The 57,671-nt window shown below is 58.1% G+C and carries 44 protein-coding genes (1 of these 44 cut by a window edge); 13 read left to right on the top strand and 31 right to left on the bottom strand.

Features of this window, described 5'->3' with window-relative positions; all coding sequences use genetic code 11:
- Positions 1–1,815 carry the 5' portion of a type VI secretion system Vgr family protein gene (locus tag CFN46_RS06535; RefSeq protein ID WP_088743016.1) on the bottom strand. Its footprint begins 927 nt before the window's first position, so the window shows 1,815 of its 2,742 coding nt (coding positions 1–1,815); the start codon lies at positions 1,813–1,815; the stop codon falls past the left edge of the window.
- Between the two features lie 221 nt (positions 1,816–2,036).
- Between CFN46_RS06535 and yghX the strand changes: the two genes are divergently transcribed.
- Positions 2,037–2,924 (top strand): YghX family hydrolase, encoded by an 888-nt coding sequence (gene yghX / locus CFN46_RS06530; protein ID WP_088743015.1) that lies wholly within the window; start codon positions 2,037–2,039, stop codon positions 2,922–2,924.
- 23 nt (positions 2,925–2,947) lie between these two features.
- Here the strand turns inward: yghX and CFN46_RS06525 are convergent, their stop codons facing one another.
- On the bottom strand, positions 2,948–4,015 hold the full coding sequence (locus CFN46_RS06525) for an endonuclease/exonuclease/phosphatase family protein (RefSeq protein WP_088743014.1): 1,068 nt from the start codon (positions 4,013–4,015) through the stop codon (positions 2,948–2,950).
- A 367-nt stretch (positions 4,016–4,382) separates the two neighbouring features.
- Here CFN46_RS06525 and thiM point away from each other — a divergent pair, with 367 nt between their 5' ends.
- Both thiM and thiE read left to right on the top strand, forming a co-directional pair.
- Positions 4,383–5,210, top strand: a complete 828-nt coding sequence (gene thiM / locus CFN46_RS06520) for a hydroxyethylthiazole kinase (RefSeq protein WP_088743013.1) — start codon at positions 4,383–4,385, stop codon at positions 5,208–5,210.
- The gene (thiE, locus tag CFN46_RS06515) at positions 5,200–5,823 is read left to right on the top strand and encodes a thiamine phosphate synthase (protein WP_088743012.1); all 624 of its coding nucleotides are present in this window, start codon (positions 5,200–5,202) and stop codon (positions 5,821–5,823) included. Before thiM ends, thiE begins: the two co-directional genes overlap by 11 nt.
- 151 nt (positions 5,824–5,974) lie before the next feature.
- Here thiE and CFN46_RS06510 read toward each other — a convergent pair whose 3' ends face one another.
- Positions 5,975–6,907 carry a MurR/RpiR family transcriptional regulator gene (locus CFN46_RS06510; protein ID WP_088743011.1) on the bottom strand — a complete coding sequence of 311 codons (933 nt, stop codon included), beginning with the start codon at positions 6,905–6,907 and terminating at the stop codon, positions 5,975–5,977.
- Between the two features lie 212 nt (positions 6,908–7,119).
- Here CFN46_RS06510 and CFN46_RS06505 point away from each other — a divergent pair, with 212 nt between their 5' ends.
- The 3 genes from CFN46_RS06505 to CFN46_RS06495 all read left to right on the top strand — a co-directional run bounded on the left by CFN46_RS06505 (position 7,120) and on the right by CFN46_RS06495 (position 10,506).
- Positions 7,120–8,448 carry an aspartate aminotransferase family protein gene (locus CFN46_RS06505; RefSeq protein WP_088743010.1) on the top strand — a complete coding sequence of 443 codons (1,329 nt, stop codon included), beginning with the start codon at positions 7,120–7,122 and terminating at the stop codon, positions 8,446–8,448.
- Positions 8,449–8,535: 87 nt separating this feature from the next.
- On the top strand, positions 8,536–9,111 hold the full coding sequence (locus CFN46_RS06500) for a 4-carboxymuconolactone decarboxylase (RefSeq protein WP_088743009.1): 576 nt from the start codon (positions 8,536–8,538) through the stop codon (positions 9,109–9,111).
- Positions 9,112–9,261: 150 nt separating this feature from the next.
- On the top strand, positions 9,262–10,506 hold the full coding sequence (locus CFN46_RS06495; protein WP_088743008.1) for an FAD-binding oxidoreductase: 1,245 nt from the start codon (positions 9,262–9,264) through the stop codon (positions 10,504–10,506).
- Between the two features lie 53 nt (positions 10,507–10,559).
- On the opposite strand, the gene CFN46_RS06490 is transcribed toward CFN46_RS06495, so the two are convergent.
- From CFN46_RS06490 to CFN46_RS06420, 15 genes are all read right to left on the bottom strand, one after another.
- The gene (locus tag CFN46_RS06490) at positions 10,560–11,681 is read right to left on the bottom strand and encodes a glycosyltransferase family 4 protein (RefSeq protein WP_088743007.1); all 1,122 of its coding nucleotides are present in this window, start codon (positions 11,679–11,681) and stop codon (positions 10,560–10,562) included.
- Between the two features lie 362 nt (positions 11,682–12,043).
- Positions 12,044–12,271, bottom strand: a complete 228-nt coding sequence (locus CFN46_RS06485; protein ID WP_141103639.1) for a hypothetical protein — start codon at positions 12,269–12,271, stop codon at positions 12,044–12,046.
- 296 nt (positions 12,272–12,567) lie between these two features.
- The gene (locus CFN46_RS06480; RefSeq protein ID WP_088743005.1) at positions 12,568–13,734 is read right to left on the bottom strand and encodes a glycosyltransferase family 4 protein; all 1,167 of its coding nucleotides are present in this window, start codon (positions 13,732–13,734) and stop codon (positions 12,568–12,570) included.
- Positions 13,735–13,974: 240 nt separating this feature from the next.
- On the bottom strand, positions 13,975–15,093 hold the full coding sequence (locus tag CFN46_RS06475) for a hypothetical protein (RefSeq protein WP_088743004.1): 1,119 nt from the start codon (positions 15,091–15,093) through the stop codon (positions 13,975–13,977).
- 8 nt (positions 15,094–15,101) lie between these two features.
- Positions 15,102–15,944: a glycosyltransferase family 4 protein gene (locus tag CFN46_RS06470; RefSeq protein ID WP_088743003.1), complete on the bottom strand. Its 843-nt coding sequence runs from the start codon at positions 15,942–15,944 to the stop codon at positions 15,102–15,104.
- Between the two features lie 39 nt (positions 15,945–15,983).
- Complete coding sequence (locus CFN46_RS06465) at positions 15,984–16,973, bottom strand: phosphoribosyltransferase family protein (protein ID WP_088743002.1); 990 nt, start codon at positions 16,971–16,973, stop codon at positions 15,984–15,986.
- Positions 16,970–18,076 (bottom strand): glycosyltransferase, encoded by a 1,107-nt coding sequence (locus CFN46_RS06460; RefSeq protein ID WP_088743066.1) that lies wholly within the window; start codon positions 18,074–18,076, stop codon positions 16,970–16,972. The genes CFN46_RS06465 and CFN46_RS06460 overlap by 4 nt, the downstream gene beginning before the upstream one ends.
- Complete coding sequence (locus CFN46_RS06455; RefSeq protein WP_088743001.1) at positions 18,066–19,532, bottom strand: lipopolysaccharide biosynthesis protein; 1,467 nt, start codon at positions 19,530–19,532, stop codon at positions 18,066–18,068. Before CFN46_RS06455 ends, CFN46_RS06460 begins: the two co-directional genes overlap by 11 nt.
- 162 nt (positions 19,533–19,694) lie before the next feature.
- Complete coding sequence (locus tag CFN46_RS06450; protein WP_088743000.1) at positions 19,695–20,837, bottom strand: DegT/DnrJ/EryC1/StrS aminotransferase family protein; 1,143 nt, start codon at positions 20,835–20,837, stop codon at positions 19,695–19,697.
- A 104-nt stretch (positions 20,838–20,941) separates the two neighbouring features.
- The gene (locus CFN46_RS06445) at positions 20,942–22,252 is read right to left on the bottom strand and encodes an exopolysaccharide biosynthesis polyprenyl glycosylphosphotransferase (protein WP_246116515.1); all 1,311 of its coding nucleotides are present in this window, start codon (positions 22,250–22,252) and stop codon (positions 20,942–20,944) included.
- A 55-nt stretch (positions 22,253–22,307) separates the two neighbouring features.
- Positions 22,308–24,530: a polysaccharide biosynthesis tyrosine autokinase gene (locus tag CFN46_RS06440; protein WP_088742999.1), complete on the bottom strand. Its 2,223-nt coding sequence runs from the start codon at positions 24,528–24,530 to the stop codon at positions 22,308–22,310.
- Between the two features lie 105 nt (positions 24,531–24,635).
- The gene (locus tag CFN46_RS06435) at positions 24,636–25,748 is read right to left on the bottom strand and encodes a polysaccharide export protein (protein WP_217897783.1); all 1,113 of its coding nucleotides are present in this window, start codon (positions 25,746–25,748) and stop codon (positions 24,636–24,638) included.
- 1,321 nt (positions 25,749–27,069) lie between these two features.
- Positions 27,070–28,179: a glycosyltransferase family 4 protein gene (locus tag CFN46_RS06430; RefSeq protein ID WP_088742997.1), complete on the bottom strand. Its 1,110-nt coding sequence runs from the start codon at positions 28,177–28,179 to the stop codon at positions 27,070–27,072.
- Between the two features lie 221 nt (positions 28,180–28,400).
- A complete protein-coding gene (locus tag CFN46_RS06425; protein ID WP_088742996.1) occupies positions 28,401–29,561 on the bottom strand; it encodes a glycosyltransferase family 4 protein in 1,161 nt (386 codons plus the stop codon).
- On the bottom strand, positions 29,558–30,562 hold the full coding sequence (locus CFN46_RS06420; protein ID WP_088742995.1) for a glycosyltransferase family 2 protein: 1,005 nt from the start codon (positions 30,560–30,562) through the stop codon (positions 29,558–29,560). The genes CFN46_RS06425 and CFN46_RS06420 overlap by 4 nt, the downstream gene beginning before the upstream one ends.
- 645 nt (positions 30,563–31,207) lie before the next feature.
- Between CFN46_RS06420 and CFN46_RS06415 the strand changes: the two genes are divergently transcribed.
- Positions 31,208–31,969 (top strand): TSUP family transporter, encoded by a 762-nt coding sequence (locus CFN46_RS06415; RefSeq protein WP_176426424.1) that lies wholly within the window; start codon positions 31,208–31,210, stop codon positions 31,967–31,969.
- Positions 31,970–32,023: 54 nt separating this feature from the next.
- Positions 32,024–32,290, top strand: a complete 267-nt coding sequence (locus tag CFN46_RS06410) for a hypothetical protein (protein WP_088742993.1) — start codon at positions 32,024–32,026, stop codon at positions 32,288–32,290.
- Positions 32,291–32,368: 78 nt separating this feature from the next.
- On the opposite strand, the gene glmS is transcribed toward CFN46_RS06410, so the two are convergent.
- The 11 genes from glmS to CFN46_RS06355 form a co-directional block, all read right to left on the bottom strand.
- Entirely contained in the window at positions 32,369–34,321 is a 1,953-nt protein-coding gene (glmS, locus tag CFN46_RS06405; protein WP_088742992.1) for a glutamine--fructose-6-phosphate transaminase (isomerizing), read from the bottom strand.
- A 116-nt stretch (positions 34,322–34,437) separates the two neighbouring features.
- Positions 34,438–35,784 (bottom strand): UDP-glucose/GDP-mannose dehydrogenase family protein, encoded by a 1,347-nt coding sequence (locus tag CFN46_RS06400; RefSeq protein WP_088742991.1) that lies wholly within the window; start codon positions 35,782–35,784, stop codon positions 34,438–34,440.
- A gap of 184 nt (positions 35,785–35,968) precedes the next feature.
- The gene (locus CFN46_RS06395) at positions 35,969–36,961 is read right to left on the bottom strand and encodes a glycosyltransferase family A protein (protein ID WP_176426423.1); all 993 of its coding nucleotides are present in this window, start codon (positions 36,959–36,961) and stop codon (positions 35,969–35,971) included.
- A complete protein-coding gene (locus tag CFN46_RS06390; protein ID WP_088742989.1) occupies positions 36,945–37,700 on the bottom strand; it encodes a glycosyltransferase family 2 protein in 756 nt (251 codons plus the stop codon). The genes CFN46_RS06395 and CFN46_RS06390 overlap by 17 nt, the downstream gene beginning before the upstream one ends.
- Positions 37,693–38,964, bottom strand: coding sequence for a glycosyltransferase (locus CFN46_RS06385; RefSeq protein WP_088742988.1), 1,272 nt, complete (start codon positions 38,962–38,964; stop codon positions 37,693–37,695). The genes CFN46_RS06390 and CFN46_RS06385 overlap by 8 nt, the downstream gene beginning before the upstream one ends.
- Position 38,965: 1 nt before the next feature.
- Positions 38,966–40,456 (bottom strand): polysaccharide pyruvyl transferase family protein, encoded by a 1,491-nt coding sequence (locus tag CFN46_RS06380; protein ID WP_176426422.1) that lies wholly within the window; start codon positions 40,454–40,456, stop codon positions 38,966–38,968.
- A gap of 98 nt (positions 40,457–40,554) precedes the next feature.
- Positions 40,555–41,904 carry a lipopolysaccharide biosynthesis protein gene (locus CFN46_RS06375; RefSeq protein WP_088742986.1) on the bottom strand — a complete coding sequence of 450 codons (1,350 nt, stop codon included), beginning with the start codon at positions 41,902–41,904 and terminating at the stop codon, positions 40,555–40,557.
- A complete protein-coding gene (locus tag CFN46_RS06370) occupies positions 41,901–42,968 on the bottom strand; it encodes an EpsG family protein (RefSeq protein WP_088742985.1) in 1,068 nt (355 codons plus the stop codon). Before CFN46_RS06370 ends, CFN46_RS06375 begins: the two co-directional genes overlap by 4 nt.
- A 2-nt stretch (positions 42,969–42,970) precedes the next feature.
- The gene (locus tag CFN46_RS17725) at positions 42,971–44,266 is read right to left on the bottom strand and encodes a sugar transferase (RefSeq protein ID WP_088742984.1); all 1,296 of its coding nucleotides are present in this window, start codon (positions 44,264–44,266) and stop codon (positions 42,971–42,973) included.
- Between the two features lie 132 nt (positions 44,267–44,398).
- Positions 44,399–46,759 (bottom strand): polysaccharide biosynthesis tyrosine autokinase, encoded by a 2,361-nt coding sequence (locus CFN46_RS06360; protein WP_088742983.1) that lies wholly within the window; start codon positions 46,757–46,759, stop codon positions 44,399–44,401.
- 74 nt (positions 46,760–46,833) lie between these two features.
- Positions 46,834–48,033, bottom strand: coding sequence for a polysaccharide export protein (locus CFN46_RS06355; protein ID WP_088742982.1), 1,200 nt, complete (start codon positions 48,031–48,033; stop codon positions 46,834–46,836).
- A gap of 1,173 nt (positions 48,034–49,206) precedes the next feature.
- Between CFN46_RS06355 and CFN46_RS06350 the strand changes: the two genes are divergently transcribed.
- The 5 genes from CFN46_RS06350 to CFN46_RS06330 all read left to right on the top strand — a co-directional run bounded on the left by CFN46_RS06350 (position 49,207) and on the right by CFN46_RS06330 (position 54,555).
- Positions 49,207–49,692: a hypothetical protein gene (locus CFN46_RS06350; protein ID WP_088742981.1), complete on the top strand. Its 486-nt coding sequence runs from the start codon at positions 49,207–49,209 to the stop codon at positions 49,690–49,692.
- Positions 49,692–50,492 carry a YjbF family lipoprotein gene (locus tag CFN46_RS06345; protein WP_024953395.1) on the top strand — a complete coding sequence of 267 codons (801 nt, stop codon included), beginning with the start codon at positions 49,692–49,694 and terminating at the stop codon, positions 50,490–50,492. Before CFN46_RS06350 ends, CFN46_RS06345 begins: the two co-directional genes overlap by 1 nt.
- On the top strand, positions 50,486–51,436 hold the full coding sequence (locus CFN46_RS06340) for a hypothetical protein (RefSeq protein ID WP_088742980.1): 951 nt from the start codon (positions 50,486–50,488) through the stop codon (positions 51,434–51,436). The genes CFN46_RS06345 and CFN46_RS06340 overlap by 7 nt, the downstream gene beginning before the upstream one ends.
- Before the next feature lie 155 nt (positions 51,437–51,591).
- Entirely contained in the window at positions 51,592–54,048 is a 2,457-nt protein-coding gene (locus CFN46_RS06335) for a YjbH domain-containing protein (protein ID WP_141103637.1), read from the top strand.
- A gap of 90 nt (positions 54,049–54,138) precedes the next feature.
- Positions 54,139–54,555: a YkgJ family cysteine cluster protein gene (locus tag CFN46_RS06330; RefSeq protein ID WP_024953392.1), complete on the top strand. Its 417-nt coding sequence runs from the start codon at positions 54,139–54,141 to the stop codon at positions 54,553–54,555.
- A 28-nt stretch (positions 54,556–54,583) separates the two neighbouring features.
- Here the strand turns inward: CFN46_RS06330 and CFN46_RS06325 are convergent, their stop codons facing one another.
- Together CFN46_RS06325 and CFN46_RS06320 are read right to left on the bottom strand one after the other, a co-directional pair.
- A complete protein-coding gene (locus tag CFN46_RS06325) occupies positions 54,584–55,717 on the bottom strand; it encodes a glycosyltransferase family 9 protein (RefSeq protein ID WP_024953391.1) in 1,134 nt (377 codons plus the stop codon).
- A gap of 180 nt (positions 55,718–55,897) precedes the next feature.
- Entirely contained in the window at positions 55,898–57,598 is a 1,701-nt protein-coding gene (locus CFN46_RS06320) for an acetyl-CoA hydrolase/transferase family protein (protein ID WP_254918424.1), read from the bottom strand.
- Positions 57,599–57,671 lie beyond the last annotated feature (73 nt).

Here is a 57,671-nt window from a genome sequence, read left to right as displayed (position 1 = left end):
GCTGGTCAGCAGCAGGCCCTGATGCGCGCGGATGGCGCCATAGGCGTCCGAGCGCAGCTCGAAGCCGGTACCGCGGAAGCTGCCGCGTGTGTTGCCTTGCTGGTGGATCAAGTAGCCGAGGTTGAGCTGGGACTTCTCGTGCTCCGAATTCAGGCGCACACGCTCCTGATCGGTGGCGTCATCGAACACCAGCTCGTTGTACTTGTTGCCGCGGTAGGTCTTGCTCTTGAGGCCGGAGAGCAGGCCATTGGAGTGCCATTGCGGCGTCTGGTCGCCGTTGTAGACCCGTCCGGTGATCAGCGGCCGATCGGCATCGCCTTCGAGGAAATCGACGATGACTTCCTGGCCGATACGCGGCACGAACACACTGCCCCAGCCAGCACCGGCGTTGGGTTGCGCGACACGCAGCCAGCAGCTGACATCGGCGGCGCCCTTCTCGCTGCGGTCCCAATGGAACTGCACGCGCACGCGGTTGAGCGAATCGGTGTGTATCTCTTCATTCTCAGGCCCGACGACGATCGCGGTCTGCGGGCCACCAAGATTGGGGCGCGGATGATCGAGCGACGGACGATACGGCTGGCTGAGGCGCTGGGATTCAAAGTCGATCAGGTACTGGCCGGTACCGACATCGGCGTAGTCGTCCTGTGCATCACTCTCGAGACCATGCGCCTGCCGCGCCTGGGCCATACGCGTTTGCAGGCTGCCCGGTAGCGCCTTGAGGTGCGCGGAGACCGGCAACGCATTCTCGGCGCAGACGGTCAGACCCAGCACCAGGAATTCGCGCTCACTGGAATCGCCGTCTTCATGGCGGGCGTGCTGGCTAAGCTCGAACCAGCGGCCGACCTTCAACTGGCGGGTGCCCCCGGCACCGTAAAAGCGCTTGGCGCGGGATTCATGGGCCTCGAGGCGATTGACGGTCAGGCGTTCGCCGCGCGAGTGATCGTCGAAATAGTACTCGCCGGGATAGTCGTAGACTTCCTGCTCGCTAAGGTTGCCTTGATCGCTTCGCGTATCCTGGCCGGAGCGTTTCTCCAGGCCCGGCTGCTTGTAATCAAACGTCCCGAGGCTGACGCGAGTCGGTTGCTGCTGACGGCGACCGCTCCACTGGGTGATGGAGTCCTCAAGCTCGGTGGCATCCTGACGATGGAAGCGGATGACTTGCGGCTCAACCGGCGCACAGGTCGCGACATCATCGGTGATGACAAGGCGGTGGCCATTGAAGTCGCTGTCGTCAGAGGCGTGTTCGAAGTAATAGAACAGCCCTTCCTGCTCCATCAGGCGATTGACGAACTGGAAGTCGCTTTCGCGATACTGCACGCAGTAGCTGCGCGCCGGGTACTCGCGGCGTAAATCCAGCCGCCAGCCACCCTGCGCTTCGCCTTGGGCGATGGCGTGGTTCGAGAAGACCGACTCGATCACCTCAACCGCGCTCACGTCTTGGAAGATGCGGCTGTCACGACCTAGCTTGAGCATCGAAAGCCACGGCACCAGCGTCAATTGGTAATAGAAGACGCCACCATCCTCGCCAAGCAGCGCGGCCGATTCGACCAACCCGGAGAGCTTGCGATAGTCGCCATTCGCTTGACGCACTGACAGCACAGCGGACTGCGCCATCAGCGTCTTGAGTTCGATATCGCCGTTTTGTGAGATGCAGTCAAGCGTGTAGGCGAAGGGCCGTGATAGGCGCTCTTCTGCCACCAGACGATGAGGAATGAAGTCTGCGTCACTCATCTCCAGAGTGAGCAGGCGCTCATTCTGACTCAGTGAGATATCAAATGACGACAGTAAAGAATCCAGCACCCATGAATCCGACATATTCAGCGTCCCTGGCATTTAACGTAGGCGGTTGCCTCGCTGCGGATGACCGTCCCTGGCTCTCAGCGATGCGGCATAGCATATAGGAATGAATGCATAGAGTTAATGGCAGCGTTACGCCGCACTACTGCATGTGCTGTGCGATAGCATCAATAGTAGAACGCTCGACTCGCTGGATAAGGGTGCTATGTTCAAAGCTCCATTGAACGCAGGAGTCTGACATGACCCGCCTGACCGCAAAGGATTTCGCTCCCGAACTGCTGGAGCTGTATGACGGATATGTGCACGGCAACATCAGCCGACGGCAGTTCCTGGATGGCGCCGCGGCATTCGCGGTGGCGGGATTGACGGCAACATCGATTCTGGCCAGCTTGAGCCCGAATTACGCACTGGCCTCACAGGTGGAATTCACAGACCCCGATATCGTGGCCGAATACATCACTTATCCCTCTCCCGATGGCCACGGCGAAGTGCGCGGGTATCTGGTCAAGCCTGCCAATGTGATCGGCTCGCTGCCCGGTGTGGTGGTAGTACACGAGAACCGTGGACTCAACCCGTACATCGAGGACGTCGCGCGTCGCGTCGCCAAGGCGGGCTACATCGCGCTGGCACCGGACGGACTGAGTTCCGTGGGTGGCTATCCGGGCAATGATCCCAAGGGCAAGGAACTACAGGCTCAGATTGATCCCGAGAAGCTGATGAACGACTTCTTCGCGGCCATTGAATACCTGATGGCCGAGGGACGCACCACCGGCAAGATCGGCATCACCGGCTTCTGCTATGGCGGAGGAGTATCGAATGCCGCGGCCGTGGCCTACCCCGAACTCGCCTGTGCCGTACCCTTCTACGGACGCCAACCGCGCGCCGAAGAAGTGGCCGCTATCAAGGCACCCCTGCTGTTGCAATACGCGCAGAATGACGAACGCGTCAATGCTGGCTGGCCTGCCTACGAAGCCGCGCTGAAAGCCAACGACAAGGTCTATGAGGCCTATATCTACCCAGGCACCAGTCACGGCTTCCATAATGACTCCACTCCACGCTACGACGAAGAGGCTGCCACGCTCGCCTGGGACAGAACGCTTGAATGGTTTGCCAAATACCTGACATAAATCGCGGTAATGGCATCAAATTATCAACTGCACAGCAATCCACTCGCCACTATCTTGTCGACAGTGCCTTTGCCGATACCGCGAATGCGGGTCAACTGACTTGAGGAGGCCCAGGGACGGTGGTCGATGATGTAGGCAGCGCGCACTGGCCCGATATTAGGCAACTGATCGAGCTGTGCAGTATTGGCGGTGTTGAGATCGACACAGATATTCGACGAGTGGGCGGCCTTGGCAGACCGGCTAGCGAGTGCAGCTACCTGCGTCGCGCCGCCAGCTGGCTGCATGGCTAGCGAGCCACCGTCCAACGCCATATAGACCGGCGCGTGATCCGAGACATCAGCTCGGGCAGTCTTGTGGGTGATACCCAGATATGCCGGAAAGCGGAAGACATCTCCTCTGGCCTTGGGCCACTCACCGGGAACGAACCAGATATTGTCGTACAGACTGGCATAACGGCCATCGGTACTGGAGAGCGTAGTGGCACCCTTGGTAATGAGCGGACGCAAGCCAAGCGCACGCAGATCTCCCCAAGCAGATTCAGAGGGCGCCATGTTGAAATCACCCATGATGATGGCCGGAGCCCTCGGTGTGATCTCTTTCATCAAGTCATAGATATCGGCCAGCGCATGGATTTCAGGCGCTCGATCCGCTTTGCTATCGCCATACAGAATATGCACATTGGCGACGCTGAACGTCTTGCCAGTCCCTTTCTCCACGAAGGTTGCGATCAGTGGTTCACGCGCGAATACATCCTGCGTATCCAGATACACCGCTGCTCCACCGTGATACGCGATTGTCTTCTCACGGTATAGATAGGCATAGCGCTCCTGATAAGAACTTCTTCCTACCTCATGGCTGACAAGACTTCCCCAGTCATCGCCGGTAAGTGCTTCGAGTCGATGCTCCAGATCACTAACGACACCATCCTTCATCACTTCTTGCAGGCCGATAAGGTCCATGTGTTGCGCAACCGCTGTCACTTCTTCCAGCCGCTTGCCGTTATTCCAACCTGCGTGCTTTAGATTCCAGGTAGAGATGACAGCATCAGCATGACTCAGCGCTGAGACAGCCAGCAGCAGTGACAACAGCATACTTTTACACGCCAAACTCGACCATCGTCCCACATTGCTTATCCGTATCACGCAGCATTCCCTAGCGATTCATGTTCATAAAAAACCATTAACCGGCTGTATTTTATGAATTTAACGCTAAGGTTTATAGAACAATAATGTTATTAATCACTAAATATCTTGATTATGTTCTCTTGATATTCTGGTAGCACCCATCGCGGTGGCTCTGCTCAGCCGCGATCTACCGATTCTGATGCCTGCACATCAACGTCACCTTGCCCTCATTGATCACACTCTTAGGGCTTACTGGCTTGACCTTTCAGAGGAACCTTTTACTCTCCTCTCTCGCTTTTCACCTTGGCACTGCATTCACCTACCACGAGTTCTCATGGCCATTTCATTATCGTGCCCACCAGGCAGCCAACTAGAGCGCCTGCGTCAGACCACCCCGCTGGTGCACAACATCACCAATCATGTCGCCATGACACCAAGCGCCAATACGTTGTTGGCTATCGGTGCCTCGCCATTGATGGCGCATGCACTGGAAGAAATTCAGGACATAGTGCGAGTCGCCGATGTGTTGTGTATCAACATCGGGACGCTGTCAGTGCCGTGGATTGAAGCCATGCAACTGGCTGCTGAAGCAGCGCATCTTGCTGGCAAGCCGTGGGTGTTGGACCCCGTCGGTGTCGGCGCCTCCCTGCTACGCCAGCAAACCTGCCGCGTACTGCTCGATCATCAGCCCAGCGTGATTCGTGGCAATGCCTCCGAAATACTGGCACTGGCAGGTGAGGCCAGTCAGAGCCGCGGCGTGGATAGCGGTGATGACGCCGAAGATGCGATTGTCCGCGCGACTCAGACTGCGATATCACTCGCACAACAGCACGGTTGCGTGGTCGCGATGACAGGCCTTGTTGACGTGGTGACAGATGGCAAGCAATTGATTCGCATCACTGGCGGGCATCCCCTGATGGGACGCGTGACGGCGATGGGCTGCGCCCTTAGCAGTGTTGTCGCGGCCTTCATTGCTGCTAACGATGAGCCACTAAGTGCCACTGCCTCGGCATTAGCCTGTTACGCTTATGCCGGAGAGTGCGCGGGGTATCACGCCACAGGCCCGGGCAGCTTTGTGCCCGCGTTTCTGGACACCCTCTATACCCTCGATGGCGAAACACCCCCTCTTGAAACGCGTATGGAGATAACCAATGTCGCTTGATCTATCCCTTTATCTGGTCACGGACCCCACGCTGTGTGCCGGACGCGGGCTGGAGGCTACCGTGATGGCCGCAGTACGTGGCGGCGTCAGTGTCGTGCAGCTACGCGACAAGCATGCCAGCGACGCCGAGATGATCGTGCAGGCCAAGCGCCTGAAAGTGCTGCTGGAGGACTATGGTGTGCCACTGATCATCAATGATCGACTCGAGGTCGCACTGGCTAGTGGCGCAGATGGTCTGCATATCGGTCAGGGTGACGGCGATCCTGCTGAGGCGCGCCGCGTACTGGGCGATGATGCTCTGATCGGCCTGTCAGTCCAGACGCTTGAACAGCTGGCACAGGTCGATGCCGAACACCTCGATTACCTCGGGTTGGGGCCGGTATTTGCGACTGCGACCAAGCCGGACCACGCAGCACCGCTGGGAATCGAGGGGCTGGCACGCCTGGTACGCGCAAGCCCGCTGCCCACTGTCGCGATCGGCGGCCTTTCACTGCTCAATGCGCGTGAAATCATGGCCAGCGGTACCGACGGGGTAGCCGTTGTCTCAGCACTCTGCACCGCAGCAGATCCGTCAGCTGCCGCTCAGGAGTTTCTGGCCCAGTACCCCTTCTGATTTCCTGGCCACTCGTGTGAAGAACACGCGTGGCCAGAGACAGACACTTCAAAGCCTGCCTCTCTTCTCAGGGGCAGGCTTTGGTGTTTTCATCTTTCGGATTCACTCACTCCATGTCAGTCAACGGTTGGCTCCGCTGCCGAAGACTGCATCAGGACAGCGCGCCATTCAGCTCCGAGATGATCGCTTCGCGCTGCTTGAGCGATTCGACGCCCTCCTCCCCCAGCTTGCTGGCCACTTCACTCAATAGCCCTTCCGCCAGGAACATGAACGCACTCATGCTATTGCTGTAGAACAAGCTGTGGTTGGGCACATGGAAGCTATGCAGTGCCAGCGTTTCCAGCGGTGAGCTGGCCGAATCTGTCAATGCCACTACCTTGATGCCGCGCTTGATGGCCACCTGCGCACAGGCCACCACGCTGGGTGTATAGGGAAAGCAGCTCGCCACCACCAGTACATCTCCTTCTTCCAGCTGCGCCAGTGCATCGGCGACCCCCTGACGACTGGCATCCAACGGCGCCACATTCGCCCGTAACATGCCCAGTCCATAAGCCATGAACAGCGCCAACGAATTGAACTGGCGCATGCCGTGCAGCCGTACTCTTGGCGCGTCTGCCAATAATCGCGTCACCGCCTCGAATGTCTGGGGGTCTACTCTCTCCAGCATGCCCACAATGTTGGCACTCTCCTGTCGCCCTAATCGAGTCAGCTGCGCCATCGAGGTATTGTCATCGCCACGTGCCAGCAGCTGAGACGCCTGCTCACTATAGAAATGCCGACCCTCGGTCACTTCGCGTCGAAAGACATCCTGAAACTTGCTGAAACCTTCATAGCCCAGCCGCTGCGCCAGACGTGAGAAGGTCGAGGCATTCACCCCCAGCCACTCCGCCAACTGGCTGATGGACGAGACCGCAGTACGCTGCGGCGACTCGATCAGGCTACTCAGCACCCGCCGCGAGCTATTGCCGAGTCGAAGTTCCACCTCACGTCGGTCGATCGCCTCCAGCAACTGCTTCAGCCCCAAGACTGTGTCAGGGGGCGTTAGCGCAAGGCGAGTCGATGTCGTGGCAGGAGGAATAGCCATGAGGAAAATCCTGTGGATGCTGATAAGAAGGCACGCCGCACGCGACGCGTAAAGAGGAAGGTACCACCTTTCGCGATGCACCATTCTCCAAACACGATGCGCAAACATTAATTGCATATTACACAAATGCATCTATTATTTGCATTTACAGGTCATTACTTCCCGTCTCGCAAGACACCCGCGTCGAGAGAGACAAGCCGCCGGAGACCCGCATGAGTCATGTATTCCATCGTCACCTGAACCAGGACTATCCGACCGCCGTCAAGGGCGATGGCCCTTACCTGATCGATAGCCAGGGGCGTCGCTACCTGGATGCCAGTGGTGGTGCTGCGGTGTCATGCCTCGGCCATAGCGATGGTGATGTCATCAAGGCCATCCAGGATCAGGTCGGCACCATGGCGTACGCGCACAGCTCATTCTTTACCTCTGAGCCAATGGAAGAGCTGGCCGATTTCCTGATCGACCGCGCTCCCGAAGGGCTTGAATCGGTCTACTTCGTCTCGGGAGGGTCAGAGGCGGTCGAAGCTGCGCTCAAGCTGGCGCGCCAGTATTTCATCGAGATCGGTCAGCCGCAGCGCAAGCATCTGATTGCTCGTCGTCAGAGCTATCACGGCAATACGCTGGGCGCCTTGGCCACCGGTGGTAACGCCTGGCGACGTCAGCAGTTCGAGCCGCTGCTGATCAATGTCAGTCATGTCAGCCCCTGTTACGCCTATCGGGAACAATGCACGGATGAGACACCCGAGGCAATGGGGATTCGTCTCGCCGCGGAGCTTGAGGAGGAAATCCTGCGCCTGGGCGCCGAGAACGTGATGGCCTTCGTCGCAGAGCCGGTCGTCGGTGCCACCCTGGGTGCCGTCACGGCGGTACCGGGCTACTTCAAGCGCATCCGTGAGGTGTGTGATCGCTACGGAGTACTGCTGATTCTCGATGAGGTGATGTGTGGCATGGGCCGTACCGGCAGCCTGTTTGCTGCCGAGCAGGAAGGGATAAGCGCCGACTTGATCACCATCGCCAAAGGTCTGGGTGCCGGTTACCAACCGATTGGCGCGACCCTGGTCAGTGGCAAGATTCGTGATGCCATCGCCAATGGCTCCGGCTTCTTCCAGCATGGCCATACCTATATCGGCCACGCGACGGCTTGCGCGGCGGCCCTCGCGGTACAACAGGCCATTGAATCGCGTGGCCTGCTCGCGCGCGTCAATCATCTTGGTGATGGATTGCAGGCACGCCTCAAGGAACGCTTCGCCCAGCACGTCAACATCGGCGACATTCGTGGTCGTGGCTTGTTTCAGGGACTGGAGCTGGTGACTGACCGCACGAAAAAGACGCCCTTTGACCCGGCGCTGAAGTTACATGCCCGTATCAAGAAAGCCGCCATGGCCGAAGGTCTGATGTGCTATCCGATGGGCGGTACGCTCGATGGGCGCCAGGGCGACCACATCCTGCTGGCCCCACCCTTCATTCTCGACAATACGCATCTCGATGAGATCACGCTGAAACTCGGCAACGCGATTGATACGGCACTGGCAAGCCTCTAGACATGAAAACTCATGTATTCATGCGTCGCACTCAACGACAAGCTTCTATGAACATTCCCATCCCAGACACTATTCGGAATTCACGACATGGCCATTCACTCCCGCTTATCCGAGCTTGACGAAGCCTCGATGAGCGATGCCCAGCACGAGGTGCTCAGCGAGATTCTCAGCGGACCTCGTGGCAATCTCGATGGCCCATTTCTGGCCTGGATTCACAGCCCGCAGCTGGCCAATCATGCCCAACGCCTCGGTGCCTTCTGCCGCTATGCGACAGGGCTTGAGCTACGCCTGAGTGAGCTGGCCATTCTTGTCACTGCCGTGTGGTGGAAATCCCAGGCCGAATGGCAGATTCACGCGCCGATCGCTGAAAAGGCGGGTCTGTCATCGCAGACCATCGAGGCACTGCATCTCGAGCAGACGCCAGACTTCATCAAGGCCGATGAGCAGCTGATCTACCGTTTCACCCGCGCACTCTACGAGACACGTCGTGTTGATGACGTGCTCTACGCCGAGGCGGTCGCGATGTTTGGTGAGTCAGTGGTCGTTGAGCTGGTCGGCGTGCTGGGATATTACGCACTGGTGGCCATGACACTGAACACCTTCGCCGTACGGCGTGACAGCGAGACAGCGCTTCCGTTTGCCGAGCCCACCCCGACCGCCTGAGCCTAAACCCTCGGTGCAGTCATGCGCTTCTGCCAATACAGGCTTGCTCGCGCCTTACTATCACGGCATTCTCAAAAAAACGCCCTGCCATGCAGGGCGTTTTCATCAATGTGCTCTAGAGCCCTCTTATAACAACAAGGCGTGCAATTCATGAGTGATTTCGAGCGCACGGAAGTCGCGGTCATCGGGGCCGGTGCGGTGGGTGTCGCCTGTGCCTTATGGCTACGCCGCGCAGGACATGAAGTGACATTGATTGAGCGCGAGACAATTGCCAGCGGCACCTCCTACGGCAACGCCAGTACCCTGGCAGACTATGGTTGCCTGCCCATCGCGCGCCCGGAAATCTGGGGCAGCATTCCGACACTGCTGTTTTCACCCGCCTCCCCCTTCGTCATCAACTGGAGCCGCTTGCCACGCCTTTCGCCGTGGTTGATGCGCTTTCTGGGCCAGTGCAACGCTACGCGCTTTCGCGCCAACAGTGAGGTACTCGCCCAGCTATTGAGTAGCGCCTACGACGATTATCAGCCGCTATTTGATGAGACGCCCGATGCCACACAGCTGATTCAGCGCCGCGGCTGTCTGTATTCCTATGGTGAGGCCAAAAACCTGAACGCCGCGCACGGCGATATCACGCTGCGTGAGCAACTGGGTATTCAGCAACAGGTGCTGACGGCAGAGGAAATGATCGCACTGGAACCGGCGATGGACGGGCATACCGCAGGCGGGATCTTGTTCCCAAGCTCCAGTCATCTGGATGACCCGCAGGTATTTGTCGAGACATTGGCAGCGCCACTGCTCAATGAAGGCCGTATGGTGCAGGCCGAAGTGGTCGCGCTGACACAACGTAGCGAAGGTCTGTTGCTACGCTACGCGGATGGTCGCACGCTACTGGCAGACCGCGTGGTATTGGCAGGCGGCGCTTGGTCGGCGGGGCTTGCTCGCCAGGTAGGAGACCGTATCCCACTGGATACCGAGCGTGGCTATCACGTCGAATTTGATCTTGAACAGTCACCGCTGACACGTCCGACATGTCCGGTGGAAAGTGCGTTCTACATGACGCCGCTACGTGGCCGCCTGCGGGCGGCGGGCACCGTCGAGTTGGGGTCGCTCAATGATCCCGCCAATCCTGCACGCCTGCGCTATATCGAGTCACGCGTGCGCCATATCCTGGGGCTCAAGGAAGCCATCGCGCGTAGCTGGCTGGGCTTTCGCCCGACGCTGCCGGATTCACTGCCGGTCATCGGTCCATCCCCGCGTGAACCCCGCCTGATCTATGCTTTTGGCCATCAACATATTGGCCTGACACTGGCGGGCGTGACGGGGCGACTGGTGTCCGATTGTTTAGCCAAAAGCTCACCGGAATGGCTTAAGTCTTGCTCAGCAGAACGCTTTTAACTCTGAATTCATGCAACAAGCACGGCACTTGAGCATTGCACTGTCATGAATCATCAGGCTCCATCCGCCGATTCATTGAGATGCGGCGACAAGCGCGTCAATAGCTGCCCCCACTGACTGCATAGAGTGTCCGCGTCATAGCGCGCAGCATTTTCTCGGGCAAGTGCTGACATTGCATCACGGCGGACGGGGTCCTGAATCAGCGCACTCACTTCGTGTGCCAAGGCCTCAGCGTCGTCAACATTGACCAGCACACCGCTACCACATGCCAGTATCTCGGCCGGACCGGTTTCACAGTCCGTCGACACCACCGGCAGACCAAAGTGCTGAGCCTCCAGCAGCGTCATGGGCAAGCCTTCCCAGCGCGAGCTCATCGCGAACAACGCTGCCTGTCGATACTCGACCTCTACCGCAGAGGTACGCCCGACAAAGACAATGCTGTCATCGAGGCCGAGTGTCTCAGCCTGCGCCTTGAGACTGGCTTCATCCTCTCCCCAGCCCACGATGCGTAACTGCCAGGCCGGATGCTCTCGGGCGACAATCGCCCAGGCACGCAGCAGTACATCAAAGCCCTTCTGTTCGGTCAGGCGCCCCACCGCCAGCACAATCCGCGAGGATCTTGAGTCCATGGCCGTGATGTCAGAAAGCGGCAATGCAAAGCGCGGCACAGGATTCCAGATCGCCTGTACCTTGTTACCGAGTCGGTATCGCTCTTGCCAGGCAAGGGCATCACGCTCCGTGAGCACGACAATGGAATCGGCAAGACGCACCGCAGCTGAACGCCCGATCGAACGTAAACGCGAACCGTGATTCGTCGTGAGGTTGAAATGCTCCCAGCAAATCATGCGAGCACGGATAAACGGTGCCCAGGGCGCGCAGAACGCAAACAACACCGAATCGACCAACACCACAATGTCAGCCTGTTGCCTACGGATATTCGACAACAGCGCTGAGCTAATCCCTAACGCTCGCCGCGCGCCGCCCTGAGCCTCCTTGAGACCCAGTGCGCAGGTGGTAATGGCAGGCTCCAGTTGAAAGGACGTCGTTGCGGGCCCGAACAGGCTGGCGATCACGACATCATGCCCCGCCCGTACCAGACCACTACCTATCTCACACGTAACACGCTCGGTACCTCCATCGCTGGATAAGTTGCCAACGATAAACAGAATCTTCATTTTTCATGCGCTCCATGCTTGAAAACTTGTGCGCGCGGCCTATCCATGCAGGCTGATCCAGACAAACTGATCCAGACAAACTAATCCAGACAAACTAATCCAGACAAACTGATCCAGAAAAACTCTGATGCAATCAACAGAGACACCAGGCATGTCTATCTCGGGCGCAGAAAAAACCCGCCCTCGATAAGCATCGGTGGCGGGATATAGTGAGAAAGTATCAAAGGGGGAAAATGCGAAAAAAGATCTCTGCATCAATATCTTCAACAGACCCATCAAAAAGTCAGCCTGAGCGGCATCACTAGATCAGGGCCTAACCACACTCACAGGCGAGTGCAGCAATGATGATGCTGATGTCAGCATTAGCGCCGCTGCGTAGCTGCGCGTTGCGGGTCTGCGCTGTCACTGTCACTGTCGAGCACGCGCTTGGTAGTCCTCGCGTGTAACGCTTCGGTGGAAACTTGATGAATGATACCGCAGTCTTCGCAATGGTACTGAGGCGCATGGCCAGCCAATCGCTGCCACCAGTGACGCTTGACACGATGCACACTGGCGCCCCCACATTGGGTGCAGAAACGATATCCACTCATGATGACTCTCTGCTCTCTATTCTCTGTAATTACGGGCACGCCTCGGGATCGTGTATGTCACTCAGAGGCTCGTAACATGACGATGGGGAATAACGACATGGTCAAGCCCAGACGGAAAGCCTGGTGCCTTGATGACATCAGCCGATGACAGGCCTTCGCTAATCACATATAAGGAATGTCGCTAGTATGCGTGTTTTGTCCAGCAGCGGTTTCTGATATTCCCCCCACTGTCGAGACGCAAATTCATCATTCTTTCTCAGCATCCGGCATGGTGATCATGCGCTATTTGCAAGGCCTCAGGCCGATGCAAGTACTGACTTGCGCGACGCTTGCTCCAATGTATGCTGCAAGCATCCAAGGTAGGCGCGCACCACGATCTTCTGGTCAAACTCGGCTTCGATTCGTGCTCGCGCTGCCTGCCCTGCCATGACAAGTGCGTCGTGTGGCAGCTCCAGGCAGGCTTGAAGCTGTTGTTCCAGCGATTCGGTACTACCGGCTTCACATAGCCAGCCAGTGGTACCCGGTAGTACCGAGCTACGACACCCCGGTACGTCACTGACAATCGCGGGACGTCCCATCGAAGCGGCTTCCAGAACCGTGCGTGGCATACCCTCACGATAGGACGGCAGCACCAGAATATTGGCCTCGGCCAGGAAGGGCCGCACATCATGCTGTTCACCGAGATAGTGCAGCACTCCGCGCTCGCGCCACTGCGTGATTTCCGCATCACTGATCGCAGTGCGGTTGCTGATGCCAGACGGACCGATCAGCCAAAAACGTGCCTGGGGATAGCGCTCATGCAGTCGCTCAGCGGCAGCTACGTATTCGCGCACCCCCTTGTCAGCGATCAACCGTGCAACCATCACGAAGGTCAGCGGTGGCCCCACCGGCTGCGGTGTGAAGGCAAAGCGCTCCGGGTCAATTCCTGCCCCCGGCAATACGACTGATGGCGTCGACTTCTGTAGCCCTAAGCGCATGAAGAGCGCTTGGTCATCGCGATTCTCGAAGAACACGCAGCGAGCACCGCGATTGGCAAAGCCGTAAAGCGCGCGCACCCGCCGGAACAACCAGCTGTCATGCAGGAAAGCAGTACCGAGACCAGACACATTGTTGGTGTAGGGAATGTTGAGCAGCCGGCAGGCCAGCCCTGAATAGACGTTGGCCTTGATGGTGAAGTTGAGCACATAACGCGGCTTCAGTTTCAGCAGTGTCATCAATAGCGACAGCAAACTGCGCCCTTCACCCACAAGCGAGGTGCCCTTGCCTTCCATTCCCAGCGCGCGATGCTCGACCTTGAGCTCATCTACCAGGCGTTGACTATGAGCATCGGCCGGCGCGAGACAGATGACACGGTAGCCACTGTCACGTAGACCCTCGATGACCCCGCGATGGAAGTTATAGAGAAAGAATGATGAATTGGAGACCAACATCACCGTGGGAGGCTGGGCGTCACGTTTAGGCATGTGGCTATCCTTGGCAGTTCATGCGTAGTGAATGACCGACGTCGTTAATGACTGGCATAGCTGATGACGTGCGAATAGATGAGACGAGCGCATCATCGGGTCATGCAGAAAGCATCAGGCGTCGTGGGTCTCAGGTCGACGAGGAAGTCATCGACCTGAGAGGTATCCTGAGGGGGCTACAAGGGGATGAATGACTCACAGCACAGGCCATGCGCAAGGCATGGCCTGATAGAGCGTGTGTCAGTCGAGTAACGAGGGGCGACGCTCATGTTGCCAACGGCGCACAAGCCCAGTGTCATATGCCATGCACACGACATAGATCACCAGGAACGGGAATCGATAGCGCACCGCGGTGCCGTAATTGAAAACCACCAGCCCATAGATGGTGAACGCACCGATGAGATACAGCAGCCAGAATAACGTCTTCTCACGCTGCACCTGCCAACACTGCACGGTCAACCAGACAAGAAAGGCCACCACCAATACATTTTCGCCAGACTGGATGAGCTGCAGCAGGTTGGCAGCTTCCCAAGGCAACGGCTTGATCAGGAAATAAAGCGCGCCCTGCACACCGGTGACGACAAAGTCACCAAAGCCCTGAATGATCTGGACATCCTCGATCTTGCCACCATCCTCGATGTACATGGCTGCCCGGAAGAAGTTGATCTGGTCCACCGCCAGCGGGTAGATCACCAGTACGCTGGCACACAGCCCGACCAGTAACCAGCAGAAACGCTTGCCGGAAAGACCACGACGACTGACGTCATAGATCAGATAGATGCCGAGGAATATCAGCATGATCAGCATGTTCTGGAACTTGATGACCCACAGCGGCGCCAGGAGAAACAATGCCCAACCAGGGCGGCGATCGATCGCAAGCAGAAAGCTCGCCAGCATGATGCCGGTGACCAGAGTGTCACGCAGGCTCAGCGAGCTATAGAGCACCAGGCTTGGGTAACAAAGCAGAAACAGCAGTACGGCGTGCGAGATGATGCCTCGGCGGATCATCATCATCAGGCCGCCGATATAGAGAAACTTGTTGAAGAACCCCAGACTTGAAACCGTCTCCACCAGCGGCAGCGGCAACAGGGCTAACAGACCGGATGAGAACGACACAGTCAGCGAGCGATCCATCGCGTCCCAATCCATGCTGCGCATCGCCATCACCTGCTCCCAGTAGCGGAACTGGTCGGGCATATAGCTGGCATCAAACAGTACATTATTGAGCAGATAGGGCACTGCGCTGCTCAGACTCAGGATGATCGCCGTATTACGGGTCACCCAGCCGCGTAGATGGCCCACCATTACCAGTACCAGACACACGAGCAGATTGGGCAGATCGAGCAGAATATCTTCCATGAAAAGGCTTAATCTCGTTCGGAGCTGTTCGCCATCACGGCACGGGGGGACTCGACAGAAATAGACGATGGCACTGCCGAAGGTGATACGACTTGCCTGCTATTATCTAGCGCACTGACATTCAGGACACTACCGCCCTGGGCGCTGACCTCCAGACTTCCAACATTCAGAGCACCAGCATCGGTTGTCTTCGCAGAAGAGATGACACCCGCTGCCTTCAGCAACAATCCCAGACACTGCATCAACTGCAAGTCCTTGAGTTCTGCGCTGGACTCCTGCATCTGTGACCCATGTACCGCCGGTGAGGCGGACGATGCCAAGGCAAGATTCACCAGTGCCACTCTGGTTCTCGAGACACCCCCTTCGCGCAGAATCTCGCGGGTTATCTCATCGCTGGCAGACAATGCCAGAGCCGCCTGCGGATACTTCAACGCCATCTTGCGGCGTAGTCCGTTGGCTTTATCACCCAGCGCATGCCATTCACTGCTGATCAAGGTGGCGTGATATATCACCACCGGCACACGATCTCGATTGAGGCGCCCCGCCTTGAGCGCCATCAGATTGGCATCCAGACCACTGGCCAGTAACACGCACGGCCGATGGCGGGCCAGATAACGTGTCAGTGCCAGGATACTGGACAAGCGGTGTTGCGCGCCCAGCTCTACCAGTCGCACGCCGTGGGCCAGTGCTGCCATCACCTGTTCGTCGGCCTGCTGCACCACAAGGTCCACTTCATGCCCCAGGCGCATCAGGCCTGCTGCCAATGCCAACATCTGGCGTGTCTCGCGACGGTCCCTTTCACGGCTGCCCTGCCGTGCAGAGACAAACAGCGCCATTCTATGCGTTTTCATTCCAACTCCTTCGCAGTACTTGCAGAATCAGCCTGCCCATCAGGCCAGGCGCTGATAGACACTGCGTGCCTGACGCGCCAGTGGTGCGGGCAACAGTGCAACTCCCTTGCGCGCCACTCGCTTGAACGTGAGCTTTAGCCACTTTCCCTTCTGACGCTGCATCAGAGCGGCCCACTCAGGAGTCATCATCTGCTGGGAGTCGACACAATAAACGGGCTTGCCGGTCAGGCGCGTGATGTTGGTGGACTGCCCTTCTTCGCTTTCGATGAATAGCCGACAGCCTGATTGGAGGTAATAGTCCGCCTTGTGGCTAGCATGACGTTTCTGGCGCAGACGTTCTTCCTTGCTAGGCAGGTCCAGCATGATCAGATGGTCATACTCGATACCGTGACGTGCCAGCCATGCTTGTGTCTCCGGTCGGTATTTCTCCAACCGGTTGGTGACAAGAGAGTGCACACGATAGGTCGGCAAATGTAGCGGCGGTGCGCTACTCAGAAACTCACGATACAACGGGCCATCATCATTCTGAGCTGGCGTGGGATCGAGACACAGCACACCGTCAATATCCAGGCAGCTATCAGCGAGGGCGGGATGATGGAACATGTTCCACTGGAACATCCGCGGGTGTTCCAGCTCCTTCAGGTATATGTCGACACCGACCACGGGCGCCGGATTGGCATAGATCACACAAGTCGTGATCTCACAGCGGCAGTCCGCAGGAATGCGCGCCAGTGAGGCCTTGAGTGAGGCACCACTATTGAAGCTGTCATCTACCAGCAGCACACGGCAGGCTTCCCAGAGTGAGGCGGATTCACTGCGCAGCTTGCGCGTAATGCCCTTGCCCGGCGTGCCATTGGCGATGAACGTATCGAGATCAGTACAGGCCAGGTTGAGCATCGCGCTGATCATGTAAGCCGGCACCATACCGCTGCGCGGGATACCGACGATCAGATCAAAATTGCCTGCTTGCAACTGCGACAAGTGATCCGAGATATCGCGACTCAGGTCGCCGTAACTGCGATAGTTCATGCCGCCTCTCCCTTGTGCCCAACGCGCGCGCGGCGGGCTACCTTGTCCATCACGTCATGCCGTACCAGCTTCAAGACTCGTCCGCGCTTCATGTGCGAGATAAAGCCCAGTCCCCGATAGAAATTGCTCAACCGTTGATGTGGACGCTCAGGCGCCATCACGTACTGCTTGAAGTAGTGATACAGCGGAATGTATAGCGTATCGACATTGGGAAGATGACGAGTGCTGGCGTGAAAGACATCAATGGCCGAGAGCATCTCGCGCTGGTAGCGAAGCTCAGCCTCCACTTCTTTCTGCTGCGAGGTCCAGGAGCCCTTGGCGTTGCGGCGATAGACACAGGCAGTATCTTCGTAATAAAGCGTCTCACCCAGCAGTGCCATGTAGGCCTGCAGGAAGAAGTCCATGATCGGTGCCGTGCGATAGGATTCAAGCATGGCCTCTACGCTTGAATCCATGCGGCGGAATGCCAGCGATGGTGAGGGAATTGAAGCGCCCCGCAAGCCAATCACCGCCTCGGCAGAAATCTTCTGCACCGTCTCGGCGTAGCGACAGATGATCGTGTGATCACCGCTGTGCTCATCGAATTCGATCGCCGGATGGAAACACACCGTGGCCGTCGGGTTAGCATCAAACAGCGCAACCTGACGCGCGAGCTTGTCTGCCTTGATCCAGTAATCATCGCCTTCACAGTAAGCAATGATATCGCCGCGCATTACCGGCATGCAGAAGGTGATCGGCCAGATATGCTGCGAATACTGGTTCACGTCCTGAAGGATCGGGCGAATGATATTCGGGTAGCGCGCCGCATATTCTTCGATGATCTCGCGCGTGCCATCGGTAGACGCATCGTCGTGCACCACGATCTCGAATGCGAAGCGCGTGCGCTGCATCAAGAAGCCATCCAACGCCATGCGGATGTAATCACCATGGTTGAAGGCAAAGCACATCACGGAGACACGAGGCGCACTGATTCCCCCTTCCCAGCCGGCCATGATGGTCGCTTCGTCGGCGGGCGCGGGCGGCACCGGGACGTTACCTGTTTGCGGCGTCCCGCCGGTCACTGGCGTCTGAAGCGCCCGGGAATAGCTGAGTTCAGCTAGCATTCAAATTCTCCACTTTCCGTTGTGAAAGACGTTCTTGAATCCAGGCAGCCCCGTATTGCCATGCCGAGAAGCGCAGCAGACACGACAGCAGCAAGTAGAGCCCACCAGCCAGCCCACTCAGCACCAGCAATTTCATCATTGGCGACCACGGCAGATAGGGTTCCACTAGCCACGTCGCCATCGCGAGCCCTCCTGACAGCAAGAGTGACGGCATGAAGTCCGCCAGCTGCTCGCCAATGCTGTAATTGATCAAATCACGCGAGAACCAGGCATTGGGGATATACGAGAGCACTGCCACGACAATCTGACCGACAAGAATCGCCATCACGCCGTGACGCCAGGTAAAGGCCAGCACCACACAGATCAGTACCTTCTTCAAGACTTCAAGCCCCAAGAACAGATCCGAACGCCCCTTGACCTTGAGCACATTGAGGTTGAGCGCACTCAATGGATGCATGACCGCCGCAATGCACATCAGCTGCAGATAAGGCACGGCAGACAGCCAACGCTCCGGCAACAGGGTCATGAACAGGGGCTGAGCCAGCGCGGCCAGCAACAACATGGCAGGGAACAGCAGGTAAACCATGACCTGCAGAATCCGTCGATAGGCCCTCTTGAGAAGCTCCGGATCATGCTGAATGCTGGCCAGTGCCGGGAAAGTCACGTTCTGCACCGCCGTCACCAGCTGGTTGATCACCAACTCCTTGAGGCGCTCTGCAAAGAAGAACAACCCCGCGACAGAGGCAGCGAACAGCTTGGCGACCAACAGCACGTAGAGATTGACGAAGACCACATCCAGCATCCTCGACAGAAACATCTTGTAGCCAAAACTGAACATCGCCTTGAAGGAGGTGGTATCGAACGTCAGCGACGGACGCCATGTGCCCCACCACCACAGCAGCGCTGTGGTCACCAGCGCCGCGATCAGCATCTGCCCTACCAGGGCCCAGACGCCGTAGCCCAGCCAGCCCAGCAACACTGCTGCGATACCCGAGATGACGCTGCCGGGAATCCCCGCTTTCATGCGAGTCCGGAAGTCCAGTGCGCGATTGAGCATCGCCCCCTGAATCACCTCAAACGCATTGATCAACACCACCAACCCGCCGATACGCACCAGCATTATCAGACGGGGTTCGGCATAGAAGTCAGCAATCATGGGGGCGGCCGCAAACAACAGAACATAGGCGATCACGCCAAACGCAATATTGCTGAAGAAGGCGGTACTGGCATCAGACGGACTCAGTTTGGGAATCCGCAAAATGGCTTGCGACAGGCCGGAATCCATCATCGCCGAAGCGATCGTCAGGAAGACCAACACCATCGCCAGCAACCCGAAGTCTTCGGGTAACAACAAGCGAGCCAGCAGCAGCGTGACCAGACTGGCCATGCCGCGGCGCAGAAGCTGGTCAGAAAAATTCCACAGAATGCCAATCGCTGTTTTGTCTGTCAGTGACACGTAGGTACCTCGTGGTCGCTCAATAGCGTGTCTTCCTCAATACGTGCTGGCACATCCTGCGGAGCGCTCCACACCAGCGCATCGATGATTGATAGGCGTGCATTCGCTGGACGAAACCAGGATGCCTCGGCAAGTCGCCTGCATGGTGGCAAGCCCCCTGGATCAGGCAGCCTTGACGTGCCGATCAACCACTATGCGCACAGCTGCCAGGATCTCGCTTACCTCAAGCCCGGCATACAGCGGCAGACACAGAATGCGGCTGGCAATATCCTTGGAGTGGAAAATGCGCGGTGTCGAGAAGTCTTCTTCCTGATGCTCCGCAGCCGGACGTCCCAAAAACGCCAGCGATTCCAGTGACGGACAGAAATAGCGTCGTGCCATGAAACCTTCCTGCTCCAGACGCTGCATCACGTCGAGCAGTACGCTTTCACTTTCGAGGATGACCGGGAAATAGGCGTAGTTGAGGCTGGCACCGATTCGACGCGTCTGCAGCTGTACATTACCGCGCAGCGCTTGGGCATAGGCATGCCAGACTAGCGCACGACTTTCCAGATTGACTTCAATCTCATCCAGCACGCACAGCCCCATTGCCGCTTGGAACTCATTCATCTTGGCATTGATGCCCAACTCTTCGATGCACTCAGGGCCGGTGATACCAAAGTTGATCATCTTGCGCGCACGCTCCAGGTCTTCCTTGCGCTTGAAGATGATGGCGCCGCCTTCAATGCTGTGGAACAGCTTGGTGGCGTGGAAACTCAATGTGCTGGCATCGCCATACGACAGCAGGCTTCTGCCGCGATAAGTGGCACCGAACGCATGTGCGCCGTCGTAGATGACCTTCAAGCCGCGCGCTTCGCCCAGTGCATCGATCGCCTCAACATCACAGGCATTGCCAAACACATGTACCGGTGCGATAGCTCGTGTACGCGGTGTGATAGCGGCGTCAATATTGGCAGGATCAAGACACAGAGTCGCAGGATCGATATCCGTGAACACCGGCTGCATGCCTTCCCACTTCAAGCTACTGGCCGTCGCAATGAAGGTGAACGGGGTCGTGATGACCTCTGCAGGCTCATAAAGCCCTGGCATTCTGGCAATGCCCAGCGCGCGATAGGCTATCTGCAGAGCCAGCGTTCCATTGCTGACCAACAGCAGATTCTTGACGCCCAGGTAGGTTTCAAGACGCTTGGTGAGTTCTTGCTCCAGCGGACCATGATTAGTCAACCAGCGGCGTTCAAAGATGGCATCCACATAGCGATCAAAATTCTGGCGCTCAGGGAAGTACGGGCGCGTCACCGTGATCATGATATCGACTCCTTTCGTACATCAGAAAAGGTTGGCTCTCATCCATTGGCAGAGAGAGCGGTACCAGCGCTGCGCTTTCGGTGCCGAGCGCCTGACATGGCCGCTTAGCGCGACCCGCTCCCGCTGATGACGATCTTGATGGTGCGTATCACCACCAGTAGATCCAGCCAGAAGGAGAAATGCTTGATGTAGAAGAAGTCGTACTCGAGCTTACGAATCATCCCTTCTACTTCGGCGGCGTAGCCTTGCTCTACCTGAGCCCAGCCGGTAATGCCCGGGCGCACGACGTGCCGGTAGTGGAAGAACGGCACATCCTTGCGATACCAGTCCGCCAGATTCATCGATTCAGGCCGCGGGCCAATCAGACTCATGTCGCCCTTGAGCACATTGATCAGCTGCGGGAGTTCATCAAGACGGAACTTGCGGATGATGCGTCCGACGCGCGTGATGCGCGGATCACTGCCCTCTTGTGTAAAGCCGGCGCCCTTCATGCCGTCATACATGCTGCGAAACTTGTAGACGGTAAATGGCCGGCAGTGAAAGCCCATGCGCGGCTGACGGAACACCACCGGACCAGGGCTATCGAGGCGAATGGCCAGTGCAGTCAACAGCATGATCGGCACCAGCAATGGAAGGAGTACAAGAGCCACGGCCAGGTCTATCCAGCGCTTGATGACCTCGTAATCTTCACGCGGAATAAGTGAGCCGTATTCATTGGCATACAGGTGATCAAGCAGCACACGACCGGTGATCATTTCGTGAGCGTGGGTCGCGTGATAGACCGGTATACGGTGAATGGTGCAATCGGCCAGGAAGCTCTGCCATTCGCTGGGCAGCTCAGCGCGCAAGTCAGCGACTACGCCATCGATACGGCGGATGCCGATCAGGTCTGGTCCGGTCAGCGTGAACCAGTCAACACCAGGACGCGTACACAGCCCCGGCGCCTTGCCAAACGGCACTACGGCAAACCGCATGCGGCGCAAACGCGAATCGATGTAGTAGTAAGCAGTACATAGGCTGACGGCGAGCAGGAAGGACAGCCCGACTTGGTGGCGTGAATATTCGAGGTTGAAGACGCCCAACATCAACATCAGTGCCAGATAGAAGATCACGATGGCCGGTACGACATAGAGGTAGGAGCGCGTTCCCGGTAGACGTGACAGGCGATTGACCGCCGTAATCGATAGCGTATAGGCAACTCCTGTCCCCAGCAGCGCATGCCACTGCCCTTCACTGGTCACCCACCAGACGTAATTGACGTTTTCAAGCTGGTTCATGTATGCCTGATATAGCGCTGGCCCAATCACCACGACCAGCATGCCGAACACCAGCTGTAACCGTTTGCTGGCGATCAACCGCTCATAGTGATGCGAGTAACGCCGCTGATGCTCCATCGATAAGGGAATATCGCTCATCGTGCCTACCTCCTCCGTGAATTAAGCGTCATGCGAGCTGCATGGCATGCCAGGGTCAGGCGTAGCTGTAGTTGTAGTTGTAATACCCGTAGCTATTCTTATCGCCGACACCTTGCTCGATCGCATTCAAGATGGCGCCCTTAACGTGGATGCCATTGTTCTCGAGCTTCTTGCGAGCATGCTCAAGCTCTCGCACCTGATTCATCCCAAAGCGAGCCACCATCAGACTGGCGCCAACATGACGGCCGATGATCAGCGCCTCGGTGACAGCCAGTACAGGAGGGGTATCGATAATGATCAGGTCATAACGCTCACCGAGAAGGTCAAGTAGCTGAACGAAATTCGGTTGCATCAATAGCTCAGAGGGATTGGGCGGCGCGACACCACGTCCAAGGAAGTCGAGGTTGTCGATGCGTGAGTGATACAGCACATCTTCAAACGCACGCGCACCACTCAACACATCGGATAGCCCGCCCTCCTCAGAGGTGCGTTGGAAGGCATGATGCAGGTGGCCGCGACGCATATCGGCATCAATCAGCAGCACTCGCTGCCCGGCCTCGGCGCTCACCGCTGCCAGATTGAGACTGACGAAGCTTTTGCCGATGCCCGGGCTCGGGCCAGTGAACATCACGGATTTACGCTGATTGTCGAGCAGCGCGAAGTGCAGACTGGTGCGCAGGCTGCGCAGCGCCTCAATGCTGATATCGGAAGGTTGTGAAGTCGCCAGAATTCCCTGATAGATTTCACGCCCTCCCTTCTCACCCTTGAGACGCACACGGCGCATCATGCCTGGCTGTAGCGGCGATAGCGGGATAGTGGCGTAGACCGGCAAGTCCAGTGCCTCGATCTGCTCAGCAGAGTCGATACCTTTGCGCATGGAATAGCGCAACAACACTACCAGCACGCCCAGCATCAGCCCGGCCATGCTGAAGACCATCATCATCAATGAGGTCTTGGGCGAGATGAGTCCTGGTTGCAGCACGGCAGAATCAAGGATGCGAACGTTGCCGACGGTGCCCGCTTTCTTGAGACGCACTTCCTCACGCTTGTTGAGCAACGCAACATAGATTTCCTGACTCACGGTGACGTTACGATTCAGGTTCAATGCTTCACGCTGTGCGGCCGGTAGTTGCTCGGCCTGCTTCTGGACTCGTGCCTTTTCCCCATTCAGCGAATCGCGACGCGCTACTAAAGCGCGATAAGCCGGGTGCTGTGGCGTGTAGGCACGTGACAGCTCTGCCAGACGCAGCTTGATCTCGGTGAGCTGGTTATCCAGCCCTACCAGATTTTCCATTACCTGCTGGCTTTCCGCGGTCAGATCAACTGAATCACGGCGGCGACGATAGTCATTGAGGGCAGATTCGGCCTCGTCCAACTGACCACGCAGCGTCGGAATCTGATCACCCAGGAAGTTCAGCTGGCTATCCGCCTCGGCAGACTCGCGCTCGATGTTCTGCTGCAGGAAGACATCAGTGATCGCGTCCAACGTACTGACGATAGCGGACTGATCACTGCCTGACAGACTCAGCGTGACAACGCCAGTATCGGTACCATTACGCAGAGCAGTGAAGCGCGACTTGATCGCATTGATGGCGCTCAGGTCAGGAATGCTGGTGAGTGTGAAGCGCGCCCCCGGCTTGGCAGACAATCGTTGCACGAAGACCTTGATACCTTCTGCCAGTGCATTCTCACCGACAGTACCGCGCACCAATAGAGTGCCCTCAGCGTCGTTCAAGCGATAATGCTCGGCATCCACCACTTCAAGCGTCAGTGCCTGACGCTGCCACTGACCACTCAGGTCCAGTGTGGTAACCGTCAGCGAATCATCGCCCCACGCATAATCGTTGCCGCCCAGGCTATCTGGTAGACGAAGATTACGGTTCGACAACCAATTACCGATCAATGGGTAGCGCATCGGCGTCACGACAATATTGAGACGCTCACGCGCCACGGCCTGCCCGAGCACCAGCCGCGAGGCAAGAATTTCCAGCTCATCACTGGTACTGCCTTCGTCCTTACCGACCGCCTGTCCCGCCAGCGGCCCCAACAAACTGGCGCTAGCGCCCTTATCTTCGATCTGAATCAGGGAGTCGGCGAGATAGATACGCTGCTGGCTACCCACGATGTAGATCCCGATGACTGTCAGCAGTAGTGTGCTGGCAATCAACCACCAGCGGCGATGCCAGAGCAGCGCCAGAATCGTGCTGAAATCGAGGCGACGGCCGGCATTTTCACTGGCAGGCTGCGCGGCCGACGACGGTGAAGTGTATTGATTCATGACACCGCCTTGACTGAGTGCTGCAGGTTCGACAGGCAATAAAAGGCAGTGATGGTCATTGAAGAAACGTACATGAAAGGTGTTGGCATCCGAGTCATCATTGAATCAATCCTCGATGTCGTCGATGACCGAGACGAAGGCCCCAGTACTGGTCACTGACGGCAACAGCTGGCTCAGCACGCGGTTCCAACGGCTGACCGGTGCCGCGGTCACATAGACCACGTCACGCGGCTGCAGCGGAAAACGTGCGCCCAGCATCAGAGAGGTCGCATCGGAAATATCGAGAATGAAAACGGTCGCCAGCTTGTCCGAGTCCGGCGCATTCTCACGGACAACGAAAATACCGGACGGGTCAGCGCGCTCTTCATCAACACCACCAGCACGCGACAGTGCGTCAGTCAGGCTCAGTCGCTCATTCCCCACTGGCATGTTGCCGGGCTTGAGCACCTGTCCCAGCACGAAGACGTTCTGGTCTTCCGCCACTGGCACATTGATGACATCACCGTCCTTCAGCAGACGGTTCTGACGCATGTCACCTTCCTGCAGCAGCTGATAAAGGCTCAAGCGCTCCTGCTTGCCATTGCGGGTCAGGGTAATGTTATGAGTATTGGCCAGCGTGGTGACACCGCCGCTCGCACTGATGGCATCAATCAATGTCAGCGGAACGTCAGTCACGGGGACGAACCCGGGCTCGGTAACAGCGCCGCTTAGATAGACGCGCTGAGAGCGGAACTGTGCCACCGATATATTGACCTGAGGTTCGGTGATATAGCGGGAAAGGCCTTTCACCAGAGCAGCACGCACCTCATCAACGGTCTTGTTCTTGACGTTGATACGCCCGACATAGGGATAAAACAGGGTGCCATCCGGCTGAACGGTATAGGTCAATGCCTCAACGGTCTGGCGTTGTACACCAGCCTCCTGAGCCAGATCCAGCGGCGTGCTCAGATTGATATCCAGCACGTCTCCGCCACCAACACGGTAGACATAGCGCTGGAGATCGGCGACAAGCTCCGCACTGGCAGGTGCTGTCTGGGCAACGCGTGATCGATAGGTACCGATTAGCCCCGGCGTAATCGGACTGATCGTGACCTGGTCAGAGAGCGGCGCGACCTCAGCCTCGTAATCCATATGACCACCAGGCGCAAAAGCACACCCTCCTACTGCCACCAGCAGTGTGGCAAGTGATAACGCCTTGAGCGTTGATCTGACCGGCATTTCCATAACCTTTTTCATCCCCTGTAAACCCTGACCGATGCAGTCACCGTGGTGATTGGACACGCTACCGCCCCGAGGAATTGGCCTTCTCCCCTGCAGCCCACTGATACCTGCTTTCCCTGTCCTTCCAGAGTCGACCGAACGGATCCGGAACGACCCTGTAACGTCATCGAACACCTCATGGCATATGCCATCTTGTGTGCATCGATACGTTGAACTTCATCACCTGACAATGAGAAGAATCATTCTATTGGCCAAGTGACATATAATTAATTAATGCCAGCGCTACATATTGTTACTCATCGTCATGTTGGATTCTCATACTTCCTTGACATAGAGGACAACGCCGCCCTCAAAGAGATTGACTATTTAAAGAGTCATGACAACAAAGACACTAACGACAAGGATTAAGCACAAGAGTATTAGCGATTTAATAACCATTGCGCTTGAAGCATATTAATCCGACAAGAATGCCATCAGACCGAGAAGCGCTGCCATTAAGACTGACGTTACTTGACACGCGATCAATGCCAGCAGGAGTGGAAATTTATTATCGAGAGCACTCCATGGAGAGAAGCGCGCTTGCGCTCACACATCAGAGACTCTTACCTTGCGAAATCAAGCAAGGCATCACTTTGTGAGACAAGATCTTACGGGGGACATGAATAACTCCAGCCCAGCATCGCCTGCGCTCCGACCGAGCATGACACCTTTGAAATACAAACACCTACTGACCGTTGTGCGTAATATTCTGTCACTCAACCTCCCATTTCTAACGTCCTGAGATGAGACGTGATGACTTGCGACAGCTTCCACAAATCCCACATCCACACACAGCACTGCGATGAGATGGCTCTGATCAGTGATTTCAACAATAGCAACACGTAACTGGCCTGATACAACGACCAGAAAATATTGAGGGACCACTAATCAACCTGACGATGATGATAGTAAATCAATTAAAAACAACAGCAAGGAAAAGTCTGTTTATCGCGACGATTTTACTGGCAGCATTAACTTTAGACTGCCTTACCTCAGTCTTGCCATCAGCAGAGTGATACTGGTTACTGTCGCGACTTGAATGAGTATAACCAAGAGATGCCTCATCTCTTCCTGGCATCATATTACTGATATTTAACCACCCACCTCAGTCAGTGATAATGAATAATCTAAACTCCGTGGCACCAGAGGCCGCGCAGCGAAACACCGAGCGCGATGCATGAGAATGTCTGGCATAAAAAATGGGCCGCCAATGTGATAAACATCGCCGACCCATAGGGGGTGCCATATCGCTATCTTAAAGTCGCTTTCTGAGCCTTGTTCAGCTGGACGTTTCGAACTGTGAAGCTGCCTGACCTTGCTGATGTGTGGCGTAAAGCGTGAGATGTCCAGCCACAGCGCTATTGATGTGATAGCAACCACCATGACGACGCGCATTACGTGCGCATGAACGCCGCAGCTCTACATCACCCACCAGTCGCGCAAGCGCCTCGCTATAACGAGCAGGTGTCTGCTCATCAACCACCAGGCCATTGCCTACCCGATGGACGACCTCGGCACAGCCACCAACATTGGTCACCAGTACCGGCAGTCCGCTCAGCGTGGCCTCCAACAGGGAGATCGGCAATCCTTCCCAGGCAGACGACATGATGAAGACATCTGATGCTGCCAATAGGTCTGCCACATCTGAAATATTTCCCATCAGCGTGACATGTTCACCAAGCTGCAACGTGTCGATCTGTGCCAACAGTGCGTCCTTGTGCGGCCCTTCCCCCGCGATGCGCAGTGCAAAGGATAACCCCTGCGCCTTGAGCCGAGCGCAGCTCTCCAGCATCAGCGAGTACTGTTTGGCATCCGTTAGACGACCAATCGCTGCGAGCTGCACAGGCGCATCAACAGAAGCCTCACGCCAACCACTGGCCTTGAGCCGCGCACCCGAAACAGCATTGTCGATCTGCACTACGGGCCGCGAACTTAGAGGCTCAAGCTTGCGCGTACAGGCATGACAGATGCCAATATAGGCGCTGACACGGCGATCAAACAGTCGGAACATCCAGTTAGGTGCTCCCAACTCAATACTGTGCACGGTCATCACCACCGGTATGCGCCGTGGTAGCAGGAAGGCAAACATCAGCACGTAGTAGAGGTGACAATGCACGACATCCGGAGCGAAGCGTGTCACCTCAGCCCGTAGCCGTGTCGCACCTCGCCATGGACGACGCCGCGTTTCGGCACCCAGGAATGCATAACTGATGCCGCCTGCGCTCAATTGCTCCAGGAAGTTGCGCTCGTACTCGAGGTCACGACCACACTCTTCGGCGCGCTCCAGAAAGGTAATGTGCACACTGTGGCCTGCGGCCACCATCGCCAGGCTTAGATCCTTGACATAGACCTCAGCCCCCCCAGATGCGGGGGTTGAGATGACATGCATGATTCTCACGGCGATAGCCTCCTGCTGTCGTTCATGAAATACAAAACCGAGCCGCCATACCGAGGCTCGGAAAATGCTGAGTCATAAAACTCACATTGTAAGTGCGCGAAAAAACACTACGAAAACGGCACCAAAAACCTCTCGGGACCGCTATCAGATCATTCGCAAATTGCTGTCTGAACCATCTCGGTAACAACCGATCACGCGACAACCCATCAGTATCAAATGGCGCGCATCAGCGTAGGTGACTCCAGTTCTTGCAATACTCCACGCCAGCTCGCCTCGACCGTCCGCCTCGAGAAGCGCTCAAGTCCGTAATCAACATTGGCACGCAGCTTGGCGAGCACAGCATCATCTGCCATCACTTCTCCCAACTGATGGGTCAATAAAACCACATCGCCGCTTCTTACTAGATAGCCGTTGACGCCATGCTTGATGATCTCGCGGGGGCCCGCTGGGCACTCGAAGCTGACACACGGCACACCACAACTCAGCGCCTCGACCAACACCAACCCAAAACCTTCAAAGCGTGACGACAGCACGAAGAGATCGGCCGCCGCATACTCAAGGCGAATATCACTGGACTGACCCGGCATTTGCACCTGAGCAGCGATGCCCAGCGCCTCGGCTTGCGCCTGTAGCTCAGTGCGGCAGTTACCCTCACCGACAATACGCAGCACCCAGTGTTCACGAGTCGCCGCGGGGATGGCCGCCCAGGCATCGAGCAACAGATCAAACCCCTTCTGCGGATCTAGACGTCCCACCGCCACCGCGACATGAGGTGTCGCACGCGACGCTTCCCTTTCCACTGCTGGCGAGGCCTGCCGTTGGCCAAGCACATGCTCAAGCGGATTCAAATTGGGTACGACACTCAAGCGCTCACGCGCGGCAGGATGCAATCTCTCCCAGTATTCTCGGTCTTCGTGTGAGAGCACCACAACCCGGTCTGCACGCCGTGCCGCCAAACGCCGTGCAGTATCCCGTCGCGCCACCCCTAGATCCGAGGTGGCGTTGAAGTGCTCCCAACAGATATAGCGCGTACGGCGGCATAAATAACTCGGCAGCAGGAAAGGCAAGAAACCAATGCTCTCGACCACGACCACGACGTCAGGTCGCTTGCTCATCACCATCAACAGCAGGCGTATGAACAGCAGCACGCCACGCAACGCACCAAGGTGTGATCGCTCCGGATGCAGCGACTCATGCACGATATCCTTGTGCAGCGGATACGGACTTTCGGCGGGCCCATATTCACTGATCACTTCGACGCGATATTCGCCACTAGCCGCCAACATGTTGGCCGTATCAGCACAAGCACGCTCGGTACCTCCCGTGCGCGACTGGGCACCGGTGTAGAACAGAACATGCTTGCGAGACGTCATGAGGCGTATTGGCTCCGTCGAATCAGTTGCCGGGAGAGTGGCGGGCTCAATACGTAGCTGATCAACAGTGCTTTTTCTTTAAGCGACAGCTGACGAAGCGCAGTCCATGACGACTGGCGTAACTGAGCAAGAATGACGCGTCGAACACGAGAATCATCCTGTGTCTTGTTGATGGCCTGGCGCATGATGAAGCTCACCCCGACAAAGCGCAGGGCGCGTACTTCCAGTAACGGCAAGCCATGAGCCGCCGCAAAATGGGTGCGGTAATGATCCTCAAAGACTTGCCAACTGCGATGAAACTTATCCAGCTCTTGATTACTGAACGGCTTGCGCGTCAGAGAACCGTCGCTGCGCTTGTCAAAGTGATACAGCACAGCAGGGATATAGAGAACACGCTCGGCACGCCCGAACAGGTCGAGGTTATAGAGGCTATCCTGCGACACTGGCAGAGGTGGGAAACTAAGCGCACAAGCCAGGTCTGCACGGATAGCCTTGCCCCAAGGCGACGAGACGATGGTATCGCGCATGAAGTCACCAAAGGCTTCCCTCTGAGTGTGCTCAACGGATGCCGTGCAGAATTGAACACTGTCCATGTCGCCATGCGGGCAATGCAGGCGATAACGGAAGACCACGACATCCGGATGTTCAAAGGCTTCAATCTCGGCTTTCAGATTATCCAGCGCTCCAGGCGCCAGATAATCATCAGCATCGCAGAACAACACGTAACGCCCAGTGACCAGACTCAGTCCATAATTGCGCGTACAGCCCGGCCCTATATTGTCAGGATTACGACGCAGCACTAACTCGGGTGCCGTATCTAATGCAGCCTGCTCTTCAGCCCACAGAAAACCATCATCGGACGAAGCATCATCAATGATGATGTGTTCGAAGGTTGCCTGATTCTCACGCAGGCTTTTGATACAGCGTTCAAGATCACCACCCGAATTATGATTCGGAGTCACAATCGAAAAGAAAGGAGACTCCACTGCTTTACATTCCATGCCTTACCCTTCTATTCAGTCGATTCTTGTCAGGCCAGCTTTGATTCATCTGCTGATTTGTAAGTACTGGTATATCAGTGCTTGCCACATCCGCGCTGAACGTGGCATCGACCGCGGGAGTACTACTGGCATGCGAGATAATGCATCAGAGACCCGAACAGACCCGAATCGGACCAAAACCCGACATGATGTGGTATCAAAAAGCGACACTTCACACTCCATCGTTCACCACAGATTAATAATTCACTGATGCTGGAACAAGACAACCTGTCGCCAAAAGCCGAAATCATGAGATGGAATGCGCCTAACATCTGCCATCTAATACAAAAACTTCAGAATAAGTGACCACTCTGTTACTTCAATCATGTTTAGCCTGTTGAGCCATTGCACCCAGCAGCATCATGCGGAGTACGCTAGTCATCTCAACCACTGGTGGCGTCGCATATTGGCGCGTGGTGTCTGCCAGTAGACAAGTTGGTGATTGGCTGCAGCTCGCACGAAGAGTGACGAGTATTGGTGCTATCTGGCACAACGTCATCCACACCTTTCAGGTCCGCTCGCGCTATCATGACCTTGTCCCGTTACGGACTCGCTTCTCGATGCCTGCCCACCAGGTATCATTCACCTCCATTCTGCGGAGAACTCATGGCCCTTTGGCAACTAGTCGCCATCATGATGAGCCTGGCACTGGCCAGCTATATCCAGACCTTGACGGGATTTGCCTTTGGGCTGATCGTCATGGGATTACTGGCCACGCTTGATGTACTGCCAGTCGAAAGCGCCGCGCTGCTATGCGCTCTGCTCAGCCTGTTCAACAATGCCATGGCCTTGCGTGGGCGCTGGCGCAACATCGATCTGCGGCTGGCCCGCCGGCTACTGACGACAAGTCTATTGCTGTTACCGGTAGGCTACTTTCTCTCCACCTGGCTGGGAGAAGAGCGTGCACCGCTACTGGGCCTGTTGCTGGGTATCGTCATCCTGATCGCCTGCATTGCCTTGCTGGTGCAATCAAAGCCCCGTGAGACGTTGTCACCGCGCTGGCATTTCCATATTGCCGGTGCACTATCGGGCCTGATGGGCGGCCTGTTTGCCGCCAATGGTCCGCCGCTGGTCGTGATGCTCTATCGCCAGCCGATGACGCTGGTGGCGATTCGCTGCACCCTGTTCGGCGTCTTTCTGATCGGCGGGCTGGTCCGCATGGGGCTCTCCATTGCGTCGCCCGGTCGTGCTGGCGATCACCTGAATGAGCTGTTACTGATCGGTGCCGCAGGCGTCTTCGTTGTCATTGCCTTCACCGAGTTGGCGCGCCGCTTTCCTCCCCCCCTCAGCGATCATCACCTGCGCCAGGTCGCCTATGCCATCCTGCTGGTGGCGAGTGGTAATCTGATCATCAAGGGATTGATCTAGGCACTCAGGGAGCAAATTCTCCGTGCAGTGAATTTCAGACAGGGAGTCGTGTTGATGCAGCAGAATCATGATCCAGCCCCTCAGGACGAGGGCTTCATCGAGCTGGCGCCAGGCACACTGGAAGCCATCAAGGCTGCAGGCAAGAAATTCGATGAGGACGTCAAGGCGGGACGTGCCATCTCGGGCAGTTCACGCTGGGTCATGGGGCCTGCGGGAGATCGCTTCTGCATTCGTCATTCAGGCCCGAAGCCTGAGCCTGAAGTTGCCCCTGAGCCTCGCACCTGGTGGCGCCGCCTTCTATCATGGGTCTTGCCAGACTGAGCAGCATAAAAAAGGGACTGCCCATGGGCAGTCCCTTTTTACACGCAATGTCATCTCACATCATGACGGGGTAGACGATCACTCTACCGTGACACTCTTGGCGAGGTTACGCGGCTGATCAACATCGGTGCCCTTGAGTACGGCGACATGATAGGAAAGCAGCTGCAGGGGTACGGCATAGACGATGGGCGCGAGATAGCGACACACGCCCGGCACCGTCACTACATGCACACCCTCACCCGCCTTGAGGCTGACTTCAGGGTCGGCAAAGACGAACAGCTGACCGCCACGCGCCCGCACTTCCTGCAGATTGGACTTCAGCTTTTCCATCAGGTCATCCATCGGTGCGACCGCCACGACCGGCATGTCCTCGTCGATCAGTGCCAGCGGGCCATGCTTCAGCTCGCCCGCCGCATAGGCTTCAGCGTGGATGTAGGAAATTTCCTTGAGCTTGAGCGCCCCTTCCATCGCGATGGGGTACTGGCTACCGCGTCCAAGAAACAGCGTGTGGTGGCGATGCATGAACTTCTCGGCCAGCTGAGCGATCTCGCCATCCAGCGCCAGTGCCTGTTCCACGACATGCGGCAAGTCCTTCAGACGCATCAACAGCTGACGCGCGAGCAGATCATCGCCGTCAGACGTGTTTCCCCCACGACTCTGGCGCAGCGCAAGCGTCGTCAACATCAGCGCAACCAGCTGAGTGGTGAAGGCTTTGGTGGAGGCGACGCCGATTTCCGGGCCTGCCCGTGTCAGCAGTGAAAGATCGGACTCGCGCACCAGTGAGCTACCCGCCACGTTACAGATGGCGAGGCTGGCCAAATAACGGCCGGCCTGCGGGCCTTCGGCATTCAGCTTCTGGATATCACGCAGCGCTGCCAAGGTATCAGCCGTCTCGCCGGACTGGGAGAGAGTGATGAACAGCGTACCCGGCGCGGCGACACGTTCGCGATAGCGGAACTCGGAGGCCACTTCGATCTGGGTCGGCAGACCCGCCACTTCTTCCAGCCAATAACGTGCCACCATACCGGCGTGATAGCTGGTGCCGCAGGCGATGATCTGCACCTGGCGGACCTCGGTGAACAGCGCCGCCAAGCGTGCGGTATCCACGAGCTCCTTGCCCTTCTCCGCGCCTGTCTGCGCGGCGAGGAACGAATTGCGCGACACCTCGAAAGCGTCAAGCCTTACGCCCTGTGGATCAAGACGATCCGCTAGCGTGCGGGACAGCACGGTGGGCTGCTCCATGATTTCCTTCATCATGAAGTGGCGGTATTCACCCTTGCCAGTCGCTTCGACGCTATGCTCATAACGCACCACTTCACGCTCGACCGGTGACAGCGCATTGCCCCCCGCCTTGCGCTCAAGCACCTGAATGCCTGCCGAGGTAATGGCCACCATGTCGCCTTCATCGAGATAGATGAAGCGATCAGTCACCGGCAAAAGCGCCAGCGGATCAGAAGCAATGAAATGCTCATCAATACCGACACCGACCACCAGCGGACTGCCCTGGCGCGCGCCGACCAGCAAATCCGGAGAATGCTTCTCCATCACTGCCAGCGCAAAGGCGCCATCAAGGCGTTCAGTGACGGCATTGACCGCTTCTGGCAGCGCCTTGCCGGCACGCAGCTCGCGATCGACCAGATGTGCCACCACCTCAGTGTCTGTCTCGGACGTAAAGGTATAACCCGCCGCTTCCAGCTCATCACGCAGCGCTTCATGATTCTCGATGATGCCATTGTGCACGACCGCAACACGCTCGTTGGACAGATGCGGGTGCGCGTTCTGCTGTGCCGGACGCCCGTGAGTCGCCCAGCGGGTATGTGCCACGCCGATGGCGCCACTCAATGGCGCGTCAAGCAGGACTTCTTCCAGCGCACGTACCTTGCCTACCGCCCGTGCACGACGCAGTTCGCCGCCTGGATCGATCACGGCGACGCCTGCAGAGTCATAGCCACGGTATTCGAGGCGATGTAGCCCCTCGATCAGAATCTTGCTGATATCACGCTGCGCCAGACCGGCAACAATGCCACACATGGGAAACTCCTCTTGTTCGTGCCAACCCGCCCAGAAACAGGGTCAGCACGAATGAATTCGATGCTTATTTCATGCACTCATGTCAGGGCTGAGCCCAACAATGCGCAAAGGCAAGATCAGTCGCGCGCCAGTGCCAGAGTGTCGCCACGACCCACGGCGTAATACATCAGCCCGGCAGCTTTCATGGCGGACGGCTCGAACAGATTGCGACCGTCGACGACGACGGGGAAGCCAAGCTGTGCCTTGAGCCACTGCGCATCCAGCGTGCGGAATTCCTTCCACTCGGTGCAGATCACCAGCGCGTCCGCACCCTTTACCGTCTGCTGACGGTCCGCGACCAGCACCAGGTCATCACGCTCGCCGTAGATACGACGGCATTCCTTCATCGCTTCCGGATCGTAGGCCTGCACCGTGGCACCCGCGGCCCACAGCGCTTCCATCAGCGTGCGGCTCGGTGCATCACGCATGTCATCGGTATTGGGCTTGAAGGCCAGCCCCCACACCGCGATGGTCTTGCCGGTGAGATCGCCATCGAAGGCGCGTGACAGCTTCTCGAACAGCGTCACCTTCTGGCGCTTGTTGACGGACTCCACCGCAGTGAGCAGCTCCGCTTCATAGCCGACCTGACTAGCCGTACGCGCTAGCGCTTGCACATCTTTCGGGAAGCAGGAGCCGCCATAACCACAGCCCGGATAGATGAAGTGATAGCCGATACGCGGATCACTGCCGATGCCGCGACGCACTTCCTCGATATCCGCGCCGAGACGCTCGGCCAGATTGGAAATCTCGTTCATGAAACTGATCTTGGTCGCCAGCATCGCGTTGGCGGCGTACTTGGTCAGCTCTGCGGCGCGTACCGCCATGAACATCAGCTTTTCATGGTTGCGGTTGTAAGGGGCGTAGCACTCACGCATACGCTCGCGCACCTTCTCGGAATCCGTCCCCACCACGATGCGTGCGCCACGGGTGAAGTCATCCAGTGCGGCGCCTTCCTTGAGGAATTCCGGGTTGGAACAGACATCGAAATCGTGGCTGATACCACGAGTTTCCAGCACTTCGCTCACGCGGGCATGCACACGATCTGCCGTGCCCACCGGAACGGTCGACTTGTCGATGATGACCTTGTAGCCATCCATGTATTCACCAATGGTGGCAGCCACTGCCAGCACATACTTGAGATCAGCACTGCCATCTTCATCCGGCGGTGTACCAACAGCGATGAACTGCAGTACGCCATGCTCGACAGCCTGGCGAGCGTCTGTCGTGAAACTCAAGCGACCCGCTTCTGCGTTACGCAGCAACATGCCTTCAAGGCCCGGCTCATAAATGGGCAGTTCACCGCGCTTCAGGCCGTCTATCTTGGCTTCATCCACATCCATGCACACCACATCGTGGCCAACATCAGCCAGACAGGTGCCCGTGACCAAGCCTACATAACCGCTTCCAAAAATCGTGATCTTCATTGAATGTCATCCTTGTGGCCCGCGGGCCATATCGAGCTTGAAAGTGATGAGCGGCAATGCCCCGAATCCGGCTTGAAGTTACCCGGCCCGCTGACGAATCTCGCCAGCAGGGGGATAAATGAAAGCGCAGGGAATGTCAGTGACCGACGTTATGCCATCACCGGATCAGGACTAGCACTCAGCACTAGCGAAAGAAATTGCCAGCGAATGTCTTCAGATAGCCATGCTTGAACGCCACTGGTGCCTTGCGCAGGAAAAAGGCCAGCGACAACGGCGAAAAGCGACTGCCAGTCACTCGAGCAAACATGCGGCCCTTGGTGCGCGCCTTGGCGGGAGTGCTGTAGAAATCACTACCAGAGGTGACGCCGGCGTGCGCGACGATGCCGAGATTGGCCCGCATCAGGCGTGCGCCCTGCTGACGGGCATCGCTCATCACGATGAACTCCTCACCGGACGGCTGATCAGTGCCCAGCCCAAACTGCTCATCAAAACGCGCATGGAACTGGCACAGATCCAACGCCATATCGACTGAGCGTACCCGCGCCAACGTCATCAGACTGTGATGCTTGAAGGCAACCGGCGGCGCCGCGCGGTCCGGGTCACGCTCGTGTAGCGGAAAGGTCTTGACGTGCGGGAAGCTGATCGCCGCCGCCTCGGTGCAGGTGAAGGCTTCCATGACCAGCGCTACTGCCTGGGGATGCAGTTGCACATCGTCATCCAGTACGTAGGCATAGCGCGTGGCGCAAGCAGCCAGCGCGATGTTGCGGCTCTTCGACAGCCCGCGTCCTTCGACCGCCAGGTACTCAAAACGACTATCGAAACTGGCCAGCGCGTGCTCGCGATACAGCTTGCGCATGGTGGGATCTGACAGCTGATGCACGATCAGGAAACGGGCACCGGGCAACTCGTCATAGCGCGGCACGCTATAGAGGCCCGCATCAAGCGTCGAGATCAAGAAGGTCAGCTCTGGCACCTGATGACGTGCACTGGCTTCTACCTGACGCTGATTGATCACTGCACACGGGCGCGAATCATGCGCCTGCGCACGTTGAGGCTGGGCATGTTGCGACTGAGTGCTTTTAGCATCATCAGCCTCTGGAAAATCTGTCACTTGAGCATGAGCATTCGCCAGCTGGTCATGACCAGCCGCGAACCCTTCATCAACGATGTTTTGCATAGCCATTCACCGCGTAATGGACAAAATTGCGACCGGCGCTGATCAGATCCATCCCCAGCACCTCACGATACAGACGCCACTGGTAGGCAGCGGCCTTGAACTTGTTGGATGACACACTGCCTTCGCGGCGCGTATAGCGCGCCAGCGGCTCGGGCATGCCCTGTGCTGGCCCCAATTGGCCGATGATGATCAACCACAGCGCCAGGTCCTGACGCTTGCGGATGGTCGGCATATAAAAGCGCCCGAAGCTGCCCGCGTCGTAGATAGCGGTCAGGCAGCCAATCGAGTTGGAGCGCAGCATGTCATCACGCGTCAGGCGCGCTGGCGGTGCAAAGTACGAGACGTGCTCGCCCTGCTCGTCGACCATTTCGTAGCCGGTGTAAGACAGGCCTGCACCGGTGTCTTGCATGAAGGCGATCTGACGCGCGATCTTTTCCGGCAGCCAGGCATCATCGGCATCAAGAAAAGCAATATAGCGACCCTTGGCCTCGGCAATCGCCCGGTTACGTGCGCGACCCGGGCCACCATTGGTATCGGTTTCGAGGATGCGGATCTCGACAGCACCGGTATCCATCTCAGCAAAATCCACCCGCAACTGCTCCGCGGCATTATCCGGAGAAGCATCATCGCTGATCAGAATCTCGCGTACCGGTTCGCTCTGGGCGAGCACGGACTCGACGGCGGCGTGCAGGCGGCGGTCATAGCCGTAATTGGGCATGATGACGGAGACATCAGCCATGGGCGTTCTCCTCTGCGTGAGCTACGCGATAAGGCGGCGTGCGGCGTGGCTCAATCGTGTCGTTGGCACCGGTTTTCGGCGACTCATCCGCGGCAGCGGAGCCCGCTGCAGGCGGGACAAGCCGTGAGATCAGACGCTGGTAATCCGGCAGTACCTCATGGGCGCTATAGCGCGCGAAACTTCTCCAGGCACCCTTCGATAGACGCAGCAATCGCTCGTCATCAAACTCGAGCCTGGCCAGCTCATGCGCCAGCTCCTCGACGATGGCGAGGTCATCACCCCCTTCGATTTCAGCACTGAGCACGCCATCACGACCATGCTCTATCAGCGCCAGCGGGCCGGAGCGTACCGGGCGTGACAGACACGGCAAGCCTTCACGCTTGGCTTCCAGTACGTTCATGGGCAAGCATTCGCGGTCCGAGGTCAGTAACAACAACCGACCACGACGCAACTCATCAGAGACCTGTCTGAGCGCACCAGTGAATAGCACCCGCGTATCCGCTGGCACCGTGTCGTCGTTGGCGCCTTGGAAGGCCTTCAAACCTAGCGCGTGACATAGCGCCAGCAGCGTCTCGCGTTCTGGGCCATCACCGACCAGTACCAGTCGCCCGCGACGATAACCGGCATGTGCAAAGGCCCGTATCGCCAGATCCACACGCTTGATCGGCGCCAGTCGGCCGACCATCACTACATCGGTCTGATGCTCACATTCAGCGCGAGTATCCTGCTCGGTGTGGTCATCGAGATAATTGGGAATCACCGTCGGGTGCAGCCCGTGGCGACGCCAGCACTCGGCATCCACTTCGTTGAGCACCTGCAGCACATCCAGATGCCGATACAGCAGCTGCTTGATGACGCGCTTGGCGCGACGGTCGTGATGATAGGCGCTATGTTCCTGCGCAATCACGCGCGTTTGAGGGCGCTTGTGACCATTCGCATCAACACCACCCGTCCCTCGCGCTGCCAGCTGAGCGGCGAGATGAAACGCGAAGTAGCCACTGACCATCACTTCGATACGCTGCTCCAGCATCAGGTTGCGCAGATGCGTCACCCAGTGACGGAAGTTTTTGCGCGTGCCAGTGGAAGGCAGCTCAAGCGTACGATACTCAACGCCCTCAAGACGTCCCCAGTAAGGCTCACCTGCGCGAACCGAGACCAGCGTGACCTGATGGCTGGCGCTCAGATCACGCGCCAGACCATGCATGACCTTCTCAACGCCCCCACAGGCGCTGATGTCCTGAATCAATAGAGCAACATGAGCCATATCAGGCCTCCCGTGTGGCGGGCTCTACACCCGTGGTATCAAGCACTGCGTCATCACTGGATGCGGCCGATGCCGGTGTCACCGGTGCCACTGCAGTGCGTGCCGGGAAGGCAGCATCATTCAACTTCAACTCACGCTGACCCCAGACACCCGCACGCCCCGGCGAGCGACGCAGGAAATCACGCGTGATATCAGCGGTCACTGCCAGCTTGGCCGCAATGACGTCTTCGGCCAGCGCCGGGAAGGCCTTGTCAGCGACCAACGCCTCGATATCGGCCACGATGCGGGCCGGATCGAAGTTCTCGATGTCCTGCACGCTATCGCCCAACCCGAAGTCACGCATGATGCCCGGCGCCTTGGGGCCACAGTAGGACAGTGCATAGACCGGTGTACCAGACATCAATGCGAAGATGACTGAGTGAAAGCGCGTGCCGACCAGGAATTCAGCATCCCGGTAGAGGTCCACCAGTGCATCCGGGCTCGGGTCGCCTTCGACCAGCTCGATACGCTTGGCCAGATCAGCGCCGTTCTCACCGTTGGCCAGCGCCTTCTGCAGGTGATCGAACACCAGTTGGGAGATGCGCTGGTCATTCTCGATATCGGTCGGGCCCAATACGTGCGGTACGATCATCAGACGCTCGATGCCGAGGCGCGCACGTGCCTCAAGCAATGAACGCGACAGCACTTCGACACGCTCGGCAAAGGCTTGATGATCAAGGCCCCACCAGTCGCGCAGGGTAATCACGGCGTAGGGAGATGCCACACCGCCCGGCGCCTTGATCTCAGCATGCTCATCGCTGGCACGCGGTTGCATGGCGAAGGCCATGTCGGTGCCGAGCAAGGCGTGCGGGAGTTTCGGGTCGGCCTTCTGGGTCATCGCATGGGTAATTTCCTCACGCGAGACCACCAGACAATCACTCAGCGTTCGCAGGAAGAAACGCTCCTGCGCCGGGGTCTTGAACGGGCCGAAGGAGTGGCCCAGCAGTAGCACGCGCTTGCCTGCCTTGCGTGCCAGCATCACCGGTGCCAGATAGCCGATCAGCGCCAACCACGAGGACAGCGTCTTCTTGAAGCTGCCGTTGTGGAAGATATGACCGCCCTTCACCACCACCAGGTCTGCCGCGTCGATCACGTCGTTGCCACTCTTGCCCTGCTTGCCGAACACCATCTTGGCGCCCAGTCCCAACAGAGAGGTGACGAAGCGCAGCTTGTCGCGCATCGGCGGCATCAGCGGCTGGCCGACGGTCACGCGTTCGCGATAGCGGCGACGAATGTGACGGAACGGGCCGCGCTCGGTCGCAAAGACCTGATCATCGATCGGCAAGATGTCGATGCGGTGACCTTCGCTTTTCGCAACGCCAGCACCCGATACATCACTGCGGCTCTGCTCGGCATCGATCAGTTGGTCGAGAAAGTCGATTGTGCCCATCAGGATGGCAGAATCGCCCTTGTTATCATCGTGCCAACCGTGAGTCATGCATATCTTGGCCATGCTATTGATCCTTTTATCCGTCATGTCTGCTATTCGATGTGCGCGACGCCGGGGCGTCGCCACGTTTATGCGTATCGGTCAGCGTGTGCTGACCAACATCAATGACTGCTCGCCAGTGGTTTGGCGTGATGATCAGTCGCGGCCTGGCGTGTCGGCTGAAAGCACAGCGCCATCGCCAGCATCACCAGCTCAGCAGCAACGGGCACACACAGGAAGATGGCGTAAAGATCCTGACTGGCCAGACTGCTTGCCGAGTGATTGAGTGCCGCGATGCTCAGACCGCCGCCCACGACCAATGTGGCGCCGACGCTCTGGCACAGCAGGCGCTTGCCGTTATTGCGCAGCGCTGCCAGACGTGTGAAGGCGCAGGTGACAAAGGCGTGTACCAGATAGACCAGCGCAAAGGCGCGCAGTGTCAGCGTCATGCGCGGATAGGCGCCATTCAGGAACTGCTCGGCCAGCCACGGTGCGACCAGTGCTAGCCCGCCAGCGACCGGCAGCGCAAAGCCCGTCGCGATGATCAGATATTCACGCAGGCGCGCATCGCTCTGTGCCAGTTTCGGCAGGTAGTAGCGATACAGGCTGGTGGGGAAGACATAGAGCGCAAACACGATCGAGGTGACCACCGAGACACTGGCGACCTGCGCTGGGGCAAAGGCAAGCCCAGCCAGAATCACCCACGCCTGCAGGTAGGCGAACGACATCAGATTGTTGTAGAGGAAGCCACGCCCGCGGGAAAAGTCAGCCTTTGACGGCAGACGGCCATGTTGCTCGCCGCTGCTGGCGTTAGCCGCATCTGCCGGCGCCTCTCGCTTGGAGTCATGCGATAACCACATGCCGAGCAGCATCACCACCACCAGTGCGATGGCGCTGACCATCACGAAGGTCGGCACCGGCGCGAGACCGAACATGCCAGCCGGTGTCGTCGCAGCAGTGGGAAGCGACGTTCCGCCTACCAGCTCGAGCGCCTGATGGTAGAGCGCCGGGCCCGCAGCACAGGCGACACCAATCGCCACAGCCAACGAGATCAACACCGTCATCAGATTGACGCGACCCAGACGCTCCTGGCGCTGCAGACGCGAATTGACCATCTGCAGACCGACCTGCTCCGCCGCCGCACGCAGCGCACAGAAGGCAAAGATGAACGCAGAGAGCCCGAGCAGCGGCGCGATACCCACGGCAAAGCCGATCGCCAGCAGCGCATAAACACCGATGCCGACGCTCATCCAGCGACGTAGTGCACTGCTGCTCGCGCCATCAGAGGCCACCAGCAGCACTTCATTACCGCCCATGCGCGCCAACACACCGAGCAACACTGCATAGTTGAGCGCTAGCGCGTATTCGCCAAAAGCTTCCGGTGCCACGGCACGTGCCAGCAGCAGACCAGCAGCCGAGGACAGGCCACGTGCCATCAGGTTGAACAGTGAGAAGATCAGCGCTTCACTCATGATTGGCCCCCGTTACCGATGACCAAGGCTTCATCACTCAAGAAATAGAATTCGTAGTTGTTCAAGAAATCGTGGTCCTGATTGCCGGCCGCCACCTTCAGAGACATGAAGAACAACGCCATCATCAGCAGACCGCTAAGCAAGCTGGGCACCAGCTTCTCGCGGAAGTGCTCGATCACGTCGCAGATCACGAAGATAGCGAACGGCAGGAAATAGTAGCTGGCACGTGCCACATGCTCACCGTAGGTGATGAACAAGGTGTAGAGCGCCACACCAATGAACATCATGTTGAACGCCCAAGGGTCCAGCGACAGACGAAAGTGCTTCCACATCACCAGTGTGCCCAGACAGATCAATAGATAGATGACATAGAGTTTCTGACCACCGCCGGAGAAATCCTCGAAATAGTGGGCATAGAGGCCGAGTGCACTGAGCGCACTCTTGGCCAGCGGGCCTGCCACGAAACACAGCGGCAGCAGGACCAGATAGATCCAGAACGGATAAGCACGACGCAGTAGCGGATAGGCCACCAATAGCGGCAGATACAGCGCGAGGGTGTAGTGGAAGCTGATACCCACCAGCATCAGTGCCAGCGCTGGCAGCCGCATGCCGCGTTCCAGGCACGCCATTGCCAACATGAACAGCGCAATCGCCACGTGTTGCTTCACGAAGCCGAACGCCGACAGGTAAATCAGCGGCAGACACACGAAGAACAATAGGCACCAGGCGAGGTTGCGACGGCTCATGACCAGCGCCGTCACGAAGCACGATACATAGATGAAGGCCGTAATGAAGAAGAACAGCTGCGGCTCACCCCATGCCCGTGCCATGCGTGCCAGTGCGGCCGGCGCCGGCTCCAGGAAGCTGAGATCGACCTGCCAGGTAGCCATCTGGCGATACGAGAAGTAGTCGTACCCTGCGTCGTAACGCAATGCCATGAACGCCAGACACAACCCACCGGCCAGCCAGGCACCCATTATGCGGGTGCGCTCGCTGGCAGCCAGTGGCAAGACTGCCACCAGTAGGGCCATGAAGGCGATGTAATAGCCGCTGACGGTCAGCATGCTTAGCGCGCCCCGAATCCGGTCAGCATGGTCTTGATGGTACGACCGACGATCAGCAGATCGAGCCACACGGAGAAGCGCTTGATGTAATAGAAATCATGCTCAAGCTTCTCGCGCGTCTCATCGGCGTCAGAGGCATAGCCCTGAGTGACCTGCGCCCAACCGGTGATGCCCGGACGCACAACGTGACGGTAGTTGTAGAACGGGATCTGCTCGGCAAATTCATTGACGAACTTGACCTGCTCCGGACGCGGACCGATCAGGCTCATCTCGCCCTTGAGGACGTTGATGAACTGCGGCAGCTCGTCGATGCGGGTCTTGCGGATCACGCGGCCGATACGGGTCACGCGCATGTCGTTGGCCTGGGCGAACTGGGCGCCGGACTTCTCGCTGTCGTGGCACATGCTGCGGAACTTGAACATGCGATACGGACGACCACCCTGACCCACACGTTCCTGCACGAAGAAGACCCCACCCGGGGAATCCAGACGGATCATGACAGCAGCCACTAGACAGATCGGCAGTACGAACGGGGCCACGGCAATGACTGCCAGCATGTCGAACAGACGCTTGAACAGTTCATATTCACTGTTCGGGGCTAGCTGACCGAAGCTGTTCTCACGGACTTGATCAAGCTCGACACGCCCGGTCAATGACTCGCGCACTTCGCTGGCGTCATAGACCGGGATACGGTTGAGTACACAGTTGGCCAGGAAGCGCTGCCATTCAGCAGGCATGTCAGCTTCCAGATCCGCGACGATGCCGTTGTAACGTTCTTCGCCAAGGTCTGGAGCACGCATCAGGTTCCAACGTGCACCCTTGGTGGTGAACAGACTGCGATAATCGCCGAAAGGCACCACCGCCAGCTTGCGAATGCGGGTGCGCTGCTCGGCCCAGAAGCCAACGGAGCAGATCAGCATTGCAGCAAGCCAGGAGCTACCCAGCACCAGGCGGCTAAAGCGCAGATCAAGGGCAATCAACACGCTCATGGCGATCAGATAGCTGATGGTGATTGCCGGCATCACGTAAGCAAAGGCCTTGGCACCGGGGTAACGGGACATGTGACGAATGGCCTGCAATGCCAGCAGGAAGCCGCCGCAGGCAGCGATGACACTGTGCATGCGCATCTCGCTGACCCACGGGCGCAGGCCATTGATCAGCAAAAGCGGTATGCCGACTGCCAGAATCAGGCCGACAGCAGCCTGACACAGCGAGTTGAACATCAATCGCTCGTACATACGGGAATGGCGTTGTCGGCCTTCCAATCCGGAATTCGCATGGTTCGTTGTGGTATTCATGTGCCTACTCCCCCTTGGTTTGCGTTCGTGTTGTCATTCCGTTCATCACGTCCTGTGTCGACACCCACTGGCACAGGCCTTGCGCAAATTCGCCTTGCCACGCATGAGCACGTGGCAAGTGTTGGACAGTGATCATGCGTTGCCACTGCCCTGATACTGATAGTCGTGGTAGCTGTAGCCATAACTATAGGTCGTGGTGGCCTTGCGCTCGACGGCATTGAGAATCGCGCCATCCACCGTCACGCCACTGGAAGCAAAGCGTTCAAGTGCGGCTTCGATTTCCTTGGGCGAGTTGTGCATGAAACGCGTCACCATCACGCTGACACCACACAGCTTGCCGACGATGGCAGCATCGGTGACGGCTAGAATCGGCGGTGTATCGACGATGACCATGTCGAAGTGCGCGCTGGCCCACTCCAGCAATTCGCTGAAGCGCGCTTGCAGCAGCAGCTCGGACGGATTGTTGGGCGAGGTGCCGCGTGCCACGTAGCTGAGACTGCTGGATCCGGTATCGCTACCGGCCACCGTCAGGCTTTCATCGACGATACTGCGCACGATGGTGTCGCGTTCCGCCTTGCCCAGCAGATAGTCGCTGAGCCCCGGTGCCACGACGCCTTGCTGGTTACCCGCCATGCTCTGGTGGACGTGACCACGACGCATGTCAGCGTCGATCACCAGCACACGGTTGCCGGCCTGAGCACAGACAGCCGCCAGGTTGGCGGACACGAAGCTTTTGCCGATGCCCGGGCTCGGACCGCAGATCATCAGGCGATTGTTGGTGGCTTCCATCATCGCGAAGTGCAGGCTGGTGCGCAGACCACGCAGGCCTTCAATCGAGAGATCAGCCGGATTGCGGATCGCCAACAGACCAGGTGCCACTGTCCCACCTGCGGCAGGCGCGTTCTTGCCTGCCTTGCTGGCCTTGAATGCGGAGAAGCGCTTGAGACCACGCGCCAGGCGGCGATTGAGACGCGCCTGCTCTTCGGAGAGCGGCAAGGTCGCATGCACGTTGAGGCCGAGATCCGTCAGTTCGGAAGGCGTTTCGATACCGCGATGCAGCAGTGAGCGCATCAACACGAACACCACCCCTAGCGTGCCCCCCAGCAGCGTGGCGATCACCACGATAATGGCCTTGCGCGGGCTGACCGGATGCGGCTGCGCCACGGCCTCGTCCAGAATACGGATATTGCCGATGGTGCTCGCCTGAGCGATGTTCATTTCCTGGGTCTTGTTGAGCAGCTGAACGTAGATTTGCTGATTGACCTCAACTTCACGTTGCAGGCGCAGAATTTCCTGCTGGGTATCCGGCAAGTCTTCAATCTGCTTCTCAAGCGCTTTGCGGGTGCGCTGCAGGTCAGCACGTTTCTGGCGCAACGCCACATAGCTCGGGTGACTAGAATTGAACTTGCCCGACAGCTCCGCTTCTTCAAGCTGGGTCTTGTTGAGCTGGTTATCGATATCCACCAGCTGGTCCAGCACTGACTTGGTCTCGAGGTCCAGATTTACGCTGTCGCTCTCGCCGCGATAGGCATTGAGACGCTCTTCTGCTTGCTGAAGCTTTTCACGAACTGTCGGCACCTGCTCTTTCAGGAACTCGAGAGATTTCTCGGCCTCGGCAGACTGACGATCAATGTTCTGTTGCTGGTAGGTCTCGGTAATGCGCTTGAGCACCTGCTGAGTATGCAGCGGGTCTTCGCCCACCAGCGCCAGCCCCAGCACACCGGTTTCCTTGCCCATTTCAGCCACGGCGAAGCGTGAACGCAGCGCGTTAGTGGCCTCTAGCGTGGACTGGTGCATCAGCGTGAATTCGGCGCCTTCGCCCGCACTCAGCGCAGTCACTTCCAACGTGACCTCACCGAGCGGACCATCAAAGCGCTGGGCCTCGCCCACCACACCCTTGCCCAGGACGTCACCGTCGTAACGCAGCTCGTACTGCGTAGCGCCCTCTTGAGCACCACCCAGCGCGACCAGCGTCAGCGGCACGTTTTCCCAGGCCTTGGGCACGTCAAGGCTCGCCACTTCCAGCGACTCACCCGCCCATACCATGCTCGAACCCGACATCCAGCTTGGGCGTGTGAACTCGTGCGAGTGCAGGAAGTTACCGATCAGCGGGTACTGATAGGGCTTGACCACCAGATCCAGCTGCTCGTCCTGCACGGCCTTGCCCAGCACCAGACGTGACGTCAGGATCTGGATCTCGGATTCCGACGGCGGAGCTTCGCCACGTAACATGCTGGGAATATCGCGCAGCGGATTCATGTTGCCGCCACTCTCCTCGACCTGCACCAGCGAATCCGCCTTGTAGATCGGGGTCGCCAACAGTGCATAGAGCACCGCTAGCACACTGAAGGTGCCCGTGATCAGCGCAAGCGTCAGGCGGCTGTCATACAGCTGGCCCAGCATGCGCCCCAGATCAAGACTGGTGCGCACCGGGACAGTCGAGGCCTCACTGCTGGCAGGCTGGCGGGAAGGTTGGGAATTGCGGATCGACATCGTTGAGTCACTCTCCTGGTGCCCTGCTCGCTCATCATGCTGTCGAGCAGGCGCGCCTTGACGATCCCTCGGCCTTATTGGCCGAGGGTATCGAGGTTGTCCTGGATTTCAGTGGTCTGGTAGATCGTGGTTACCGAGGGCAGCAACTGACGCACCACACGGTTCCAGCGCGAGACCGGAGCGGCCGTGACATAGACGACATCCTGTGGCTTCAAGGTGAAGTCAGCGCCCAGAATCAATGCCGTGGCATTACGCGCATCCAGCTGATAGACAGTAGCCAGCTTTTCCGGATCTTCCCGATCACGGCGTACCACGAAGATGCCAGAAGCGTCAGCGGAGCCTTCATTGATACCGCCCGCCTGAGCGATGGCATCCGTCAGCGAGACAGGACTTCTGCCCAGCGGCAAGCTGACCGGCTTATCCACTTCGCCCATCACGAACACCTTCTGGGTGCCGACATCCGGGACATACAGGGTGTCACCGTCCTTGAGCAGGCGATCTTTACCATCACCAGCCGAAGCGGCATTACGCTCAGCCAGCAGGTCATAAAGCGAGATGACGGTCTGTTGGCCATCACGCTTGAGCACCACGTTATGCCAATCGGCATCCTGGGAAAGTCCACCTGCCGCAGCGATAGCATCGAGCAAGCTCAATGGCACATCGTTGATCGGCTGTACGCCAGGTGTTTCGACTTCCCCGCTCACGCGGACTTTCTGACTACGGAAGGCAGCGACCTTGACGTCGATCTGCGGCTCGTTGAGATACGGCTGCAGCTTCTCACCAAGATCACGACGAATCTGATCAAGCGTCATACCGCTGACCTTGACTCTGCCGATATAGGGATAGAAGAGCATGCCATCGGCATGCACCAGGTTGCCGGCTTCCTGAGCACTCCGTTCGGAGCCCGTCGGTAGCGACAGCTCCGGATGGTCATAAACGACAATGGTAAGAATGTCGCCAGGGCCAACGTGATACTGGTAGTTCGGTGCCAGCTGGGCACGGGTGCTGCTGTTGAGCTCTTGAGACAACGCTTCTTCGAGCTCGCGTTGTGCTTCATCGCCATCAGCAGACTGACGTGCTTCTGCGTCCGCACGCGCCTGGGCCTTGATCAGGCCAAACGTGATGGGTTCAACATCGACAATATCGTCCACCGGCGCAGCCGTGGTGTCGTAGTCGATGTCGCCGCCGGGCGCGAAGACGCAGCCCGCCAGTCCGGTGAGGACGCCGATACTCAAGCTGGCGCCCAGAAGTCGTGCTATCAGTGCATTTTTCATCTGAAGTCCGTTGAGTCGACAGACTCGGGCAGACGCATATTGCATCTGCCCGAGTCATCCCCCGCCGCGTCATGCTGCCGGGATAAATTCGATAACGTCTTCAGTTCACCTTGCGTGGTGCGATATGCCGGAGGTTGTCCTCCGTGCCTTTACTATTACGTGCGAATTGAATCATCACGCCTGTATCGTTGCGTTACTGCCAATCGCAAGACTGCCAATCACAAGACTGCCAATCACAAGACTACCAATCACGAGAATATTCTCGTTATCACGGGAATGTATGCTTCATTATTCATCATGATCCACGCCTCTTTACGAGAACATTTAGAGCACCTGAAGAACGAGCATTATTGCCCATGACATCACTCTATTTTGAGTAGCGAGAGATTCATCACGAGAAATCCGTTCTGAAAAATCCTCTCGCCTTACTCACTCCTCACTTAGGACACTTGCCACCAGATCGATGACCACGTCTGCCGCAGCGCCTGTCACGTACATAATGAAGAGGTAGGCAGAGTGACCAAACTCCACCTGCTGTGCATTTTACCTTATCCGGACCGCTCGCCAATCGCGCACTGTTACAAAAATCCAATAAAAACATTGGTTTGTATTATCCCCAGTACGTCTTATGTCGCCATACCATGGATAGAGATGTAGCTGATAACAGACACCATAAATACCATTACGTCGGTAAAGTGACACAGTCTTTCCAAGGATTTCAGCAGCCATGCGGGCCATGGCTTGCGCAGCCCCGTAAAAAAATAGCCACAAGCATGTCGCCAATAACCCACACCATAATTACTCTTATTTACATAAATATTTTGCCACGGTTAAACGCACTGATTACGCACCTCTTCAGAGTAGACAGGTCATATTTTCCCGTTAACATGAGCCACGCTTTAGAGACTTGTACATCCCAACCATCAGGAAAATAGCCTGACGCGCGGGATGCGCAAGTGGATAAAGCAAGAATGGCCAACGGAAGCGGCCAGGCTAGGAACACCTCGGAATGAGGCTGCGCCAGGGAAGATGCCACGGACGGTATCAGGGATGGCGCACCACTCCTGTTTCGTAATCTTCAGCAGCAGGATTTGCGGCAGCTGACGTTGCTACGTATGGCGACGCAATCCTGACCGGCAGACAACCGGTAATGCTCATCAAGGAGACATCACCATGCGCAAATCACATCTCGGTGCCATTCTCGGCCTGACGGGCGCCCTGCTAGTTGCAGGTAACGCCATGGCTGAAGAAGAAGCGCCACAGGGTACGACTGGAACTACCGGGACTACTGGCACGACCGGGACTACTGGGACGACTGGCACTACCGGTACGACTGGGACTACCGGCACGACTGGGACTACCGGCACGACTGGAACTACCGGCACGACTGGGACTACCGGCACGACTGGCACTACCGGTACGACTGGAACTACCGGCACGACTGGCACCACCGGCACCGTGCCAACCGGCAGCGCTGCCGGTAGCGGTACCGCCAGCCAGAACGCTACGGGTAGCGTCACGCCGAGCACCAGCAGTGGCAGCGTGGCAGCAGGTGCAGCTACCGGTACGTTAGGTGGCGGCACAGGTACCACGGGCACGACCGGTACCACAGGCACGACCGGCTCGACCGGCTCGACCGGCTCGACCGGGACACGCTGATGACTGCGCGTGCATCTCAGAGCTCATCGTTCTCTTCAGGCCAGCCACCGCTGGTAGCTCGCACGTCGGGCTGTCGAGCGCTGGCTTCTCGACCGTTGTCTTATAGGCACATGACGGCACTTGGCGCAGTCATGTGCCTGGTGACGTTGGCCGGTTGTGGCCAGATGGTGTCGCGCTCGCTCGGCGACGCTATCGGGAAGGATGATTTTGACGCCGCACGCGCCAGTGAACTGCCCTATGCCTCACTCAAGTTGAACCACGCCAACAGCACCGCGCTGGTGGTACTGGCAACGCTTGAGCGCAATGGGCGCGTCGCACGCTTCGAGAGTCGCGATCGCGGCATTATCGAGCTACGCGATGGCGTACTGTCAGCAACGTCAGGCTTCGCGCGTGATATCGCTGACAGGCGTGAGCAAAGCACTACCGGGCGCGCTTTGGCGCGTCCGGCCTGGCTGATGGACAGCGGCACGACCTATCGCGTCAGTGTCAGTGCGCTGACACCTCATCCGCGTCAACTGGAACGGCAAGACGCCGCCTCCACCGGCAGCCAGCGTCAGGACAACGTGGCCGTGATGCAGGTGCATGAAGCCAACGCTCGCCTTGAGTGCGAGGCACCGGCGCCGCATCAACTGCCACTGGCCGAACTGAATCTGAGCCACTGCACCGAGACCCTGAACTGGGATGATGGCCGCACCACGCACAACGAACTGTGGCGCGACGAGACACGCGTGTGGGCCGCCGACATGACGGCGTGGCCTGATGGCCCCCGCTTTGGCTGGGAGATTGCCAAGGCATGGTGATATCACTTTCCCGTCACGTTCTACGCTCACGCGAACGCCTGGCAGCGCTGATGGCGCTCGCGATGCTGTCCCCGCTTGCAGTGGCTGATGACACGCCGCTGCCCTTCAGCGCTGCCAGTACCCCGTTGGCCAGTCAGGTATTGGAGCAACAATGGGCTGAGAGCGCACAGGTGTCTGCGCTCGACTGGCGTTACAGCTTCGTCAGCACGCCCTTGATCCGTCAACAGATGGCCGACAAGGCCAATCGCCTGAGCGCCGAGCTTGAGCTGATCGCCGCACGCTACGCCGTGGGGGCTACACCAAATAGCCCACAAGCGCGCTATGTCACAGCGCTGCAGGCGTGGCAGCACTATGTCGCTCAGGGGCGCTTGGTAGCAGGCCCTCAGGAAGTGGGGCGCCCGACAGCAGGACATCTGAAGGCGGACAGCAACGACGCGGCGGCCGCTCCGCCAACGACTGAGCGCGTGTTGGCGCGCATTCCCGGTCAGCTTGATCCACGTCGTGACATGCGTGCAGGCCCACAGGCCATCCGTATAGCGCCGGGCATGGTCATCGGTGCCTGTCAGGCACCGCGCAACATCGTCATCATGGATGCGACTGGCGTTCATCAGCGCAAGTGGAGCCCCAACCTGACGCTGGATGCACTGATCGATGAGCGCAGTGCCGCCGAGGCACTGGGTCCGGCATCACAGGTCAGTCTCGTCACGCTACAGGGACAGGTGCTGACGCGACCGATCGCACGCTGGAATCGCCTCACGAGTGGTGATGCTGATCTACCGATCGCGCCAGGTGCCAGCGTCGTGATCAGTACCCCGAGCCTCGATACTGCACAAAAGTGGGTAAATCAGGCACTGCCCGAGTGGCTCGCCAGTCGCCTACCCGGCCATGACTGCCAAAGCTGGCAGCTAGATGCCGCGACACTGCCTGATACGCAAGTGCAATAAACGCCAGCGCAGCCGGTTCATCATTGTTGTTCAATCGTCATTTCGGCCAGTCCCCGTCATTTCTGTCGAACCTGGCACGCCTGTCACTCCCCAGTGCTCCCTTGTTACCCCATTCACGTTCGTGAGCCCAAGGCTTGCGAGCTTGCGAGACGCCTATGTCGAGTCCCTTCCGCCCCGCCAATCATCTTGCCTTGTCTGAATGCCAACAGCGCTCTGCCTCCGCACGCAACGGTTGGCTAGCGCTCGGTATCATGGGTGGCTTGTTGGGCGCACAGATCGCTCACGCCGCGACCGGTGAGTCACAGAGCGACTTCGGCGGTGTCGGTTTGATGCAAACCCCCACCGCACGCTTTGCACCTCAGGGCGAACTTAGCTTCACCTACAGCCGCACCCAGCCGTACAAGCGCTTCAGCGTCAATGCCACGCCCTTCGAGTGGATGGAGCTGGGCTTTCGCTATGTCTCAGTCGAAACCGTCAGCTATGGCGCCGCCGCACCGGATCGCGACTATCTGGATAAATCCTTCGATACCAAGTTCCGACTGTGGGAAGAAGGCCGCTATCAACCGGAAGTCGCGGTGGGGCTGCGAGATCTTGGCGGTACTGGCTTGTTCAGCTCGGAATATCTCGTCGCCAGCAAACGCTACGGCGATTTCGATTTCAGCCTAGGGCTCGGCTGGGGCTATCTGGGCAATCGTGGCGACTTCGGCAATCCGCTCAACGTGGTGGGTGATCGTTTCAGCAGCCGTGGTGATTCCGGCGGCAGTGACGGCGGGGAGTTCTCGATTGGCAGCATGTTCAGTGGCCGCCCGTCTGCCTTCGGCGGCATCGAATATCAGACGCCCTGGGACCCGCTGACCTTGAAGCTTGAGTACGAAGGCAACGACTATTCTGACGAGCCGCTGACGGTCGAGATCAATCAGGACTCGCCAATCAATCTTGGCGCGACCGTCAAGGTCAACGACACTCTCTCGCTGCACGGTGGCTGGGAGCGCGGTAATACCGCCATGCTCGGTCTATCGCTATCGACCAATCTGGCGGGACTCTCACAAGACAAGGATGACGGCACGCCAGAAGCCGTCGCGCCGAGCACGCAACATCGCTATCGCAACGACCAAACGCCAGAGGCTTTCCGTGTTCGTTCATTGAATGACGTCAATCGCCCCACAGCGAGCAGCCCTGCGCCAACTGACAGCCCTGAGCCAACTGACAGCCCTGCGCCAACTGACAGCCCTGAGCCATCACTGGCCGGTGGTCTCGTCAACGCCAACGGTAATGCTGGCCATGAGACCAACAGTAATGCCAACAGTGAGGCCGCCGGCACTCTATTGACGCTAGACGCTGATACCGCGCCGGAGGCTGCGGCAAACGCTTCCACCAACCCCGACATCAGTCTCGACACCGTGGACTGGGATGCGCTGGCCGATACGCTGCGCGCCCAGACCGGCCTTGAAGTCTCACGTTTGCGCGTCAATGGTGACACTCTGATCATCGAGGCCGAAGCCACGCGCTTCCGCAAGGACCTGCAAGCCGAAGGCCGTGCCAATCGCGTGCTGCACAATCGCCTGCCCGCCAGCATCACCACCTTCCGCTACCGCCTGAGCAGCAATGGCCTGGCACTGCGTGAGGACGATCATCCGCGTGAGTCATTCGTGGCCGCAGCCAATGATCGCCGCTTCGATGCCGAGTACGAGCATTCCATCACGGCACGCGCCGCCTCTCCCGAGGCAAGCGACGATGCCAGCACCAGCCGCACTCTGCTCGACCGTGAACCCGGCGGGTTCAGCTGGGGTGTCTCGCCGGGCGTCAATCAAAACTTCGGCGGCCCTGACGGCTACCTCTATCAGCTCTACCTGCGTCTCGATGCCCTGTGGCGCACCGACCGCAATGGCTGGTTCTCCGGCTCCGCGACTTATCAGCTCTTCGATAACTTCGATGATTACGAATACATCGCCGATTCTGATCTACCGCGTGTGCGTACCTTCATCGGTGAGTATCTGAAAGAGACGGATGCCGGTATCGATAACCTGCAGTACACCCGTACCTATCAATTCGGACGTGATTGGTACTCACAGGCCTACGGCGGCATTCTCGAGATGATGTATGCCGGTGTCGGCGCCGAGGTACTCTATCGCCCGATGAACAGCGCACTGGCGCTGGGACTGGATATCAACCGCGTACGTCAGCGTGACTTCGACCAGCAGTTTGGCCTGCGCGATTACACCGTCACCACCGGCCACGCTACCGCCTACTGGCAAACCGACTGGCACGACGTGCTGGTCAAGGGCTCGGTAGGACGTTATCTGGCTGGTGATATCGGTGCCACGCTGGATGTCTCACGCAGCTTCTCCAATGGGGTCAATATTGGTGCCTGGGCGACGATGACCGATGCCGGCGACGATTATGGCGAGGGTAGCTTCGACAAGGGCCTGTACGTCAGCATTCCGCTGGACGCCTTCTTCACGACCTCCAGCAAGGGCAACACTGGCTTGGCATGGGCACCGCTGACACGTGATGGTGGCGCACGCCTCAATCGCCGTTATCAGCTGTATGACATGACCGGCGATCGTGATCCCGAAGGCTATTGGGATGGCATCAACAAGGTCTACAAGTAATACGACGCCAGGCGATCCTCAGGCGGCAGACATGCGCTCACTCGCGGAGTATGTTTCACTGCCGCCTGCTGCAGAGGCGCGACTTGCGTCATGAACGCCGTCACGTCACTGCTCCCCTTTTTCGGCACCTCGTCTCATGCCGTGCTACTGATACAGACCTCCATGAACATTCCCATCACCGATGTTTCGCATGCCACTCCTGACGCTGCCCGCCATGAGACTGCCACCCCACCACCCGCCGAGATTGCCTGTAGCAACTGCCAGGCATGTTGCTGTCGTCTCGAGGTCATTCTGCTCACCGATACCGGGGTGCCTGATTACCTCATCGATGAGGATGAATGGGGCGGAGAAGTCATGCGCCGCCTCGACGACGGCTGGTGTGCCGCTGTCGATCGCGAAACGCTGATGTGCACCATCTATGATCGCCGTCCGATGCTATGTCGTGAGTACGAGATGGGCAGCCCGGAATGTGAAGATGAACGCCTCGAAAATGGCCTCGATCAATGACACTGGCAACTGAGGGAAGAGGCCACGTTCACGCCAGTGCGGCTGGCCGGGCCTGAAGCATCGCCATCACGTCTTCTGGTGCCAGCGTGGTGATGATGCGATGCAGTGCCCCCTGTGGCAGGAAGCGCTGAGAGCGGCGAGTTCTACTAAGCGTAATGGTGGGCACATCAAGTGCCACAGCCATGTGCATCGGCCCGGAATCCGGAGTGATCAAGATAGCGGCTTGGCTCAGCAGCGCCGCAAACTCGCGTAGCGGACGCGGTGTCAGTAGCAGGCCGTGGCGAGAGTCCTGCATCAGCGCGCCCAGACGGGGGGCCAACCGGAATTCCTCCGGGCCCAGAAAGACCACATAAGGTTTACCTCCCGCTTCAAGGCGCGCAATCAATGCCTCCCAATAAGCGGGCGGGCAACGCTTGTCGAGGTGGCCACCGACAAACAGAGCCACGAAATTCTTTGCGCCGCCCTCTCCACTCTCCAGTGCACCCTCACTCTCCCGTCCAAGCTGGGAGGCAAGCAAGCGCTGTGCCTGACAAACCTCTTCCTCGCTCAATCTGAGCACCGGGCGTTCACGACAGCTGACGCCCAGCGCGGTCGCGAACAGCGCCGGCACCTGATAGGAATGCAGATTGCCCGGTCCAGGCGCTATTGCGACATCGAACCAGGTCCGCCCCTTATAGGGCAGCGCCATGGTATGACGTGCGCCGATCGTCTTGCCAACCAGTAACCCTGACAACGAACCGGTATTGAGCTGTAGCGCCAGATCATAGCGCTCGCGGCGCAGTGAGCGGATAAGATTCACCGCCTGCCACGGACGCGTGATGGCGTGACGCGAAGCGCAATGCACCTGCCCAAGTCCGAAATTCTCGAACAGCACGGCGGTCTTGTCAGTGGCCAGCATGTCGATGCTGGCCCCCGGAAAGTGGCGCTGGAGAGACTCAATGATCGGCGTACTGATCAAGGCATTGCCAATACGGAAATTGGGGCGAATGATCAAGATGCGCTGAATGGACGCAAGTTGATCAGCGGCCAGCGACTCGGGCACCGGCAACACTCGTTCCAGTGCCCCGATCATCATCCGCTTGGCTTTCTTTTCCAGCCACTGTGCGCCGGTCTTGAGAACACTGTTGGTTCTGATGGTCAGTAGTACGGATGTGGGGGACATGGAGGGGCTCCTGGAGAACGACAGACTCACGGCGCAGCAGTCCGCGAGCCAACGTCCCCACTCTAGGTGAAGCAGCTTAAGCCCCCATTAGCAAAACATGTTCAGAAAACTGGAGTCCCTCACAATTCTATCCGCGAGGAATGTTAAACAAGGCCCCGTCAAAGGAAGGCCGTGGTGAATTCAGGCCAAGGCTCGAGCATCCAGCAGTGAACGCATCGCGCGCATGTGGCCGTGAACTTCAACCTCACGATGCCAGCTGAGCGCCTGCTCCAGACAATGCGGCGTATGCCCGCCCCGCTGGCAAGCCTCCTCGAAGTAGGCGCGCAGGGCCGGACGATAGCTGGGGTCTGAGCAATGCTCGATGATCAGCTCGGCACGCTCACGCGGCGCAAGCCCGCGCAGGTCCGCCAGTCCATGCTCGGTCACCAGAATATCGACATCGTGCTCGGTGTGATCGACATGACTGGCAAACGGCACCACGCTCGAGATATCCCCGCCCTTGGCCAGCGACTTGGTGATGAAGACCGAAAGCTGTGCGTTGCGCGCGAAATCCCCTGACCCACCGATGCCATTCATCATCCGCGTGCCACACACATGGGTGGAATTGACGTTGCCGTAGATGTCGAATTCCAGTGCGGTATTCACCGCAATCACCCCTAGACGACGCACGATACCCGGATGATTGGACAGCTCCTGCGGGCGCAGGATCAGGCGATCACGATAGCGCTCCAGATCTTTCCACAGCGTACGACCACGCTCCTCCGTGACGGTAATGGAGGAGCCGGACGCGAAGTCGAGCTTGCCGGCATCCAGCAAGTCAAAGGTGGAGTCCTGCAGCACCTCTGAGTACATGGTGAGGTGCTCGAACGGCCCGTCCTTCAAGCCACTCATCACTGCGTTCGCCATGCTGCCGATACCGGCCTGCAATGGCAGCAGAGATGGCGTCAACCGTCCGAGCACCACTTCCTGCTTCAAAAGCTCGACTAGATGGCCGGCAATCCTTTGTGTGTCGACATCCCCCGGCGCGCAGCTGGAGGGGCTGTCATGCCCGCACGTCAGCACGATGGCAGCAATCTTGTCAGGGTCGATGGGGATATAGGGCGTGCCGATGCGCGAGTCTGGCGCGACGATCGGAATCGGCTGACGACTCGGGCGCATCTGCGGAATATAGATATCGTGCAGGCCTTCCAGCGCGGCTGGCGACTCCAGATTCAGCTCGATGATGACCTTGTCGGCCAGGATGGCGTAGCTGGCCGAGTTACCCACCGACGTCGTCGGCACGATACCGCCATCGGCAGTGATGGCGCAGGCCTCAACCACGGCGACGTTCATGTCGCTCAGCTGATGATTGCGCAGCAGCTCGACCGTTTCCGACAGATGCTGATCAATGAACATCACCTCGCCTGCGTTGATCGCGCGGCGCAGCACCGGATCCACCTGGAATGGCATGCGCCGCGCCAGCATATGCGCATCAGCCATCTGGCCATCAAGGTCATTGCCCAGCGAAGCACCCGTCATCAGCGTGATCGAGAATGGCTCACGACGTGCCTTCTCGACCAGCGCCAGCGGCAAGGCCTTGGCCTCTCCTGCGCGCGTGAAGCCACTCATGCCGACCGTCATGCCATCCTGAATCAGCTCGGCGGCCTTGGCGGCGCTCATGTGGCGTGATTCCCACCCCTGCCAGCGACAGCGACGTGCCAGCTCGGCACGCGACGTCTCGTCCAGCTCACTGATTTCCATGCGTGACAACAGCGAGAACGTTTCCTGAACCGGTGCCATGCCAGCAGTAGCCGAATCATCATCAGAGCCAGAGGTGACAGAGCCAGAGGTGACAGGACCAGCAGTAACGGAACCAGCAGAACGAGAAAAAGGCGAAGACACGGCGACAAGTACCTCAGTGACAGGTGAATACCATGAACGAGCAAGCGCTGGGGGAATCATGGCAGCGAAAGGA

The organism is Cobetia sp. QF-1 (assembly GCF_002213105.1).
Lineage (GTDB): Bacteria > Pseudomonadota > Gammaproteobacteria > Pseudomonadales > Halomonadaceae > Cobetia > Cobetia crustatorum.
Note: the sequence above shows the minus strand (reverse complement) of the source record. Positions and strands in the feature narration are given on the sequence as shown.

Excerpts from the sequence above, each read along its gene's own strand:
- CFN46_RS06495 (WP_088743008.1), top strand. The coding sequence starts at position 9,262 with ATGAGTGATTTCGAGCGCACGGAAGTCGCGGTCATCGGGGCCGGTGCG.
- CFN46_RS06435 (WP_217897783.1), bottom strand. The coding sequence starts at position 25,748 with ATGCCGGTCAGATCAACGCTCAAGGCGTTATCACTTGCCACACTGCTG.
- CFN46_RS06375 (WP_088742986.1), bottom strand. The coding sequence starts at position 41,904 with ATGAGTGAAGCGCTGATCTTCTCACTGTTCAACCTGATGGCACGTGGC.
- CFN46_RS06445 (WP_246116515.1), bottom strand. The coding sequence starts at position 22,252 with ATGAGCGATATTCCCTTATCGATGGAGCATCAGCGGCGTTACTCGCAT.
- CFN46_RS06340 (WP_088742980.1), top strand. The coding sequence starts at position 50,486 with ATGGTGATATCACTTTCCCGTCACGTTCTACGCTCACGCGAACGCCTG.
- CFN46_RS06480 (WP_088743005.1), bottom strand. The coding sequence starts at position 13,734 with ATGCCTAAACGTGACGCCCAGCCTCCCACGGTGATGTTGGTCTCCAAT.
- CFN46_RS06415 (WP_176426424.1), top strand. The coding sequence starts at position 31,208 with ATGGCCCTTTGGCAACTAGTCGCCATCATGATGAGCCTGGCACTGGCC.
- CFN46_RS06350 (WP_088742981.1), top strand. The coding sequence starts at position 49,207 with ATGCGCAAATCACATCTCGGTGCCATTCTCGGCCTGACGGGCGCCCTG.
- thiM (WP_088743013.1), top strand. The coding sequence starts at position 4,383 with ATGGCCATTTCATTATCGTGCCCACCAGGCAGCCAACTAGAGCGCCTG.
- CFN46_RS06500 (WP_088743009.1), top strand. The coding sequence starts at position 8,536 with ATGGCCATTCACTCCCGCTTATCCGAGCTTGACGAAGCCTCGATGAGC.
- CFN46_RS06470 (WP_088743003.1), bottom strand. The coding sequence starts at position 15,944 with ATGAAAACGCATAGAATGGCGCTGTTTGTCTCTGCACGGCAGGGCAGC.
- thiE (WP_088743012.1), top strand. The coding sequence starts at position 5,200 with ATGTCGCTTGATCTATCCCTTTATCTGGTCACGGACCCCACGCTGTGT.
- CFN46_RS06510 (WP_088743011.1), bottom strand. The coding sequence starts at position 6,907 with ATGGCTATTCCTCCTGCCACGACATCGACTCGCCTTGCGCTAACGCCC.
- CFN46_RS06485 (WP_141103639.1), bottom strand. The coding sequence starts at position 12,271 with ATGAGTGGATATCGTTTCTGCACCCAATGTGGGGGCGCCAGTGTGCAT.
- CFN46_RS06440 (WP_088742999.1), bottom strand. The coding sequence starts at position 24,530 with ATGAATCAATACACTTCACCGTCGTCGGCCGCGCAGCCTGCCAGTGAA.
- CFN46_RS06410 (WP_088742993.1), top strand. The coding sequence starts at position 32,024 with ATGCAGCAGAATCATGATCCAGCCCCTCAGGACGAGGGCTTCATCGAG.
- CFN46_RS17725 (WP_088742984.1), bottom strand. The coding sequence starts at position 44,266 with ATGAATACCACAACGAACCATGCGAATTCCGGATTGGAAGGCCGACAA.
- CFN46_RS06430 (WP_088742997.1), bottom strand. The coding sequence starts at position 28,179 with ATGCATGTCATCTCAACCCCCGCATCTGGGGGGGCTGAGGTCTATGTC.
- CFN46_RS06395 (WP_176426423.1), bottom strand. The coding sequence starts at position 36,961 with ATGCAAAACATCGTTGATGAAGGGTTCGCGGCTGGTCATGACCAGCTG.
- CFN46_RS06420 (WP_088742995.1), bottom strand. The coding sequence starts at position 30,562 with ATGGAATGTAAAGCAGTGGAGTCTCCTTTCTTTTCGATTGTGACTCCG.
- CFN46_RS06505 (WP_088743010.1), top strand. The coding sequence starts at position 7,120 with ATGAGTCATGTATTCCATCGTCACCTGAACCAGGACTATCCGACCGCC.
- CFN46_RS06370 (WP_088742985.1), bottom strand. The coding sequence starts at position 42,968 with ATGCTGACCGTCAGCGGCTATTACATCGCCTTCATGGCCCTACTGGTG.
- CFN46_RS06335 (WP_141103637.1), top strand. The coding sequence starts at position 51,592 with ATGTCGAGTCCCTTCCGCCCCGCCAATCATCTTGCCTTGTCTGAATGC.
- glmS (WP_088742992.1), bottom strand. The coding sequence starts at position 34,321 with ATGTGTGGCATTGTTGCCGGTCTGGCGCAGCGTGATATCAGCAAGATT.
- CFN46_RS06450 (WP_088743000.1), bottom strand. The coding sequence starts at position 20,837 with ATGATCACGGTGACGCGCCCGTACTTCCCTGAGCGCCAGAATTTTGAT.
- CFN46_RS06475 (WP_088743004.1), bottom strand. The coding sequence starts at position 15,093 with ATGGAAGATATTCTGCTCGATCTGCCCAATCTGCTCGTGTGTCTGGTA.
- CFN46_RS06325 (WP_024953391.1), bottom strand. The coding sequence starts at position 55,717 with ATGTCCCCCACATCCGTACTACTGACCATCAGAACCAACAGTGTTCTC.
- CFN46_RS06490 (WP_088743007.1), bottom strand. The coding sequence starts at position 11,681 with ATGAAGATTCTGTTTATCGTTGGCAACTTATCCAGCGATGGAGGTACC.
- yghX (WP_088743015.1), top strand. The coding sequence starts at position 2,037 with ATGACCCGCCTGACCGCAAAGGATTTCGCTCCCGAACTGCTGGAGCTG.
- CFN46_RS06345 (WP_024953395.1), top strand. The coding sequence starts at position 49,692 with ATGACTGCGCGTGCATCTCAGAGCTCATCGTTCTCTTCAGGCCAGCCA.
- CFN46_RS06460 (WP_088743066.1), bottom strand. The coding sequence starts at position 18,076 with ATGCTAGCTGAACTCAGCTATTCCCGGGCGCTTCAGACGCCAGTGACC.
- CFN46_RS06360 (WP_088742983.1), bottom strand. The coding sequence starts at position 46,759 with ATGTCGATCCGCAATTCCCAACCTTCCCGCCAGCCTGCCAGCAGTGAG.
- CFN46_RS06465 (WP_088743002.1), bottom strand. The coding sequence starts at position 16,973 with ATGAACTATCGCAGTTACGGCGACCTGAGTCGCGATATCTCGGATCAC.
- CFN46_RS06380 (WP_176426422.1), bottom strand. The coding sequence starts at position 40,456 with ATGGCCAAGATATGCATGACTCACGGTTGGCACGATGATAACAAGGGC.
- CFN46_RS06525 (WP_088743014.1), bottom strand. The coding sequence starts at position 4,015 with ATGCTGTTGTCACTGCTGCTGGCTGTCTCAGCGCTGAGTCATGCTGAT.
- CFN46_RS06385 (WP_088742988.1), bottom strand. The coding sequence starts at position 38,964 with ATGGCTCATGTTGCTCTATTGATTCAGGACATCAGCGCCTGTGGGGGC.
- CFN46_RS06355 (WP_088742982.1), bottom strand. The coding sequence starts at position 48,033 with ATGAAAAATGCACTGATAGCACGACTTCTGGGCGCCAGCTTGAGTATC.
- CFN46_RS06330 (WP_024953392.1), top strand. The coding sequence starts at position 54,139 with ATGAACGCCGTCACGTCACTGCTCCCCTTTTTCGGCACCTCGTCTCAT.
- CFN46_RS06390 (WP_088742989.1), bottom strand. The coding sequence starts at position 37,700 with ATGGCTGATGTCTCCGTCATCATGCCCAATTACGGCTATGACCGCCGC.
- CFN46_RS06425 (WP_088742996.1), bottom strand. The coding sequence starts at position 29,561 with ATGACGTCTCGCAAGCATGTTCTGTTCTACACCGGTGCCCAGTCGCGC.
- CFN46_RS06400 (WP_088742991.1), bottom strand. The coding sequence starts at position 35,784 with ATGAAGATCACGATTTTTGGAAGCGGTTATGTAGGCTTGGTCACGGGC.